The sequence below is a fragment of the Herbaspirillum sp. CF444 genome, from assembly GCF_000282135.1.
Taxonomy (GTDB): domain Bacteria; phylum Pseudomonadota; class Gammaproteobacteria; order Burkholderiales; family Burkholderiaceae_D; genus Herbaspirillum.
Genome location: NZ_AKJW01000089.1, coordinates 1 through 55,414, shown reverse-complemented (window position 1 = coordinate 55,414; position 55,414 = coordinate 1). Strand labels below are relative to the sequence as shown.

Annotated in this window: 55 protein-coding genes, 1 pseudogene and 1 riboswitch; of the genes and pseudogenes, 38 read left to right on the top strand and 18 right to left on the bottom strand. The window is 60.8% G+C overall.

The genetic code is table 11. The annotated features are described in order from the left end of the window. The 3 genes and pseudogenes from PMI16_RS25485 to PMI16_RS21190 all read left to right on the top strand — a co-directional run. Positions 1–356: pseudogene (locus PMI16_RS25485) on the top strand (histone); the annotation flags it as partial. A 361-nt stretch (positions 357–717) separates the two neighbouring features. Then, the gene (locus PMI16_RS21195; RefSeq protein ID WP_007883408.1) at positions 718–1,260 is read left to right on the top strand and encodes a YggT family protein; all 543 of its coding nucleotides are present in this window, start codon (positions 718–720) and stop codon (positions 1,258–1,260) included. A gap of 94 nt (positions 1,261–1,354) precedes the next feature. Then, complete coding sequence (locus PMI16_RS21190) at positions 1,355–1,729, top strand: YxeA family protein (protein WP_007883407.1); 375 nt, start codon at positions 1,355–1,357, stop codon at positions 1,727–1,729. Between the two features lie 2 nt (positions 1,730–1,731). Here the strand turns inward: PMI16_RS21190 and PMI16_RS21185 are convergent, their stop codons facing one another. The 9 genes from PMI16_RS21185 to PMI16_RS21145 all read right to left on the bottom strand — a co-directional run bounded on the left by PMI16_RS21185 (position 1,732) and on the right by PMI16_RS21145 (position 9,482). Next, a complete protein-coding gene (locus PMI16_RS21185) occupies positions 1,732–2,286 on the bottom strand; it encodes a peroxiredoxin (RefSeq protein ID WP_007883400.1) in 555 nt (184 codons plus the stop codon). A gap of 98 nt (positions 2,287–2,384) precedes the next feature. Further along, positions 2,385–3,320 (bottom strand): carbohydrate kinase family protein, encoded by a 936-nt coding sequence (locus PMI16_RS21180; RefSeq protein ID WP_007883399.1) that lies wholly within the window; start codon positions 3,318–3,320, stop codon positions 2,385–2,387. A gap of 101 nt (positions 3,321–3,421) precedes the next feature. Then, entirely contained in the window at positions 3,422–4,654 is a 1,233-nt protein-coding gene (locus PMI16_RS21175; RefSeq protein ID WP_007883398.1) for a DUF3426 domain-containing protein, read from the bottom strand. Positions 4,655–4,742: 88 nt separating this feature from the next. Beyond that, positions 4,743–5,657, bottom strand: coding sequence for a 50S ribosomal protein L11 methyltransferase (gene prmA, locus PMI16_RS21170; protein ID WP_007883397.1), 915 nt, complete (start codon positions 5,655–5,657; stop codon positions 4,743–4,745). A 14-nt stretch (positions 5,658–5,671) separates the two neighbouring features. Next, on the bottom strand, positions 5,672–7,051 hold the full coding sequence (accC, locus tag PMI16_RS21165) for an acetyl-CoA carboxylase biotin carboxylase subunit (protein ID WP_007883396.1): 1,380 nt from the start codon (positions 7,049–7,051) through the stop codon (positions 5,672–5,674). 164 nt (positions 7,052–7,215) lie between these two features. Further along, a complete protein-coding gene (gene accB / locus PMI16_RS21160; protein WP_007883395.1) occupies positions 7,216–7,683 on the bottom strand; it encodes an acetyl-CoA carboxylase biotin carboxyl carrier protein in 468 nt (155 codons plus the stop codon). A gap of 135 nt (positions 7,684–7,818) precedes the next feature. Then, the gene (gene aroQ, locus PMI16_RS21155) at positions 7,819–8,256 is read right to left on the bottom strand and encodes a type II 3-dehydroquinate dehydratase (protein ID WP_007883390.1); all 438 of its coding nucleotides are present in this window, start codon (positions 8,254–8,256) and stop codon (positions 7,819–7,821) included. A gap of 75 nt (positions 8,257–8,331) precedes the next feature. Next, entirely contained in the window at positions 8,332–8,865 is a 534-nt protein-coding gene (locus tag PMI16_RS21150; protein WP_007883386.1) for a TlpA family protein disulfide reductase, read from the bottom strand. After that, complete coding sequence (locus tag PMI16_RS21145) at positions 8,865–9,482, bottom strand: hypothetical protein (RefSeq protein ID WP_007883384.1); 618 nt, start codon at positions 9,480–9,482, stop codon at positions 8,865–8,867. The genes PMI16_RS21150 and PMI16_RS21145 overlap by 1 nt, the downstream gene beginning before the upstream one ends. An 88-nt stretch (positions 9,483–9,570) precedes the next feature. On the opposite strand from PMI16_RS21145, the gene mpl reads away from it, so the two are divergent. The 8 genes from mpl (at position 9,571) to corA (ending at position 18,018) form a co-directional block, all read left to right on the top strand. Further along, positions 9,571–10,983 (top strand): UDP-N-acetylmuramate:L-alanyl-gamma-D-glutamyl-meso-diaminopimelate ligase, encoded by a 1,413-nt coding sequence (mpl, locus tag PMI16_RS21140; RefSeq protein ID WP_007883382.1) that lies wholly within the window; start codon positions 9,571–9,573, stop codon positions 10,981–10,983. Further along, on the top strand, positions 10,980–11,609 hold the full coding sequence (locus PMI16_RS21135) for a YqiA/YcfP family alpha/beta fold hydrolase (RefSeq protein WP_007883380.1): 630 nt from the start codon (positions 10,980–10,982) through the stop codon (positions 11,607–11,609). The genes mpl and PMI16_RS21135 overlap by 4 nt, the downstream gene beginning before the upstream one ends. Continuing rightward, on the top strand, positions 11,609–12,187 hold the full coding sequence (locus PMI16_RS21130) for a chorismate--pyruvate lyase family protein (protein ID WP_007883379.1): 579 nt from the start codon (positions 11,609–11,611) through the stop codon (positions 12,185–12,187). Before PMI16_RS21135 ends, PMI16_RS21130 begins: the two co-directional genes overlap by 1 nt. A gap of 10 nt (positions 12,188–12,197) precedes the next feature. Then, positions 12,198–14,306, top strand: a complete 2,109-nt coding sequence (locus tag PMI16_RS21125) for a ribonuclease catalytic domain-containing protein (RefSeq protein ID WP_007883375.1) — start codon at positions 12,198–12,200, stop codon at positions 14,304–14,306. A gap of 44 nt (positions 14,307–14,350) precedes the next feature. Continuing rightward, positions 14,351–15,238: an energy transducer TonB gene (locus tag PMI16_RS21120; protein WP_007883374.1), complete on the top strand. Its 888-nt coding sequence runs from the start codon at positions 14,351–14,353 to the stop codon at positions 15,236–15,238. A gap of 17 nt (positions 15,239–15,255) precedes the next feature. Further along, positions 15,256–16,074 (top strand): shikimate dehydrogenase, encoded by an 819-nt coding sequence (gene aroE, locus PMI16_RS21115; protein WP_007883372.1) that lies wholly within the window; start codon positions 15,256–15,258, stop codon positions 16,072–16,074. Positions 16,075–16,147: 73 nt separating this feature from the next. Continuing rightward, a complete protein-coding gene (mtgA, locus tag PMI16_RS21110; RefSeq protein WP_007883371.1) occupies positions 16,148–16,903 on the top strand; it encodes a monofunctional biosynthetic peptidoglycan transglycosylase in 756 nt (251 codons plus the stop codon). A gap of 149 nt (positions 16,904–17,052) precedes the next feature. Next, a complete protein-coding gene (gene corA, locus PMI16_RS21105) occupies positions 17,053–18,018 on the top strand; it encodes a magnesium/cobalt transporter CorA (protein WP_007883368.1) in 966 nt (321 codons plus the stop codon). Between the two features lie 26 nt (positions 18,019–18,044). Here corA and PMI16_RS21100 read toward each other — a convergent pair whose 3' ends face one another. Beyond that, entirely contained in the window at positions 18,045–19,166 is a 1,122-nt protein-coding gene (locus tag PMI16_RS21100) for a branched-chain amino acid ABC transporter substrate-binding protein (protein WP_007883367.1), read from the bottom strand. Between the two features lie 332 nt (positions 19,167–19,498). Here PMI16_RS21100 and PMI16_RS21095 point away from each other — a divergent pair, with 332 nt between their 5' ends. Next, the gene (locus PMI16_RS21095) at positions 19,499–19,954 is read left to right on the top strand and encodes a glycine zipper 2TM domain-containing protein (protein WP_007883366.1); all 456 of its coding nucleotides are present in this window, start codon (positions 19,499–19,501) and stop codon (positions 19,952–19,954) included. 35 nt (positions 19,955–19,989) lie between these two features. Here PMI16_RS21095 and PMI16_RS21090 read toward each other — a convergent pair whose 3' ends face one another. The 3 genes from PMI16_RS21090 to PMI16_RS21080 form a co-directional block, all read right to left on the bottom strand. Then, positions 19,990–21,126, bottom strand: coding sequence for a branched-chain amino acid ABC transporter substrate-binding protein (locus PMI16_RS21090; protein WP_157212737.1), 1,137 nt, complete (start codon positions 21,124–21,126; stop codon positions 19,990–19,992). Between the two features lie 181 nt (positions 21,127–21,307). Then, positions 21,308–22,468 (bottom strand): anhydro-N-acetylmuramic acid kinase, encoded by a 1,161-nt coding sequence (locus PMI16_RS21085; RefSeq protein WP_007883364.1) that lies wholly within the window; start codon positions 22,466–22,468, stop codon positions 21,308–21,310. A gap of 57 nt (positions 22,469–22,525) precedes the next feature. Then, a complete protein-coding gene (locus PMI16_RS21080) occupies positions 22,526–23,917 on the bottom strand; it encodes a M23 family metallopeptidase (protein WP_007883363.1) in 1,392 nt (463 codons plus the stop codon). Positions 23,918–24,220: 303 nt separating this feature from the next. Between PMI16_RS21080 and tyrS the strand changes: the two genes are divergently transcribed. The 9 genes from tyrS (at position 24,221) to ruvC (ending at position 31,498) form a co-directional block, all read left to right on the top strand. Beyond that, entirely contained in the window at positions 24,221–25,462 is a 1,242-nt protein-coding gene (tyrS, locus tag PMI16_RS21075) for a tyrosine--tRNA ligase (RefSeq protein ID WP_007883362.1), read from the top strand. A 22-nt stretch (positions 25,463–25,484) separates the two neighbouring features. Beyond that, positions 25,485–25,931, top strand: coding sequence for a D-aminoacyl-tRNA deacylase (dtd, locus tag PMI16_RS21070; protein ID WP_007883360.1), 447 nt, complete (start codon positions 25,485–25,487; stop codon positions 25,929–25,931). A 65-nt stretch (positions 25,932–25,996) separates the two neighbouring features. Further along, positions 25,997–26,638: a YbhB/YbcL family Raf kinase inhibitor-like protein gene (locus PMI16_RS21065; protein ID WP_007883359.1), complete on the top strand. Its 642-nt coding sequence runs from the start codon at positions 25,997–25,999 to the stop codon at positions 26,636–26,638. Positions 26,639–26,644: 6 nt separating this feature from the next. Then, the gene (locus PMI16_RS21060; protein WP_007883357.1) at positions 26,645–27,298 is read left to right on the top strand and encodes a histidine phosphatase family protein; all 654 of its coding nucleotides are present in this window, start codon (positions 26,645–26,647) and stop codon (positions 27,296–27,298) included. Positions 27,299–27,479: 181 nt separating this feature from the next. Then, positions 27,480–28,496 carry a tRNA dihydrouridine synthase DusB gene (gene dusB / locus PMI16_RS21055; protein WP_007883356.1) on the top strand — a complete coding sequence of 339 codons (1,017 nt, stop codon included), beginning with the start codon at positions 27,480–27,482 and terminating at the stop codon, positions 28,494–28,496. 59 nt (positions 28,497–28,555) lie between these two features. Beyond that, positions 28,556–28,789 carry a Fis family transcriptional regulator gene (locus tag PMI16_RS21050; protein WP_007883354.1) on the top strand — a complete coding sequence of 78 codons (234 nt, stop codon included), beginning with the start codon at positions 28,556–28,558 and terminating at the stop codon, positions 28,787–28,789. Positions 28,790–28,881: 92 nt separating this feature from the next. Continuing rightward, positions 28,882–30,453 (top strand): bifunctional phosphoribosylaminoimidazolecarboxamide formyltransferase/IMP cyclohydrolase, encoded by a 1,572-nt coding sequence (gene purH / locus PMI16_RS21045; RefSeq protein ID WP_007883352.1) that lies wholly within the window; start codon positions 28,882–28,884, stop codon positions 30,451–30,453. A 151-nt stretch (positions 30,454–30,604) separates the two neighbouring features. Continuing rightward, positions 30,605–30,889: a GIY-YIG nuclease family protein gene (locus PMI16_RS21040; RefSeq protein ID WP_007883345.1), complete on the top strand. Its 285-nt coding sequence runs from the start codon at positions 30,605–30,607 to the stop codon at positions 30,887–30,889. Between the two features lie 66 nt (positions 30,890–30,955). After that, positions 30,956–31,498: a crossover junction endodeoxyribonuclease RuvC gene (gene ruvC, locus PMI16_RS21035; protein WP_007883343.1), complete on the top strand. Its 543-nt coding sequence runs from the start codon at positions 30,956–30,958 to the stop codon at positions 31,496–31,498. Here the strand turns inward: ruvC and PMI16_RS21030 are convergent. Then, positions 31,495–32,433, bottom strand: coding sequence for a DUF808 domain-containing protein (locus PMI16_RS21030; protein WP_007883341.1), 939 nt, complete (start codon positions 32,431–32,433; stop codon positions 31,495–31,497). The two genes, ruvC and PMI16_RS21030, sit on opposite strands and share 4 nt — an antisense overlap. A 156-nt stretch (positions 32,434–32,589) precedes the next feature. Here PMI16_RS21030 and ruvA point away from each other — a divergent pair, with 156 nt between their 5' ends. The 7 genes from ruvA (at position 32,590) to PMI16_RS20995 (ending at position 38,241) form a co-directional block, all read left to right on the top strand. Further along, positions 32,590–33,168, top strand: coding sequence for a Holliday junction branch migration protein RuvA (ruvA, locus tag PMI16_RS21025; RefSeq protein ID WP_007883339.1), 579 nt, complete (start codon positions 32,590–32,592; stop codon positions 33,166–33,168). 21 nt (positions 33,169–33,189) lie between these two features. After that, positions 33,190–34,242: a Holliday junction branch migration DNA helicase RuvB gene (gene ruvB, locus PMI16_RS21020; protein ID WP_007883337.1), complete on the top strand. Its 1,053-nt coding sequence runs from the start codon at positions 33,190–33,192 to the stop codon at positions 34,240–34,242. A gap of 112 nt (positions 34,243–34,354) precedes the next feature. Next, on the top strand, positions 34,355–34,669 hold the full coding sequence (locus PMI16_RS21015; protein ID WP_007883334.1) for a PepSY domain-containing protein: 315 nt from the start codon (positions 34,355–34,357) through the stop codon (positions 34,667–34,669). A 67-nt stretch (positions 34,670–34,736) separates the two neighbouring features. Beyond that, entirely contained in the window at positions 34,737–35,423 is a 687-nt protein-coding gene (locus PMI16_RS21010; RefSeq protein ID WP_007883326.1) for a response regulator, read from the top strand. 16 nt (positions 35,424–35,439) lie between these two features. After that, positions 35,440–36,732, top strand: a complete 1,293-nt coding sequence (locus tag PMI16_RS21005; protein WP_162131131.1) for an ATP-binding protein — start codon at positions 35,440–35,442, stop codon at positions 36,730–36,732. A 136-nt stretch (positions 36,733–36,868) separates the two neighbouring features. After that, positions 36,869–37,705 (top strand): 2-keto-4-pentenoate hydratase, encoded by an 837-nt coding sequence (locus PMI16_RS21000; protein ID WP_007883323.1) that lies wholly within the window; start codon positions 36,869–36,871, stop codon positions 37,703–37,705. Positions 37,706–37,782: 77 nt separating this feature from the next. Next, a complete protein-coding gene (locus tag PMI16_RS20995; protein ID WP_007883321.1) occupies positions 37,783–38,241 on the top strand; it encodes a YaiI/YqxD family protein in 459 nt (152 codons plus the stop codon). A gap of 43 nt (positions 38,242–38,284) precedes the next feature. Here PMI16_RS20995 and PMI16_RS20990 read toward each other — a convergent pair whose 3' ends face one another. The 4 genes from PMI16_RS20990 to PMI16_RS20975 form a co-directional block, all read right to left on the bottom strand. Further along, a complete protein-coding gene (locus tag PMI16_RS20990; protein ID WP_157212735.1) occupies positions 38,285–39,445 on the bottom strand; it encodes a branched-chain amino acid ABC transporter substrate-binding protein in 1,161 nt (386 codons plus the stop codon). Between the two features lie 376 nt (positions 39,446–39,821). Beyond that, complete coding sequence (locus PMI16_RS20985) at positions 39,822–40,286, bottom strand: DUF2147 domain-containing protein (RefSeq protein ID WP_007883309.1); 465 nt, start codon at positions 40,284–40,286, stop codon at positions 39,822–39,824. Positions 40,287–40,476: 190 nt separating this feature from the next. Continuing rightward, positions 40,477–43,416 (bottom strand): valine--tRNA ligase, encoded by a 2,940-nt coding sequence (locus PMI16_RS20980; RefSeq protein ID WP_007883308.1) that lies wholly within the window; start codon positions 43,414–43,416, stop codon positions 40,477–40,479. An 81-nt stretch (positions 43,417–43,497) separates the two neighbouring features. After that, positions 43,498–44,385 carry a LysR substrate-binding domain-containing protein gene (locus tag PMI16_RS20975; protein WP_007883307.1) on the bottom strand — a complete coding sequence of 296 codons (888 nt, stop codon included), beginning with the start codon at positions 44,383–44,385 and terminating at the stop codon, positions 43,498–43,500. Positions 44,386–44,574: 189 nt separating this feature from the next. On the opposite strand from PMI16_RS20975, the gene PMI16_RS20970 reads away from it, so the two are divergent. The 10 genes from PMI16_RS20970 to thiE all read left to right on the top strand — a co-directional run bounded on the left by PMI16_RS20970 (position 44,575) and on the right by thiE (position 55,309). Beyond that, positions 44,575–45,324 carry an SDR family NAD(P)-dependent oxidoreductase gene (locus PMI16_RS20970; RefSeq protein ID WP_007883302.1) on the top strand — a complete coding sequence of 250 codons (750 nt, stop codon included), beginning with the start codon at positions 44,575–44,577 and terminating at the stop codon, positions 45,322–45,324. Between the two features lie 9 nt (positions 45,325–45,333). Then, positions 45,334–46,173, top strand: coding sequence for a transketolase (locus PMI16_RS20965; protein WP_007883300.1), 840 nt, complete (start codon positions 45,334–45,336; stop codon positions 46,171–46,173). Then, positions 46,170–47,201 (top strand): transketolase family protein, encoded by a 1,032-nt coding sequence (locus PMI16_RS20960; RefSeq protein ID WP_007883298.1) that lies wholly within the window; start codon positions 46,170–46,172, stop codon positions 47,199–47,201. The genes PMI16_RS20965 and PMI16_RS20960 overlap by 4 nt, the downstream gene beginning before the upstream one ends. Positions 47,202–47,279: 78 nt before the next feature. Continuing rightward, positions 47,280–48,320, top strand: a complete 1,041-nt coding sequence (locus tag PMI16_RS20955) for a TRAP transporter substrate-binding protein (protein WP_007883297.1) — start codon at positions 47,280–47,282, stop codon at positions 48,318–48,320. Further along, the gene (locus tag PMI16_RS20950; protein WP_157212739.1) at positions 48,320–50,179 is read left to right on the top strand and encodes a TRAP transporter large permease; all 1,860 of its coding nucleotides are present in this window, start codon (positions 48,320–48,322) and stop codon (positions 50,177–50,179) included. Before PMI16_RS20955 ends, PMI16_RS20950 begins: the two co-directional genes overlap by 1 nt. A 90-nt stretch (positions 50,180–50,269) precedes the next feature. After that, a riboswitch (TPP riboswitch) is annotated at positions 50,270–50,374 on the top strand. 88 nt (positions 50,375–50,462) lie between these two features. Then, a complete protein-coding gene (gene thiC / locus PMI16_RS20940; RefSeq protein WP_007883288.1) occupies positions 50,463–52,388 on the top strand; it encodes a phosphomethylpyrimidine synthase ThiC in 1,926 nt (641 codons plus the stop codon). An 18-nt stretch (positions 52,389–52,406) separates the two neighbouring features. After that, positions 52,407–52,607 carry a sulfur carrier protein ThiS gene (gene thiS, locus PMI16_RS20935; RefSeq protein ID WP_034381663.1) on the top strand — a complete coding sequence of 67 codons (201 nt, stop codon included), beginning with the start codon at positions 52,407–52,409 and terminating at the stop codon, positions 52,605–52,607. Positions 52,608–53,046: 439 nt separating this feature from the next. Next, a complete protein-coding gene (locus tag PMI16_RS20930) occupies positions 53,047–53,856 on the top strand; it encodes a thiazole synthase (protein WP_007883286.1) in 810 nt (269 codons plus the stop codon). 8 nt (positions 53,857–53,864) lie between these two features. Next, complete coding sequence (gene thiD, locus PMI16_RS20925) at positions 53,865–54,683, top strand: bifunctional hydroxymethylpyrimidine kinase/phosphomethylpyrimidine kinase (RefSeq protein ID WP_007883284.1); 819 nt, start codon at positions 53,865–53,867, stop codon at positions 54,681–54,683. After that, on the top strand, positions 54,680–55,309 hold the full coding sequence (thiE, locus tag PMI16_RS20920) for a thiamine phosphate synthase (protein WP_007883283.1): 630 nt from the start codon (positions 54,680–54,682) through the stop codon (positions 55,307–55,309). Before thiD ends, thiE begins: the two co-directional genes overlap by 4 nt. Positions 55,310–55,414: the final 105 nt, after the last annotated feature.

The following is a 55,414-nucleotide window of genomic DNA, read 5'->3' as shown; positions in this document are numbered from 1 at the left end:
CGAAGAAGGCAGTCGCCGCCAAGAAGCCGGTAGCAGCGAAGAAGCCAGTCGCCAAGAAGGCAGTCGCAGCGAAGAAGCCAGCAGCAGCGAAGAAGCCAGTCGCCAAGGCAGCAGCAAAGCCGGCAGCGAAGAAGGCAGTCGCCGCAAAAAAGCCGGCAGCTAAACCAGCAGCGAAGCCTGCAGTCAAGGCGGCAGCAAAGCCGGCAGCAGCGAAGAAGCCTGTCGTCAAGAAGGCAGCAGCAAAGCCAGCAGCTAAGAAGCCAGCAGCGAAGCCAGCTGCAGCAGCTCCAGCTGTGAAGACTGTGCTGAACCCGGCAGCAGCTTGGCCGTTCCCAACAGGCACAACACGTCCATAATCGGACCTGGCCTGGCGCCTGAGTAATCAGGTGCAAAATACCGCTGTGTGACTCGTTCATGCAGCGGTTTTTTTTCGTCGGTGCCGCCGCCCGTGTAACGTCGGGAGTATGTAAATGCCTTTGTGTACCCTTGGCTTGTCCGGGATGAATGCATCGGCCGTAGCCGCAATATGCCAACAGCGATTTCACCGCCTCGCCGCCTCGTCTCGGGTGGGGGGGGCTTTGTTAATTATTCACCGTCCCCATATAGGCAAGAGCGCCGCATGGTTTAGTATGTGCACTGAGCATCGGATCCGATGCGCATGCTTGGTTTCCGCGTCGCAGAGACCGATGGGCAAACAGCTTCTTATGGAGAGTAACCGTGTTGCATAGCATTTTCATGTTGATCGTTGACGCCATCGCCAGCGTGCTGGCGGGAGTGCTGTTGCTGCGTTTCTGGATGCAGGTGGTGCAGGTGCGTCCGCCGGCATCGGTGGGGCAGTTCGTGTTTCAGTTGTCGGATTGGCTGGTCAAGCCGTTGCGCAAAGTGCTGCCGGGTGTCGGCGGTTACGACTGGGCCAGCCTGGTGGGTGCCTTCCTGGTGGTGCTGCTGTCGATCATCGCCGCGGTCGGATTCGTCTCCGGGTTTGATTTTCAGCCCATCATCCTGTTTTCGCTGGTGCGCTTTTTCCAATGGATTTTTTACGGCTTCATGGCCACGCTGATCCTCGAAGCGATCTTCAGCTGGGTGAATCCTTATGCGCCGCTGGCGCCATTCGTGCGGGCGCTCAATGAGCCGCTGCTGCGTCCTCTGCGCAAAGTCATTCCACTGATCGGCAATGTCGACTTGTCGCCCCTGGCGGCGCTGATCCTGCTGCAGATCGCCGTGCGTCTGGTCAGCACTTTGATTCTGTCCATCGCCTGAAGAGGCAATTCCATCGAAATGCTCGATAAAATGCGAGCAACTCGGCTCGCGCAGGCACAGTCAAACTCACTTTGACTTCGTTAAAGTGAGTGTAATGACAAAGCGTACGGGGTGGATTGTGCTGAGCGCCGTCATGATTGCGGTGCTGGCCGGCGGCGCCGGCGTGATGATCAGCAAAGCCAAGCGTTTCGGGAAGAAACAGTATTACACGCAAATCACGCAGCCCGGCTTACCCAATGGGCAGGCGTCGTGGGGATATACCTATGAGCAATCGGCCTTCGATGAAAATGGCAAAGCGCGTCGGCTGACATTCCTCGCGCCGAAAAACTTGCGGTTGCAGGCCTATCTGCGTGTCTATGTCGCCGACGAGGACTTCGTCACGGCCTGGGAAGAGGTCGATGGCGATGCAATTCCGGCGCCGGCCCGGAAGCAATTGCAATTACTCAAAACGCCGCCTGCGAATCAATAACTTTACTTGTGCTTCGTCGTCCATTGCTGCAGCGCTTGCAGCGTGTTCTCGACGTGCTTGTCCGGGCTGGGGCTGCTGTATTCATAGATGATGCTCTTGTCCGGCGCGATCACGTAGGACGTGCGGCTGGCGTAGTCCGACTTGCTCTGCATCACGGCGTCGTAGGACTTCATGATCTTCTGGTCGGTATCGGCGGCGACTGCGAACTTGCTGCGGCACTCGCTGACGGAAAACTTGTTGAGGGTCTCGATCTTGTCGTTCGACACGCCGATGACGGTGGCGCCGAGCGCCTTGTAGCGGTCGATGGCCTCGGCGAACAAATGGGCTTCAATCGTGCAGCCGGTCGTGAAGGCGGCCGGATAGAAGTACAGCACCACCGGACCTTTCTTGAGCGCTTCTGCCAGCGAGAATGTCGACACCTGGCCACCGAGCGAAGCCTGCGCGGAGAAATCCGGCGCCTTGTCGCCGGGTTTGAGCGCCGCCGATGCGAGCGGGCTGAGCGACAGCAAGTACAGCGAGCACAGTGACAATAGCAAGGCAGAGGCAAGGCGTTTCATGACTATTCCTTTCAATGTACTGCCGTCTCCGGCATATCGGTATGGCGTGCCGGCGCGTTGAATGTCGCCGGCAAGCGCCAATCCTTCTCTATCCGTCGTCAGGCAAAGCGATAGCCGAAGGCCTTGTGGAAACGGTCGTCGATTTCGGCCAGTGTCGGCGCATGATTTTGCGGACCTTGCGAAGCGATCTTGATCGATCCCATCAGGCTGGACAGGCGGCCCGTCGTCGCCCAGTCCATGCCCTTGGTCAGGCCGAACAGCATGCCCGCGCGGAACGCGTCGCCGCAACCGGTCGGATCGGCGATGGCGTCGGCCTGCACGCAAGGAATGTCGATTTTCTGGCCGTCGGTGAAGATTTCCGCACCCAGCTCGCCGCGCGTGACGATCAGCGCCGACACCTGCTTGGCGATCTGTTCCAGGTTCAGGCCGGTGCGGGCGGTCAGCAATTCGGCTTCGTAGTCGTTGACGGCGACATAGGTGGCCAGGTCGATGAAATGTTTCAGATCATCGCCGCTGAACATCGGCATGCCCTGGCCCGGATCGAAAATCAGCGGAATGCCTTGCGCAGCACTGTGCTCGGCGTGTTGCAGCATGCCGTCGCGGCCGTCCGGCGCCACGATGGAGAACTTGACCGGACCGGCATCGGCGACTTTGTTTTCATGCGAGTAGCTCATGGCGCCCGGGTGGAACGCGGTGATCTGATTGCCGCCGGCATCGGTGGTGATGAAGCATTGCGCGGTGAACGAGTTGTCGATCACGCGGATGCTTCTGGTGGAGATGTCAAGGTTCTTGAATCGCTCCAGGTACGGTGCGCTGTCCTGGCCGACGGTTGCCATGATGACCGGTTCGCCGCCGAGCAATTTCAGGTTGTAGGCGATGTTGCCGGCGCAACCACCGAACTCGCGACGCATCGACGGCACCAGGAAGGAGACGTTGATCTTGTGCAATTGGTCAGCCAGTAGCGCCTCCGAGAAGCGGCCTTCGTATTGCATGATGTTGTCGTAAGCGAGCGAGCCGCAGATAAGTGAACTCATGGCGAATGTCTGAGAAAGTTGAAGAATGCTGCATTGTAGAAGAATCCCGGCGGCTCTGCGGATTTTCGTGCCGGCGGCTTGCTATCTGCGGAGAGGGGAGTTCAGGGATAGAACAGATAGATGCGATAGCCCGATGCGGCCGGCTGCGCCAGCTCGAACGTCAGTTTGACCTGCTGTTCGCCTTCGCCGGCCAGGCCGTCGTCGATCAGTGCGGGTGAGCTGAGGTATTCGCCCGGCGTGAAGATGCGCCGGGTGATGGCTTTCTCGTCGGCGTCGTTGAGCGTCAATTCCATGTAAGGCCAGGCTTGTGCGCTGTAGCCGCGGTTGCGCAGCAGCAGCGTCAGGGTATAGATGTTCTGGTTGGGCGGCACCAGTTGCAGCTCGCTGGATTCCAGCGACAATTGGTCGATATTGGTCGGCAGTCCGACCGAGCAATGCAGGGCGGCGCAGGCGGACGACAGCAACGGGCGCAGCGGCGGCAGCCAGGCGACGATCGTGTTGCGCCAGACATAGCTTGCTTGCAACAACAGGACAATGGTCAGCAATACGGCGCCCACGCTCATGACGATGCGGCCGATCCGGCGCAGGCGTTCGCGGCGCTCGGCCTTTTGGACGAACGCTGGTGCGTCGGCGTCGTCTTCCCCGTCTTCATATTCCTCTTCCAATTTTTCTTCTTCATCCTGAGCAGCGCCGTCTTCGGGAACGGTTTCAGCCGCGGCATTTTTCCCTGCGACGGAGGGAGAGGCGTCTTGCAGGGCTTCTTTGTCGTTCAACGTGGCGTCGTGTTCCTGATTCGCGGAGGAGGTCAGGGGGATCGGATAAGACAATTCTTGCGTCAGCGTATTGATGGCACCCTGATCGGGGTGATCGGATGACGCGTCGACAACTGATGTCGACGCTTCCTTGGCCGGGGTGCCCGGCAGCGGGAATGATGCCGGAGCGGCGGTTTTTACCGATGCAGATGGCGCCGGCGACGTTGCAGGGGCATTGTCCGCCGGCGTTCCCCATGGAGCGTCGTTGGTTTCTGCGGCGATGCTGGCGAATGCCGCGGATAAATCTACCGGCGGCCGGGGCAGGGGCGCGGCAGACGCCGTGTTCGCATTGCCCGGCAGCTTGGGCCATGCCGTCGGGGTAGCGCGGTTTTCCGTTGGAGCGGCGACAGAAGGGGGAGTGGCGACAAGTTGTTGCGCGATGTCAGGCGACACCAGGTGTTCGTTGCCGTTGAAAACTTCTTTGCAACTGCCGCAGCGGACCAGGCCGCCGCGCAGTTTGAGCTGATCTTGAGCGACGCGGAATGTCGTCTGGCAGAAGGGACATTGGGTCGCCAGCGCCATCAGCGTACCTCGCGCGGCTCAGCGCAATGCGGGACCAGGACAAGCCCCGCGTTGCTGACATGGCGAAGGACGATCCGGCGCGACATGCTTACTCCGTCGGCGCCTGGCCGGCCAGCGCGACCCAGCCTTCGTGCTCGGCCCAGACGCTGAGCGCGATATACGGCGCGTAAGCGGCAATGACTTCATCCGCCTGGCGATCCAGCACGCCCGACAGCACCAGCGAGCCGCCCGGCGCGACGCGGCCGGCAAGCATCGGCGCCATCAGTTGCAAGGGGCCTGCCAGGATGTTGGCGACGACGATGGCGAAGGTCTGATTTTCCGGATACGTGCGGACAAAGGCTTCCGGCAGATGGTAGTCGATCTCGCAGCTATTGCGTTCGCTGTTGAAGCGTGCCGACTCCAGTGCCTGCGGATCGATGTCGACGCCGATGACTTCTTGTGCGCCGAGCTTCTTGGCGACCAGAGCCAGGATGCCGGAGCCGCAGCCGTAGTCGAGCACGGTCGAGGCATTGACGGCGTGTTCTTCCAGCCATTCCATGCACAGACGCGTGGTCGGATGGCTGCCGGTGCCGAACGCCAGACCAGGGTCGAGTTCCAGCACCAGGGCGTCCGGTTCCGGAGCATCGTGCCAGCTGGGCACGACCCAGATGCGTTTGCCGATGTGGATGGGATCGAATTGCGATTGCGTCAGGCGCACCCAGTCCTGCTCCTCCACCGAGCGCAAGGCGAACGGCAGGGCATAGTCCAGGCCGATGGCTTTGGCGGCATCGGTGACGATGGTGGCGTGGTCGGCATCGACGTCGGCCAATGCCACCACGCGGCTGCGTTCCCAAGCCGCCTCGGCCGGCTCCATGCCGGGCTCGCCGAACAAAGGCTGCTCGTCTATCGTGCCTTCGTCGGCGTCTTCCACCGACACCGACAAGGCGCCGGCTTCCATCAGGGCGTCGGACAATGCCTCAGCCTGATCGCGCGTGACTTGAATAACAATTTCGGTCCAGCCCATCGGTTTCTTCGCCTTTACTTCTTCGCCGGTTTTTCTGCCGATGGCGCGGTTGGGCGCTCCGCCAGTTTGTGCTCGAGGTAATGAATGTTGGTGCCGCCTTCGATGAAGCGCGCATCGACCATCAGTTCGCGGTGCAGAGGGATGTTGGTCGAAATGCCTTCGACCACCATTTCCGACAGCGCGATCTGCATGCGGCGGATCGCCTGTTCACGCGTCGAACCGTAGGAAATCACCTTGCCCACCATCGAATCGTAATTCGGCGGGACGAAATAACCGGCGTAAGCATGCGAATCGACGCGAATGCCGGGACCGCCCGGCACGTGCCATGCCGTCAGGCGGCCCGGCGACGGGGTGAACTTGAACGGGTCTTCGGCATTGATGCGGCATTCGATCGCGTGGCCCTTCAATTCGATGTCGCGCTGGCGATAACGCAGCTTTTCACCGAAGGCGATGCGGATCTGTTCCTGCACGATGTCGACGCCGGTGATCATTTCGGTGACCGGATGTTCGACCTGCACGCGGGTGTTCATTTCGATGAAGTAGAACTCTTCGTTTTCGTACAGGAATTCGAAGGTGCCGGCGCCGCGGTAATTCATCTTGCGGCAGGCTTCGGCGCAGCGCTCGCCGATCTTCTCGATGATCTTGCGCGGGATGCCCGGCGCCGGCGCTTCTTCGATGACCTTCTGGTGACGGCGCTGCATCGAGCAATCACGCTCGCCCAGCCAGATGGCTTGCTTGTGTTCGTCGGCGAGGATCTGGATTTCCACGTGACGCGGATTTTCCAGATATTTCTCCATATAGACTTCCGGATTGCCGAAGGCTGCGCCGGCTTCCGTCTTGGTCATGGTCACGGCATTGTTGAGCGCCGCCTCGGTATGCACCACGCGCATGCCGCGACCGCCGCCGCCGCCTGCCGCCTTGATGATGACCGGGTAGCCGATCTTGCGCGCGATCTGTACGATTTCCTTCGGATTATCCGGCAGTGCGCCTTCCGAGCCCGGCACGCACGGCACGCCGGCGCGGATCATGGCCTGCTTGGCCGAGACCTTGTCGCCCATCATGCGGATATTTTCCGCGCGCGGGCCGATGAAGACGAAGCCGGATTTTTCAACGCGTTCGGCGAAGTCGGCGTTTTCCGACAGGAAGCCGTAGCCGGGATGGATCGCCTGGGCATCGGTCACTTCGGCAGCGCTGATGATCGCCGGCATGTTCAGGTAGCTGAGCGCGGAAGGAGCAGGTCCGATACAGACCGACTCGTCCGCCAGCTTGACGTATTTCGCCTCGCGGTCCGCCTCGGAGTGCACGACCACGGTCTTGATGCCCATTTCACGGCATGCGCGCTGGATACGGAGAGCGATTTCGCCACGATTGGCGATAAGGATTTTTTCAAACATAAGAGGAAATGTGCGTCGCCAAGAGTCAAGCGTTTACATACAGGTAAGCAGGATCCGCCATGGATGGAGCACATGGAAGCGATTCCAGTGCGGGCCTGCGGTTGAGCGCCTTCACGTGTTGCCGGGCTCGGTGCAGCGGCAGGCCATCCATATTCTGGCAGGATTTAGCCGATTACGAACAGTGGTTGACCGAATTCGACCGGTTGACCGTTTTCAACCAGGATTTGCTTGATTACGCCGCCTTTGTCGGCGTCGATTTCGTTCAGCAGCTTCATTGCTTCGATGATGCAGATGGTGTCGCCTTCCTTGACTTCCTTGCCGACTTCGACGAATGCCGGAGCGCCCGGCGCGGAGGAGCGGTAGAAAGTGCCGACCATCGGCGATTTGACGATATGGCCTTCCGGTGCGGCCGGAGCGGAAGGTGCGGCAACCGGTGCTGCTGCCGGCGCAGGTGCGCTGGCGTGCACGGTTTGCGGGTAGGCAGCTTGCGGCTGCATCATCACGACCTGATTTTGCGGCGTCGCCGACGACTTGACGATGCGAACCTTGCTCTCGCCTTCGGTGACTTCCAGTTCCTCGATATCCGATTCAGCGACCAGATCGATCAAGGTTTTGAGTTTCCGTAAATCCATGTGAATTCCTCAGTAGTAATAATAGATATAACAAAACGGCTATGACAAATTAAACCGGCCGGCATCGTCTCATATTCAACGCTTGGCGTTGAATGCCACGCGGCGATGCCGGCCGGAAAATCGGGGTGGTGTCCTTTATGGCTGCTGGAGCAGGTAATCGATTGCCAGACGGTAGCCGTCGACGCCGAAGCCGCACAGCACGGCCTTGGCAATACCGGACAGGTAAGAAAAATGGCGAAACTCTTCGCGCTGATGAATATTGGAAATATGCACTTCCACAAACGGAATCGCCACGCCGGCCAGCGCATCGCGCAAGGCCACGCTGGTGTGCGTCAGCCCGCCCGGATTGATCACGATGGCGTCGACGCCTTCTTTCCTGGCGGCATGAATGCGGTCGATGAGCGCGCCTTCATGGTTGCTTTGGAATGCGTTGAGCGTGGCGCCGGCTTTGCCGGCCTGCAAGGCCGCACGCTGTTCGATGTCTGCCAGGGTGGTTGATCCGTAGACTTCAGGCTCCCGGGTGCCCAGCAAATTCAGATTGGGTCCATTGAGGAGGAGAAGGTTTATTGCCATGGAGATAAGGCTCCGTTTGACGACGATGCGCGCATTTTGCCGTCAAATGCCTTCATTTGGCAAGAAAAACTTTAATTACATGTTTTTGAGGGAGGCCAGGTCGCGGCGCAGCTCATCAAAATTCAGGCGCCCAAGATAGACCTTTTTGAGGTTTCCGTCCAGTCCCACAAGGACGGTGAAGGGAAGGCCGCCGGCTTGATTGCCGAACTGCCTCAGCAGATCGGTGGCGCCGGTCCCGGCAACGTAGAGAGGATAATAGATATGGAATTTTTCTGCAAACTGGGCGATGTTCTCCTGGGAATCGACGCCGATGCCGAGAATTTGCACCGGTGCGACTTCCGCCTGCAGCGCCGCCAGTTCCGGCATCTCTTCCACGCACGGTGCGCACCAGGTGGCCCAGAAGTTGATGATGAGCGGCTTGCCTTTCCATTGCGACAAGGCCTGCGGTTTGCCGGCGACGTCGGGCATGGTCTGCGCGAACAGATTGGCGACGGCTTTTGCTTCGGGTGTTTGCGGCACGGTCTGGGTTTGCTTGTGGCTGGTATACATGCCGACGCCGGCGGCGATGGCGGCGACCAGGATAAACAGCAATATGTTTCGCGTCTTCATCAGCTTTCTTCCGTGATCAGGCGGCGTACCGCATCGATATCAGCGCGCTCGGCGCGTTTGCCGGCAGCGGTCCTGATGCCGCCGCGCAAGTCGTCGACATCATACACCGCCAGATGCACGCCTTCCGGCGCCGCGCCGCGTTGCGGCAGCAGGTAGCTCAGGGTTTCCACGGGGTCGTGTCCCCCCTTGAAATGCGTGCTCTCGCTGACGTCGAAGTTGATGTTCTTGTTCAACAGATAAATTTCGACGTCCTTTGCGCTCGATGTAAATAATTGCAAATGGATGTCGGAGTGTTCCCCGGCCGTGCCATTGAGCACCGCTCCGGTCAGATAAGGATTGAAGCGCGCGAGTTCCTCCATCAGTTGCACGGCCAGTTGGCGCAAATGCAATAAACGGGCGGGCTGGGTCTCGCCGAAGAACAGTTCGTTATACAGGCGGACTTCTTCTTCGATCTGCGCGTTGTCCGGCAGGATGTCGCCGCGTGCCTTGCTGTCGCCCAGAATCTGGCGCGCCGCCTTGCGCTTGGCGGTGGCGTAGTCGGCGCCATCCTCGGCGATCATGCGGGCGGCCGCGGCGGCGATTTCTGAGCGTAAGAGTTCGATGTCAGTTTGATGCATGGCCGCAATAATACTCTGAGCTTGTAGTTATCGCCCGATGAGACCCTCCGCTCAGGTAAAATCTCGGGATTCATTATCAAGATTCACTATGCATATTCATATCCTCGGCATTTGCGGCACCTTCATGGGCGGCCTGGCGGTACTGGCGAAAGAAGCCGGTCACAAGGTCACCGGGTGCGACGCCAATGTCTACCCGCCCATGAGCACGCAGCTGGAAGCTCAGGGCATCGAGCTGATCCAGGGTTTCGATCCTGAGCAAGTCAAGTTGCAACCCGATCTGTTCGTCATCGGCAACGTGGTGTCGCGCGGCAATCCGCTGATGGAAGAAATCCTCAATCGCGGCCTGCCTTACGTGTCGGGCCCGGAATGGATGGGCAATCACATCCTGCAGGACAAATGGGTGCTGGCGGTGGCCGGCACGCACGGCAAGACCACGACTTCCGCCATGCTGGCCTGGATACTGGAAGACTGCGGCTATGCGCCCGGCTTTCTGATCGGCGGCGTGCCGATGAACTTCGGTATTTCGGCGCGCTTGTCCGGCAAGGATGACAAAAACCAGAACGGTAAAAAAGAAGACTCGATCTTCTTCGTCATCGAAGCCGACGAATACGACACCGCTTTCTTCGACAAGCGCAGCAAGTTCGTGCACTACCACGCCAAGACCGCGATCCTGAACAACCTCGAATACGATCACGCCGACATCTTTCCCGATCTTGCTGCCATCGAGACGCAATTCCATCATCTGGTGCGCACCGTGCCCGGTATCGGCCGCCTGGTCGTCAACGGTCGCGAACCGGCCCTGGAGCGCGTGATTGCGCGCGGATGCTGGAGCGAACACGAGAATTTCGGCGTCGATGCAGGTCAGGCCGGCTGGTCGCTCAAGACCCGCGACGACGGCAGTTTCGACATCGCCTTCAACGGCGAGCCGCAAGGCACCGTGCGCTGGTCGCTGACCGGCGAGCACAACCGCATGAACGCGCTGGCCGCGATTGCGGCTGCGCGTCACGTCGGCGTGCCGGCGGCGCAGGCGATCGCCGCGCTGGAAAAATTCGAAAACGTCAAACGCCGCATGGAGTTGCGCGGCACCGTCAACGACATCGCCGTCTACGACGACTTCGCCCATCATCCGACCGCGATCGCCACCACGGTTGCCGGCCTGCGCAAGAAGGTCGGCAAGGATGATGGCGGGCGCATCCTCGCCGTGCTGGAGCCGCGTTCCAACACGATGAAGCTGGGCACCATGAAAGACGCCTTGCCCGCCAGCCTGACCGAGGCCGACCTGGTGTTCGGTTACGGCGCCAAGGGCAACGGAAAAGAGGCGTTGGGCTGGGACCTGGCGCAAGCGCTGTCGCCGCTGGGCGAGAAAGCCAAGGCATTCGACGATCTCGGCGCGCTGGTGCAGGCGATCAGACAAGCTGCACGTCCGGGCGACCATGTGCTGGTCATGAGCAACGGCGGCTTCGGTGGCATCCATCAGAAGCTGCTGGACGCGCTGGCATGATTTTGTATCTGCACGGTTTCCGTTCGTCGCCGCAATCGTTCAAGGCGCGTCACATGGCCGAACGTCTGCAGGCGCTGGGACGTCTGCCGGAATATTACGGTCCGCAACTGCCGGCCTCGCCGGCTGCCGCGATCCGGCTGGCGCTAGATTACGCGGAGCAATTTCCGGCGGAGCAACTGACCGAACAACTCACGGTGGTCGGTTCCTCGCTGGGCGGTTTTTACGCGACCTGGCTGGCCGAGCATCTCGGTTGCCGCGCAGTGCTGCTCAACCCGGCCGTCAAGCCGCCACGCGATCTGGAGTCCTACGTCGGCGTCACCACGCAATACCATTCCGACGAGCCGTTCGAGTTCAGGCGCGAGTACATCGATGAATTGCGCGCCCTGGTCGTGGACAAGATCACTCGTCCGGAGCGTTATTTCCTGATTGCCGCCACCGGCGACGAGGTACTGGACTGGCGCGAAATGACGGCGCATTACCCCGGTGCGAAACAGATCGTGATCGAAGGCAGCGACCATGGCATCAGCGAATTCGCCGATTATGCCGACGCCGTGCTGGCGTTTTGTGGCATCGGGCCCTTGAATCCGCCGAATAGCTTGCATGCCGGCGACGAGGCGCTAAGCTGATGGAGAAGCTGCTTGGCCGCGCGCGCTGGTTCGATCATCCGAACGCGGTGCAGGCCGCACCGCTGTTGCGGCAATGGCTGTCGGATCCCGGCTCGATGACCTTCAAGCTGCGGGAGCGTTGCGACGAGCTGCGCGTGCAGCGTCTGCGCCAGCGTCCCGGCAATGCCTTGCCGGATGAGTGCAGGCTACTCGGACTGACTTCGCGCGAAGCGGTCGAGGAGCGCGACGTCATCCTGCATTGCGACGGTCGTCCGGTGTTGTTCGGCCATACCGTCACGCCGCTGGCGTCGGCGGCAGCGTGGCCGTTTTTTCGCCGCCTGGGCAACCGGCCGCTGGGCGGCAGTCTGTTTTCCGACCCGCTGGTCACGCGCGCGCCGATCCAGTTCGCCCGCCTGCACGCCGGTCATCCGCTGGTGCGCCGCGCGCGCCAGGCGCTTGACCTTCATTCCACATGGTCGCTGCGGCCGCTGCAGCCTCTGTATGCGCGCCGCTCCCTGTTTCGTCGTCACGGCAGCGTCATGCTGGTGACCGATGTTTTTTTACCCGCCCTCGGTACGCTGATGGCATTGAATATGTAAGCAACGATCGATGAATTTATTTTTTGAAGAATCCGGCGATTTCAAGGCTGGCGCCGTGCTGTCGCAGCAAGGCGAGGCCTATCAGGTCGAAATGGCGTCGGGCAAGCGCAGCAAGGTCAAGTCCAAGGACGTGATGCTGCAGTTCGCCTCGCCGGGTCCGGCCAAGTTGCTGGAAGACGCGCAAGCCGTCGCGCAGGAGATCGACCTCGATTTCCTGTGGGAAGTCGCGGGCGAAGAAGAGTTCGGCTTTGCCGAGCTGGGCGCCGAATATTTCGGCCACGCGCCGTTGCCGCATGAGGCCGCCGGTCTGCTGCTGCGCCTGCATTCGGCGCCGATCTATTTTTACCGCAAGGGCAAGGGCCGTTACAAGGCGGCGCCGATCGCTTCGTTGCAAGCCGCGCTGGCCGGCGTGGAAAAGAAAAAGCAGCAGGCGCTGGTGCAGGCGCAATACGTCGAAGAACTGAAGGCCGGCAAGCTGCCGGAATCGTTCAAGACCATGGCGCTGCAATTGCTGTTCCGCCCCGACAAGAACGGCATCGAATTCAAGGCCCTCGACACTGCCTGCAAGGAATTGCAGACCACGCCGCAGCGCCTGATGCTGGCGACCGGCGGACTGGCGTCGCCCAAGGATCTGCATTACGCCAAGTTCCTGTTCGAATTTTTCCCGAAGGGCAGCGGCTTCCCCGAGGTGACGATTCCTTCCGTACCCGCTGATCTGCCGCTGGCGGACGTGCAGGCCTTCTCCATCGATGACGTCACCACGACCGAAATCGACGATGCCTTGTCGGTCGTCAGACTGGCCGACGGCAAGGTGCGCGTCGGCATCCACATCGCCGCGCCCGGCCTCGGCATCAAGCGCGACGACGCACTCGACGCCATGGCGCGCCAGCGCATGTCGACGGTCTACATGCCCGGCGAAAAGATCACCATGCTGCCGGATTCGCTGGTCGAGGCGTTCACGCTCGACGAAGGCAAGAACTGCCCGGCGCTGTCGCTGTACGCCACGTTGGACCCGGCCGACTGGAGCGTGATCTCCACCGAGACGCGCGCCGAGATCGTGCCGATTTCCGCCAACCTGCGCCACAACGATCTGGATGCATTGGTCACCGAAGAAGCGCTGGCCGACAACAGCGGCGAGTATCCGCACAAGGACGACATCGGCTTGCTGTGGCAATGGGTGCAAGTGCTGGAGCAGGGCCGCATGGCCAAGCGCGAAAGCTTCGGCCTGCGTCCGGAACAGAACAACCGTGTCGATTTCAACTTCTACGTCGACAACGACGTCGTCACGATCACGCGCCGCAAGCGCGGTGCGCCGCTGGACAAGATCGTCGCCGAACTGATGATCTTCGCCAACAGCACCTGGGGCAAGTTCATGGCCGACCATGGCGTGCCGGGCATCTACCGCGCGCAAGGCGGCGGAAGTGGCGGCGGGGGCGGCTGGGCCGCCAAGATGCAGGTGCGCATGGTCACCCACGCCGCGCCGCATCAGGGCCTGGGCGTCGATCAATATGCGTGGAGCACCTCGCCGCTGCGCCGCTATACCGACCTGGTCAATCAATGGCAGATCCTGGCTTGCCTGGAGCATGGCGTTACCGCGCCGCTGGCGGCGCCGTTCAAGCCGCGCGACGCCGATCTGTTCGTCATCGTGTCGGCCTTCGATTCGGCCTACTCCGGTTACGCCGACTTCCAGTCCGGCATGGAGCGCTACTGGTGCCTTCGCTGGCTGGCGCAGGAACAAGCGCGCCAGGTCGACGCCGTGGTGCTGAAGGATGAGATCCTGCGTCTGGTCGACATTCCGCTGGTGATTCGTCTGCCCGGCATGCCGCAGGTGGCGCGCGGCTTGCAGGTCAAACTGGATCTGCTGCGCTGGGATGAGGTAGACCTGACCGTGGAAGCGCGCCTGCTGGAGATCCCGAGTGCGCAGCAGTCCGCCGAGGCCGAGCCGCTGGACGACGAAGACGAAGCCCTGCTGCAAGGCATGGACGATTCCGCGGAAGAGGATGCCGAGGCGGCGGCTGAAGCTACGGCAGAATCCGCCGAAGACGCTGGAGACGTCGACAATGGCGAGGCGGCCGGAATCGCCCCCACTGCAGCCTCTGCTTCCGTCGCTGCGGAATGACTCCGGCTTTGGCGTAAAATCGCGGTTTTCATGTGGATGTGCTTGTGAACTATTTTGCCGACAATCGCTTCCTGACGATCGCTCTGGCCGGCTCCGTGGTGATTCACGCGGTCCTGCTGGGCGTGCATTTCGCCGCGCCGGACGCGTTCAGGCTCAAGCCTGCCGACCCGGGGCTGGAAGTGATCCTGGTCAACGCCAGGCACGACAAGGCGCCGGTCAAGGCCGACGCCATCGCGCAGGCGAACCTGGACGGCGGCGGCAACGCCAATGACGGCCGCGCCAAGTCGCCGCTGCCGGACATGCGCAAGGTCGAGAACGGCGATAGCGTCAAGGCGGCCCAGCGCAAGGTGGCGGAGCTGGAAGCGCAGCAGCAGAAGATTCTGTCGCAGATGAACAAGGTCACGCCGACCGTCGCCACGCCCGAGCGTGAAAAGCAGAAGGAAGCCCCGCCGCAGATCAACGCCAAGGACTTGCTGGACACCGCCAAGGCGGTGGCGCGCATGGAAGCCGAAGTCGCCAGGAACATCGAGGAATACAATAAGCGACCGAAGAAGACGCAGATCACCGCGCGCACCCGCGAGGCAGGCTACGCCTTGTATTACAAGGCCATGCAGGAAAAGATCGAACGGCTCGGCACGCTGAATTTCCCGCAGAAGGACGGCAAGAAGCTGTACGGCGAACTGGTGATTTACATCCCGGTTTTCCAGGACGGCACGATTTACGAGAAAGAAGGCGGCGTGCGCGTCGAACGCGGTTCCGGCAACGCGGCGCTGGACAGCGCGGCACTGGCGATCGTGCGGCGCTCGGCGCCGTTCGGCCGCTTTCCCGACAACATGCGCACCACCAGCAAGGACGATATCTGGGAAATCATCACGCGTTTCCGCTTCACGCATGAGGAAACTTTGCAGACTGACATGAGCAGTTCGAACTGAGAATACGAGAACGCAAAATGGATGCATACGTCGTCATCGGCAATCCGATTGCCCACAGCAAGTCGCCCGAGATCCATGCGCAGTTCGCCGCGCAGACCGGGCAGGAACTGAGTTATGAACGCCTGCTGGCGCCGCTGCAAGGCTTCAAGGCGGCGGTCAAGGTCTTCATCGTCAACGGCGGCAAAGGCGCCAACGTCACGGTGCCTTTCAAACTGGAAGCGCATGCGCTGGCCGACCAGTTGACCGACCGCGCGCGACTGGCGGGAGCGGTCAACACGCTGAAGTTCGAAGACGGCCGCATTCTCGGCGACAACACCGACGGCGCCGGGCTGGTGGTCGATATCGTGCAGAACGCCGGCGTTGCGCTGGTCGGCAAGCGGGTCTTGCTGCTGGGCGCCGGCGGCGCCTCGCGCGGCGCCTTGCTGCCTTTGCTGGAACAAAAACCGGCCGAGCTGCTGCTGACCAACCGTACGCATGCCAAGGCGCAGGAGCTGGCGGCGCAATTCGCCGAATACGGCAATCTGGCCGCGGCCGAATATGCCGGACTGAGTGGCGCTTTCGATGTCGTCATCAATGCGACTTCGGCCAGTCTTGCCGCCGACGTGCCGCCGATGCCGGCAAGCGTTTTCTCGCGCACCACGCTGGCCTACGACATGATGTACGGCAAACAGCCGACGGTGTTCATGGAGTTTGCCCTGCAACATGGCGCGGTCGCGCGCGACGGCCTGGGCATGCTGGTGGAACAGGCGGCCGAGGCATTTTTGTTGTGGCGCGGCGTGCGGCCGGAAACGGCGGACGTGTTTGCCGCGTTGCGTGGACAATTGAATCAAAACTGAAATCAAAGCAGAACCGTAGTTCAGGACTCCCCGGCACCGGGCGCCGTATCACTCGATAATAAACATCAGAAAAATGAAGCTCTTGCGCAAGCTGTTCCTGTGGCTGATCGTATTGCCTGTCACCTTGCTGTTGCTGCTGCAACTGTATTTCTTCGTGCAGATCTGGTGGTGGGTCGATCACAATCCGGACTCGACCAGCTTCATGCGCCAGCAGCTGGCCATCCTGCAGGAAAAAAATCCCAACGCGCAGCTGCAATTCAGATGGGTGCCTTACAACCGCATTTCCAACAACCTCAAGCGCGCCATCATCGCGTCGGAAGATTCCAATTTTTCCGAGCACGAAGGCGTGGATTGGGACGCGCTGCAAAAAGCCTATGAAAAGAACAACAAAAAGGGCAAGGTCGTCGCCGGCGGTTCCACCATCACCCAGCAACTGGCGAAGAACCTGTTCCTCTCCGGCGAGCGCAGCTATATCCGCAAGGCGCAGGAATTCGTCATCACCTACATGCTGGAATTCCTGATGGACAAGCAGCGCATCTTCGAGATCTACCTCAACGTGGTCGAGTGGGGTAACGGCGTGTTCGGCGCCGAGGCGGCTTCGCTGCATTACTACAACACCAGCGCGGCCAATCTGGGAGCGAGCCAGGCGGCAAGGCTGGCGGTGATGCTGCCGCGTCCGCGCTTCTATGACAAGAATCCCGGGTCCGCCTACCTCGCCAATCGCACCGGCCTGATCCTGCGTCGCATGGGGGCGGCCGAGTTGCCCCCGGTGAAGCCGGTGGAAAAGCCGCCGGCAAAATCCAACGCCAGGTCGTCCGCCAAAAAATAGCTGGAAATCCCCCCTGTTTTCGGCGCTTGCCTGCCGACAGGCTTGAACGTACACTTGCGTTCCAGTTCTGCGGCGGGTCGGAAATCGGTTTGTTACCGCACCGTTACAGCACCATCCGTTCAGTCGACTTGCCCTGACAGTGAGATCACATGATTAACGTTTTTGTTTTGCAAAATGGTCGACTGAACCAGGTCAATATCGACAGCCGCAGCGATCTGGAAAACATCGTGCCGGTCTGGGTCGACCTGACCGAACCGACCGACGACGAGCGCGCCTGGGTCAAAAGCATCTACGGCGTGACCTTGCCGGACGAAGACGAATTCAGCGACATCGAAGCCTCCGCGCGTTATTTCGAAGCCGAAAACGGCGACCTGCACCTGCGCACCGATTTCCTGTTCGAAGGCGAAGACGACGCCTCGGCCACCATGACCGTAGCCTTCATCCTGGCGCGCAACATCCTGTTCTCGGTGCATGCCGAAGACCTGCCGGTATTTCGCCTGGTGCGCATGCGCGCGCGTTCGCGGCCCGGTTCGATCGGCGACTACCGCGATGTCTTGCTCGATCTGTATGAGACCGATGCCGAATATTCGGCGGACGCGCTGGAAGGCATCTACCAGAAACTGGAAGCCGTCAGCCACAGCGTGCTCAAGAAAAGCCTCTCCGACCAGGCCGCCGCCGAGGTGCTCAACACCATCGCCCACGAGGAAGACTTGAACGGCCGTATCCGCCGCAACATGATGGATACGCGCCGCGCGGTCAGCTTCCTGATGCGCGGTCGTCTGCTGAGCTCGGAACAATTCGAAGATGCGCGCCAGATCCTGCGCGACATCGAATCGCTGGACGGCCATACCGCCTTCCTGTTCGACAAGATCAACTTCCTGATGGATGCCACCGTCGGTTTCATCAACATCAACCAGAACAAGATCATCAAGATCTTTTCGGTGGCGTCGGTCGCCTTCCTGCCGCCGACGCTGATCGCCAGCATCTACGGCATGAATTTCAAGGTGATGCCGGAACTGGACTGGCTGATAGGCTATCCGCTGGCGATCCTGATGATGGTCGGCTCGGCGATCGCGCCGTTCTGGTATTTCCGCCGGCGCGGTTGGCTTAATTAGGTGCAGGTGAGACTTGCGAAAAACTTTCAGGGCAGGGTATTGAGCGTTTTCCAGGTCTTTTGTTCGGCGCGATACAACGTATAGTGAGGATTCTCCTGGCTGCCGTCGGCGGCGAAGGAGACGCTCCCCGACAGGCCGTTGTATTTCATCTGATGCAAGGCGGATGAGAGCATGTTCGGCGAGAGCGAATCAGTGCGCTTCATCGCTTCTACCAGCATAGCGACGGCATCGTAGGCGAACCAGGTTTGCGGAATCAGCGGCGAGGTGTATTGTTGCCGGTATTCTTTCTCCAGACGCTTGAAGTCAGGCACTTTTTCGACGGGATTGCCGTGAGCGAGCAATAGCGTGCCGTCGGGATATTCTTCCGTTTTGAGTGGGAAAGCCGGATTGATGGCGCCGCCCGCCAGCAGCAATTGGGTGTGCAATCCTATCTGTTGGAAACGCGTGGCGAAAGCAATGCTTTGCGGCACGACACCGGCAAAGAAAACCAGATCGGCGTCACTGTTCCTGATGTTGGCCATGACGCTATTGAAATCGGAACTTTTGAAATTGACCTTGTCGGTGCCGACAATATTGCCGCCCATGCGAATGACGGACGCACGGAAGCTCTTGGCCAACTCCCTGCCAAGGATCGAGTCGTTGTCGATCACGATGATGCGCTTGGCGCGCAGCACCTTGATGGCGGTTTCGGCCAGATATCGCGCGGTATGGTCGCTGCTTCCCAGCATCTGGAAGACGGTCTGGTAACCCTGCCGGGTAAATTCGCGTCCCGCCGCAGTCGGCGACAACTGGGCGACGCCGGCATCGCTATATATTTTGGCGGCTGCAATACTGGCGTCAGTCGTCAGGTGGCCGATGACGCCGACCACGCCAGCGGCGACGGCGGCGCGGGCATCGATCACCGCAAGATTGGGGTCGTTCTTGTCGTCGGCCTGGAACATCTTCAATGTCACATTCTTGCCGTCAATGCGCAGCCCTTGACGGTTGATGCGGTCCAGCGCAAATTGCACGCCGTCACGGGTGCTCTGTCCGGATGGCACGGACATCGGGCCGACGACGCCGATCATGACGGTCTGTTGCTGTGCCATCGCGGCGGATAAGGACAAGAATAAAAAGACGCTTGCCGCTGTCCGAAAAAATAGGCGCATGATTGCTCCTTGCCGGAGTTGTTTGCTTCAATATTGCAGTAGTGTTGCATGAATTGCAGTATTGCATGCGGGAAGTAACGGGGTTTTCGGGACATACTTTTATTTTCTGTCGACCGGCCGCCACCGCTTGCCAAAGAGCAAGGGCAACTTCTGCGACATCGATTCTCACCGGTGTTTTGCTGCATCACGGACAAGCCGGTGTCCTGTGGGTATGCCGACATGAGGTAATGTCTGACAATATCTTGCGTGATTCTCCGATGTCGTGCCCGGGCGCGCCGATCAACAATGGCGGCATCGCCTTTGAGGGGCATGGAAGTACAAAGGACATCGGCATGAAACACCATTACATCTCCCTGCTCGCTGTCGGCTTGAGCATGATCGCGCTGCTCAACGGCTGCGCCGGCGGTCCCGATTATCGTTCGCCGCCAACCGGCACCGACGCGCCGCCCTCGTATTCCAACTCCAACACCGGTGTCGTCGAAGAGATCGAAGTCAGCCATCAGGACGGTAGCGGTGTCGGCGGCACCATCGTGGGCGGTGCGGTAGGCGGCTTGCTGGGCAATCAGATCGGCAGCGGCTCAGGCCGGACGGCGGCGACCGTTGCGGGCGCCGTCGGTGGCGCCGTGGTCGGCAACCAGGTGCAGAAAAATCACGGCGGACGCGAAGTCTACAATATTCGCGTGCGCATGAATGACGGCTCCATGCAGAGTTTCGTTCAGGACAGCACAAACAACTTGCGCGTCGGCGACCCTGTGCGCCTGGATGGCGGCAGGGTTTACCGCTATTGATGTCCGGCGTTCATCATTCATCTCATGCCGCCGGTTCAGGGAAACGACTTGACAAATTGCCAGCGTTTTTGGCGTACCTGATACAGGCTATAGGAAGGATCGTTGAGGCTTCCTTCCGCGTCGAAAGAGACCGGGCCGGATACACCGGCGAAATGCACCTGGTGAAGCGCCTCGATCAGTTTGCCGGGCGAGAGGCTGTTGGCCTGTCTGGCAGCTTCAACCAGAGCGCCCACGCAGTCGTAGGCGAATAAGGACTGCGGAATGAGGTGGGTGGTGAATCTGGCGGTGTAATTCTTTTCCAGGGTCTTGAAACCGGGAAGTTTTTCTTCCGGCAAACCATGGACCAGAATCCATGTGTTGCCGCCATATTCGTCGGAGCTGCCCGGAAAGTTGTAATTGACGGCCCCGCCGGCCAGCAGCAAGGTCGTCGAGATATGCTGTTGCTGCATGCGCTGGGCAAAAGCCTGGCTCTGCGGCACGATGGCCGCGAAAAAAATCAGATCGGCATCGACCGCCTTGGCTTCGGCCAGGACTGAATTGAAATCGGATGTTTTCTGGCTGATCGAGGCGCGGGCGACGACATCCATGCTTTTCGCCCGCAATTTCTTGATAAAGCTGTTGGCCAGTGCATTGCCCAGGCCGGTATCGTTGTCGATGACCATGATGCGCTTGGCCTTGAACAGGTTGAGTGCCGATTGCGCCAGATACTCCGTGGTGATGTCGGTATGCCCCAGCAACTGGAAGACGTTTCGATAACCTTGTTGCGTGAAGACGCGCGCGGTGGTGGTCGGGGAAATCTGCGGAATGCCGGCCTCGTTGTAGATTTTCGCGCCGATCAGACTTGCATCGGTAGAGAGGTGGCCGATCACGCCGATGACGCCCGCATTGACCATCGAACGCGCCGCGAGTGCAGCCAGGTTGTTGTCGTTCTTATCGTCCACCGCGAATAGCTTGAAGACGGTTCGTCTGCCGTTGATGACGAGATTGCGCTTGTTGGCGTCGTCAATGCCTTGCTGTACGGCGTCGCGCAATGCCTGGCCGCGCGGCGTCGCCAGCGGCGTGGCCAGGCCGATCAGCGCGGTGTGGACCGTTTCCTCGGCGGCCACGTGCAGCGCGGAGGCAGCGGCGACGAGGCACAACAGGCAGCAGGCCATCCGCCAAACGGGGGGCATTCTCGGCAATCGAAGCATGAGTCCTGTCCTTTCTTCGGCGAGTCCTATCCCTTATTTTTGCATCGTGGACTGATAATGGCTTCATTATCAAATAACTGCTGAAATATAGTGAAACAAATTCTATGTGGTGCTGAGGGATGTCTGCGAGGCAGGCACCATGAATGTGTCAGAACAGCCACGCTCAAGCCGCAGGGTACAGCCCCCCAAGCACGCGCAGGCCGCGTGCGCCGGTGACCGCCGGCAGGTTGCCCGGCAAGCGCAGGCAGAAGCGCTGCGCCAGCCAGGCGAAGGCCAGTGCTTCCACGTGGTTGGGTGCAATGCCCAGCGCTTCGGTGGACAACACCGGGATGGCGCGTCCTGCGCCGGTCGACAAGGCTTCTCCCAGCAATTTCAACAGATAGGCGTTGTACGCGCCGCCGCCGCATACGTACACGGCGCCGGTTTCCGGCGCGTGCCCGAGGATCCCGTCGGCAATGGTGGTCGCGGTGAAAGCGGTCAGCGTGGCTTGCACATCAGCCGGTGCGAGATAGGCATGGGCCGCCAGTTGGGCATCCAGCCACGCAAGATGGAACAGATCGCGTCCTGTGCTCTTGGGCGGCGGCAGCGAAAAATAGGGTTCGCCGCGCAGGGTCGCCAACAAGGCCGCATCGGGTTTGCCGGAAGCGCCCCAGGCACCGTCGGCATCGTAGCTCCGGCCGAGGTGGCGGGCGATCCAGGCATCCATCAATACATTGCCGGGACCGGTGTCGAAGCCGGAGGTCGCCTCCAGTTTGCCGGCAGGCAGGATGCTGATGTTGCTGATGCCGCCGATGTTGACCGCCACGCGCGCCTGCTCCTCGCTGCCGAAGACCGCCTGGTGGAAGGCCGGCACCAGCGGTGCGCCCTGGCCGCCTGCGGCAACGTCGCGGCTGCGGAAATCGGCGATCACATCGATGCCGCACAACTCCGCCAGCAGCGATGGATTATTGGTCTGGCGCGTATAACCTAGTTCAGGCCGGTGGCGGATGGTCTGGCCATGCACGCCGACGGCGCGGATGTAGGCCGCCGGGATCGCACTTTTTTCCAGCAGCTCGGCAACGCATTGCGCGTAGTACACGGCGAGCTGATTGGCGGCCAGCGCTTCGCGCTGCAATTCGTTTTCGCCGTTGGCCTGCAGCGCCATCAGCGCCACGCGCAAATCCTCGGGGAAGGGCACGTAAGTCGTCGCCAGCGTCGCCATCGGTTGTCCCTCTGCCGGCAGCGACGCCAGCGCGCCATCGACGCCGTCCAGGCTGGTGCCGGACATCAGGCCGATGTACAGGGAAGAGGCAGCGGAGCGTGGGGGAGCGAGATCGGCGGACATAAAAAAACCGGTGATGGAATCGCTGCATTTTACAGCGATTCCATCACCGGTTTGGCTTTAGCGCGAAGCCAGCGTCACGCCGTCGCCGACCGGACGCAGCAGCGACAGGCGGCGATTCATGTCGGTCGATACCGCGCGGAAGCGCGCCAGTTGATTGCCGCCCAACGGTTGGGCATTTGGTACGTCCACCGACAGCGGGTTGCGCGGTACGTTGTTGATGCGGAATTCGTAGTGCAGATGCGGCCCGGTGGCCCAGCCGGTCATGCCGACGTAGCCGATCACTTCGCCCTGGCTGATCTTGTCGCCCTTGCGCAGGCCGGAGGCAAAGCGGCTCATATGGCCGTAGGCGGTGGAGTAACCGCTCCAGTGCTTGATCACGACGATGTTGCCGTAGCCGTTTTGCTTGCCGACGAAATCGACCACGCCGTCGCCCGACGCATGAATCGGCGTGCCGGTCGGCGCGGCGAAATCGACGCCGGTGTGCTGCTTCCAGATGCCGAGGATGGGATGCACGCGCATCGAGAAGCCCGATGAAATACGCGTGAAGGCCAGCGGCGACTTGAGGAAGGCCTTCTTCAGCGACTTGCCGTCGAAGGAATAGTAGCCGCCGCCGATCTTGCTGCCCGGCTCATCGAACCAGACCGCCTGATAGGTGTTGCCGGCATTGGTGAATTCGCCCGCCAGCACGCGACCGGTGCGCACCGGTTCGCCGTTGTTGTAGAAGGTTTCGTACACCACGTTGAAACGGTCGCCGCGGCGCAGGTCCGAAGCGAAGTTGATGTTGGTGGCGAACATGTCGACGATTTGCGTCGCGATGCTGTCGGGGATCTGGGCGTTGTCGGTGGCGGCAAACAGCGACGAGCGGATCTGGCCCGAACGCATTTCGATGCGGCGTTCCAGCACGGCAGGCGCCGTCGTCGCCTTGAATTTGTCGCCGGTGCGCTCAATCACCAGATTGTTGACCGGGCCGTCGCGGCCGTCGCTCAGCGTGGCGGTCAGCTGTTGCAGCTCGCCGTCTTCGGCAGTGCGCGCCATGACGCGCTTGCCGGCGCGCAACTGCATGACGGCACGCGCCAGCGTATCGGACTTGATGAAGCTGGCCGCTTCGTCGTCATCGACGCCTAGGCGGGTCAGCAAGCTTGCCAGGGTGTCGCCGGCACGGACTTTTTCTTCGTTGACGTAGTGCTCGTCGCGCTCTTCCAGTTGCGCGATCTGTTGTTTCAGGTCAGGCAAGGCCAGGTCTTTGACGATGGCGTGGACCGGCGCATCGGAAGTATCCGGTTCGGCGGGTGCAAAGCCGGCGGCGCCGATGGTGAACGCGCCGAGGAACAAGGCGCCGGCCGAAACGACCTTGGTCTTGCGGGAAGAGCCGTGAAATTTCTCGTGGCAGTAGAGATGGGCTGTGCGGTACAGGGAGGCGACGCGCGCGAATTTATCTTTAGGGAACATGCAATACGTTAAAATCTACCGTTTACGCTTGTTCTGAATTCTGTTGCGGGAAAAGCAAGGAGAGAAGTCGGATCGTTCCGCTTTGCCGTCTTGCCGACAGCCAACTCATGTTGCCGCTCAACCGCAGGCATCGTCAATGACTCCCCGATGACGCGCGCTTTTACAGATTCTTGACAGGCGATGAATGCTAATTCTCTGCTGATTGCGCTTCTAGATGGCGTGCGGCAGAAAGACGAAAGTGCGCATTATAGCAAAGCGTCAAACCGGTACTGTCCTACAAAAGTCTATTTTTTAGTTATATCAATGAACGCCGAACAGCCTACATCCAAAGCCTCCCTGCCTCTGTCCGATAAAGTCCAGGAGGCGCTAGCCGTCGCCAAGCGCGGCGTCGACGAATTGCTCATCGAAAGCGAATTTGCGCAAAAACTGGCGCGCGCCGAACAGAGCGGCCAACCGCTGCGCATCAAGCTGGGCCTGGACCCGACCGCACCCGACCTGCATCTGGGCCACACCGTGGTGTTGAACAAGATGCGTCAGTTGCAGGATCTCGGCCATACCGTGATTTTCCTGATCGGCGACTTCACCTCGATGATCGGCGATCCGTCCGGCCGCAACGCCACGCGCCCGCCGCTCACGCGCGAGCAGATCGAAGTCAACGCCAAGACGTATTTCGCCCAGGCCAGCCTGGTGTTGGATGCGGCCAAAACCGAGATCCGTTACAACTCCGAATGGTGCGATCCGCTCGGCAGTCGCGGCATGATCCAGCTGGCCTCGCGCTATACCGTGGCGCGCATGATGGAGCGCGACGATTTCACCAAGCGCTTCAAGGAAGGCACGCCGATTTCGGTGCATGAATTCCTGTATCCGCTGATGCAAGGCTACGATTCGGTCGCGCTCAAGGCCGACCTGGAACTGGGCGGCACCGACCAGAAGTTCAACCTGCTGGTCGGCCGCGAGCTGCAAAAGGATTTCGGCCAGGAGCCGCAATGCATCCTGACCATGCCGCTGCTGGAAGGCCTGGACGGCGTCGAGAAGATGTCGAAGTCCAAGAACAATTACATCGGCATTACCGAACCGGCCAATACCATGTTCGCCAAGGTGATGAGCATTTCCGACGTGATGATGTGGCGCTATTACGAATTGCTGTCGTTCCGCTCGATCGCCGACATCGCCGGCTTCAAGGCCGCGGTCGACGCCGGCAAGAACCCGCGCGACATCAAGGTGGCGCTGGCGCAGGAAATCGTGACGCGCTTCCACTCGCAGCAAGCCGCCGAAGACGCGCTGGCCGACTTCGTCAACCGTTCCAAGGGCGGCATTCCGGACGACGTGCCGGAAGTCAGCCTGGCCGGCGCGCCGCTGGGCATCGGTCAGTTGCTCAAGCAGGCCAACCTGTGCGCTTCCACCTCGGAAGCCTTGCGCATGGTGGAGCAGGGCGGCGTGCGCATCGACGGTACGGTGATCAGCGACAAGGGGTTGAAGGTCGATGCAGGCGTGTTCGTGGTGCAAGTCGGCAAGCGCAAGTTTGCACGTGTCAGTTTGTCGTAACTGCGTGTCATAACAGACTGTCATGATCGGATTATTGCAACGAGTCCGCAAAGCGGATGTCGTAGTGGAAGGCGAGCGGATCGGTGCGATCGGCGCCGGCCTGATGGTGCTGGTCTGCGCGGAACGCGGGGATACCGAAAAGGAAGCCGATCTCTTGCTCGGCAAGTTGCTCGGTTACCGCGTGTTCGCCGACGATGCCGGCAAGATGAACCGCAGCGTGACGGACGTGCAGGGAAGTTTGCTGCTGGTGCCGCAGTTCACGCTGGCGGCCGATACGCGCTCCGGCACGCGGCCGTCGTTTACACCGGCTGCCGTGCCGGAAGACGGCAGAAGGCTGTTCGATCACTTTGTCACACAGGCGCAAGCCAGGCATGGCATGGTGCAGACGGGACGCTTCGGCGCCGACATGCAGGTTTCGCTGACCAATGACGGTCCGGTCACATTCTGGCTGCAGGTTGGCGGCAAGTGAGGCCGGCGGCGGCCTGACGATATTCCGTAGCATTCGATAGCAGGCTGATTTTCAAAGGAGCACACATGAAACTCTGGAGCGATTCTTTTCAGGACGGTGCGGTCATCCCGGGCGAATTCGCCTTTGCGGTGCCTGACGCCAAAAGCCACGTGGCACTGTCATCCAACAAAAATCCGCACCTGGCATGGAGCGACCTGCCCGCAGGCACCAGGTCGCTGGTGCTGGTCGCGCACGACCCCGACGTGCCGTCGCGCGGCGACGACGTCAACCAGGACGGCAAGACCGTGCCGGCCGATTTGCCGCGCGTCGACTTTTTCCACTGGAGTCTGGTGGATATTCCGGCAGGCGTCAGCGAGCTGGCCGCCGGTCAGTTCAGCAGCGCCGTCACCACGCGCGGCAAGGCCGGTCCTTCGATCCCGGGCGACCCGCTGTCGGGCGCGCGCCACGGCCTCAACGATTACACCAGCTGGTTTGCCGGCGACGGCGACATGAGCGGCGATTATTTCGGCTATGACGGCCCATGTCCGCCATGGAACGACGCCATTGTGCACCGTTACGTTTTCACGCTGTATGCCGTGGATCAGGAGCAACTGACGGTGACCGGCAAGTTCACCGGCACCGACGTGCATAACGCCCTGCAAGGCCACGTGCTTGCCCAGGCCGCCATCACCGGTACCTACACACTGAACCCTGCGTTGATTAAATAAACACACATGCTCGACATCCTGCTGATCCGCCACGGCGAAACCGACTGGAACGTAGACAAGCGCCTGCAAGGCCATATCGATATTCCTCTGAACGCCGAAGGGCAGCGGCAGGCCGCGGCGCTCGGGCGCGCGCTTGAAAACGAAGCACTGGATGCGATCTACGCCAGCGACCTGCAACGCGCGCGCGACACGGCTCAGGCCGTGGCGACGCTGCAAGGCAAGGCGGTGCAGATCGATCCGGCCTTGCGCGAGCGCTGCTACGGCGGCTTCGAGGGTTTGCAGCACCACGACATCCAGCAGCGCTATCCCGAGGATTTTGCGGCATGGAAGGCGCGCGAGCTCGATGCGCGCTATCCGGCCGGCGAGCGTATTGCCGAAACCATGCGTGAATTTTCCGGTCGCGCCGTCGGCGCCGTCAGTGCGATTGCTCATCTTGCGAGCGGCGGCAAACAGCGCAAGATCGCCATCGTCACGCATGGCGGCGTGCTGGAATGCGTCTACCGCTGGGCCAGGGAAACCGGCTTCGAACACGCTCGCGATTTCGACATCTTCAATGCCAGCATCAATCGCTTGCAGTGGGATGGCGAACGCATCCACATCAGGCAATGGGCAGACATCGCGCATCTCGCGCCGCAGGTGCTCGACGAAGTCGATCGCTGACGACGCGGCGCGCGTCGTGCACCAGTTTTCGTCGCGAAGCGTTCTGCGGCGCCGGATATGACGGAATATTGCTTGTTGAATAATTTCCTTTCGGCATTGCGCTGCAAGACCGATTCTTGTTGGGGCGCAGGGCCAATCGCGCTAAAATAGCGCCCTTCCCCAGCAACCACATGATCGCTCCGTGAATATCGGCCCGCATTCCCTGCGCAATAAGGTTTTCGTCGCCCCCATGGCGGGTGTGACGGATCGTCCTTTCCGCCAACTGTGCAAGCAGCTGGGCGCGGGTTATGCCGTCTCGGAAATGGCCGCCTCGGATCCGCGCCTGTGGCAAAGCGAAAAGACTTCGCGCCGCACCAACCACGATGGCGAGATGGAACCGAAAGCGGTGCAGATCGCCGGCGCCGATCCCGCCATGCTGGCCGATTGCGCCAGACACAACGTCGATCGCGGCGCGCAAATCATCGACATCAACATGGGCTGCCCGGTCAAGAAGGTCTGCAACAGCTGGTGCGGTTCGGCCCTGTTGCAAAACGAAACGCTGGTCGGCCGGATTCTCGACGCGGTGGTGAAGGCCGTCGACGTGCCGGTGACATTGAAATTCCGCACCGGCTGGAATCGCGAGAACAAGAACGCCCTGGCCATCGCCGCCATGGCCGAGCAAAGCGGCATCGCCATGCTGACGCTGCATGGCCGCACGCGCGCCGATGGCTATAGCGGCGAAGCAGAGTACGAAACGATTGCCGCAGTCAAGGCGGCGGTGAAGATCCCGGTGGTCGCCAACGGCGACATCACCACGCCGGAACGTGCCAAACATGTGCTGGCCGTGACCGGTGCCGATGCCGTCATGATCGGTCGCGCGGCGCAGGGCCGGCCGTGGATCTTCCGCGAGATCGACCACTTCCTGCGCACCGGCACGCATCTGCCGGCGCCGATGGTGGCCGAAGTGCAGGAACTGATGCTGGAACATTTGCAGGCGCACTATGCGTTTTACGGCGAGTATCTCGGCGTGCGCACGGCGCGCAAGCACATCGGATGGTATGTCCGCGACCTGCCGGAAGGAGAAGAATTCCGGCAACGCATGAATCGCCTCGAAGATTGCCGGCTGCAATGGAACGCCGTGCGCGATTTCTTCGAAACGCAGGCGGCATATGGCGAGCGGTTACAATACGGGATTGCCGAACAGGTGCTGGCGGCGTAGCCGCAAGCGTGACTGAAGGCTATTGATCAACACACTAAAAAGAATAGAAGTACTGAGTAATGAGTAAAGAAAGTATCGAGGATGTCGTCAGGAAGAGCCTTGACAAGTATTTCAAGGATCTGGGCGAGCAACTGCCATCCAATGTGTATGACATGGTTGTTTTGACGGTCGAGAAACCGATCTTCGAAGCAGTGATGGCGCGCGCCGACGGCAATCAGTCCCAGGCCGCGGAAATTCTCGGCATCAATCGCAATACCTTGCGCAAGAAGCTCCAGCAGCACGGCTTGCTGTAGTTTTGTAATGTAATCGCTTACATGCGACGGCGCGGCGGTCCGCCGCCTCGTCAGTCTCACCACCGGATTCCTTCATCTACCTTCATGCCATCATGATCAAACAAGCACTCATCTCCGTTTCCGACAAAGCCGGCGTGCTCGACTTTGCACGCGCGCTGTCCGCCATGGGCGTCAACATCCTGTCCACCGGCGGCACCGCCAAGCTGCTGGCCGACAACGGCGTCAAGGTAACCGAAGTCGCCGACTACACCGGCTTCCCGGAGATGCTGGACGGTCGCGTCAAGACGCTGCATCCCAAGGTGCACGGCGGCATCCTGGCGCGCCGCGATTTTCCCGAGCATGTCGCCGCGCTGGACAAGCACGGCATTCCGACCATCGACATGGTGGTGGTGAACCTGTATCCGTTCCAGCAAACCGTCGCCAAGGAAGAGTGCTCGCTGGAAGACGCGATCGAAAACATCGACATCGGCGGCCCGGCCATGCTGCGTTCCTCGGCCAAGAACCATAAGGACGTCGTCGTCATCTGCGACCCGACCGACTACGCCGGCGTGCTGGCCGACCTGCAGGCAAGCGGCGACCTGCCGTACGAGAAGCGCTTTGCGCTGGCCAAGAAAGTGTTCGCGCACACTGCGCAATACGACGGCGCCATCACCAACTATTTCACCTCGCTCGGCGAAGACAAGCAGCACACCACACGCAGCGCCTATCCCGACACGCTGAACCTGCACTTCGAAAAAGTCCAGGACATGCGCTACGGTGAAAACCCGCATCAATCGGCGGCGTTTTACCGCGACGTCAAGAAGAGCGACGGCGCGCTGGCCAACTACACCCAGCTGCAAGGCAAGGAACTGTCGTTCAACAACATCGCCGATGCGGATGCCGCGTGGGAATGCGTCAAGACCTTCGATGCCGCCGACACCTCGGCCTGCGTCATCATCAAGCACGCCAATCCATGCGGCGTGGCGGTCGGCGCCAATCCCCTGGAGTCGTACAGCAAGGCATTGCAGACGGATCCGACCTCGGCCTTCGGCGGCATCATCGCCTTCAACCGCGAACTCGACGGCGCCGCTGCGGAAGCCGTCGCCAAGCAATTCGTCGAAGTGCTGATCGCGCCATCCTTCAGCGCCGAAGCCAGGAAGATTTTCGCCGCCAAGCAAAACGTGCGTCTGCTGGAAATTCCCTTGGGCAATGGTTTGAATGCGTATGACTTCAAGCGCGTCGGCGGCGGTCTGCTGGTGCAATCGCCGGACGCCAAGAACGTGCTGCTGGCCGACGTCAAGGTCGTCAGCAAGAAGCAACCGACGCCGCAACAATTGCAAGACCTGATGTTCGCCTGGCGCGTCGCCAAGTTCGTCAAGTCCAATGCGATCGTTTTCTGCGGCAACGGCATGACGCTGGGCGTCGGCGCCGGCCAGATGAGCCGTATCGATTCGGCCCGCATCGCTTCGATCAAGGCGCAGAACGCCGGCCTGACGCTGGCCGGCTCGGCCGTGGCGTCGGATGCCTTCTTCCCGTTCCGCGACGGTCTGGACGTGGTGGTGGATGCAGGCGCGACCTGCGTGATCCATCCGGGCGGTTCGATGCGCGATCAGGAAGTGATCGATGCCGCCGATGAGCGCGATGTGGTCATGCTGCTGACCGGCACGCGTCACTTCCGTCATTAATTTCCTCCCAGCCTTCAAACAAAACATCGTCGTCCCAGCGAAAGCTGGGACCCAGTGTCGTGACGGACGTCGATACGACGCTGGGTCCTGACTTTCGTCGGGACGACAAATAATTGATCATGTGACAACTCAGGCGCGGTAACATCGGCGCATGAGTTATTTCGCCTATATTCTCGCCAGCCAGCGCAACGGCAGTCTGTATATCGGCGTCACCAACGATCTCGTGCGACGCGTTTATGAACATAAGCATGGCTTGATACCTGGATTTACGCAGAAGTATGGAATCAGGGATTTAGTGTATGTTGAAGTTTTCGACGATATAGTCAACGCAATCACTCGTGAAAAACAACGGAAGGCATGGCGACGTGCCTGGCAAATCGAGTTGATCGAAAAGACCAACCCTTATTGGAATGATCTGTATGCAACGGTCGTTTGACGACACTGGGTCCCGGGGTTCTCCGGGACGACGCGTAGTTGTTCAGTCGTGGGTGCGTTCGGACTCATGAAAATTCTCGGCATCGACCCCGGCTTGCGGACCACCGGTTTTGGCGTGATCCACAAGCAGGGCACCAAGCTCACCTATATCGCCTCCGGCACCATCAGGACGCCGGATGCCGATCTTCCGCAACGGCTCAAAGTCATCCTTACCAGCGTCGGCGAAGTCATCAAGGCTTATGCTCCCGACTGTGCGGCAATTGAAAAAGTCTTCGTCAACGTCAATCCCCAATCCACGCTGTTGCTCGGGCAAGCACGCGGCGCAGCGATTTGCGCGCTGGTGAATGCGGACTTGCCGGTGGCGGAATACACCGCGTTGCAGGTCAAACAGGCCGTCGCCGGTCACGGCAAGGCGCAGAAGCAGCAGGTGCAGGATATGGTGCAGCGTCTGCTGGCATTGCCGGGTTTGCCCGGCACCGATGCCGCCGACGCCTTGGGCGTGGCGATCTGCCATGCGCATAGCGGCGAAGCCCTGAGTGCGCTTGGCGCGCTTGCGCCGGGATTGGCGAAGAAGGGGCTACGCGTGCGTGGTGGTCGCCTGATCGGCTAGTTTTTCCTGAAGAGCTTCAGTACTCGTTTCACTGCTTCCACAACCAGCAACACCACGCTGCCGGCAATCACGCCGAACACCGCATCCACGATCGCCGGCGCAATCGCCGACAACACACCGCCCACCGCAGGCAGGGCCGCGAGCGGCGCACTGACGTCCGCAATCCAGTGATGCACCGGCGGGATGCCGTGCGTCAGAATACCGCCGCCGACCATGAACATGGCCACCGTGCCGATGACGGTCAGGCTCTTCATCATGTAAGGTGCAGCGACAAGGATGGCGCGGCCGACGCGCTGCTTGAATTGTCCGAAGCCGCTGTTGCCGCTCGTGCGCAACAGGTACAAGCCACCGTCGTCGAGTTTGACGATGCCCGCTACTACGCCGTACACGCCCACGGTCATGATCAGCGCTATGCCGACCAAGACGATGATCTGCTGCTGCAAAGGCGCGCCAGCAACGGTGCCGAGCGTGATGGCGATAATTTCGGCCGACAGCACGAAGTCGGTGCGGATCGCGCCCTTGATCTTGTCCTGTTCGCCGGAGGCGGCATCGGCATCATCCGCATCATCGGCGGCAGCCTCATGATGTCCTTCCTCATGCGGCAGATAGTTGTGCGCCAGCTTCTCGAATCCTTCAAAGCACAGGAAAGCACCGCCCAGCATCAGCAGCGGCGTCACCGCCCACGGCGCCAAGGCGCTGATGGCCAGCGCTGCCGGCACCAGGATCGCCTTGTTCTTCAGCGATCCGACCGCCACCGCCCACACCACCGGCAGTTCGCGGTCGGCGTTCACACCGGAGACCTGCTGCGCGTTGAGCGCGAGGTCGTCGCCCAGCACGCCGGCAGTCTTCTTTGCCGCCACCTTGGTCATCACGGAAACGTCGTCGAGTATGCTGGCGATGTCGTCGATCAACGCGAAAAAGCTGCTGCCGGCCATGGGGTCCTTTATCTTTTGGGGAGGCGAATGTGCCGAAGAGAAACAGGGCAGACAATAGCCCAGCAGGGCGGGGTTAGGCAAATCGGTGCGGATGGATATACTGTTTATCCGAACAGTACTGTATCATTCCACCATTCATCTTTCTGCCCAGCCATCATGATCGGTCGCCTCTCCGGAATCCTGCTCGAAAAAAATCCCCCGCAATTGCTGGTCGATTGCAACGGTGTCGGTTACGAAGTCGGCGTGCCCATGAGCACCTTCTACAACCTGCCGGGCCTGGGCGAGAAGGTCGTGCTGCTGACGCATCTGGCAATCCGCGAAGACGCGCACGTGCTGTTCGGCTTCGGCAGCCCCGAAGAGCGCAATACCTTCAAGGAACTGATCAAGATCTCCGGCGTGGGCGCGCGCACCGCCTTGTCGATCCTGTCCGGCATGTCGGTCAGCGATCTGGCCCAGGCCGTGACCTTGCAGGAAGCCGGCCGCCTCACCAAGGTGCCCGGCATCGGCAAGAAAACCGCCGAGCGCCTGCTGCTCGAATTGAAGGGCAAGCTTGGCGCCGATCTCGGCGCGGTCGGCGGCGTGGTGCATCACGACACGACTTCGGATATCCTCAACGCCTTGCTGGCGCTCGGTTATTCCGACAAGGAAGCGACGCTGGCGATCAAGCAGGTACCGGCCGATGCAAGCGTGTCGGAAGGCATCAAGCACGCCCTCAAGGCGCTGTCCAAAGCATAAATAGCCACCTCATAGCCACCCATGAGCATCCAGACCGACGACTTCTCCGAACAGCGCATCATCGCCGCCACCCCGGCTTCGGCCAACGAGGAGGCGATCGAACGCGCACTGCGACCCAAGCAGCTGGATGAATACGTCGGCCAGGAAAAAGTGCGCGGCCAACTGGAGATCTTCATCTCGGCGGCGCGTCAGCGCGGCGAAGCGCTCGACCACACGCTGCTGTTCGGTCCGCCCGGTCTTGGCAAGACCACCATGGCGCACATCATCGCGCGCGAGATGGGCGTCAACCTGCGCCAGACTTCCGGCCCGGTGCTGGAGCGCGCCGGCGATCTGGCCGCCTTGCTGACCAACCTCGAAGCCAACGACGTCCTCTTCATCGATGAAATCCATCGCCTGTCGCCGGTGGTGGAAGAAATCCTCTATCCCGCGCTCGAGGACTACCAGATCGACATCATGATCGGCGAAGGTCCGGCGGCGCGCTCGGTGCGCCTCGACCTGCAACCGTTCACGCTGGTCGGCGCCACCACACGCGCCGGCATGCTGACCAACCCGCTGCGCGACCGTTTCGGCATCGTCGCGCGCCTGGAATTTTATTCGCCGCCGGAACTGGCGCGCATCGTCACGCGCAGCGCCGGCTTGCTCAATGCACCCATCGTCGAAGAGGGCGCGCTGGAAATCGCCAAGCGCAGCCGCGGCACCCCGCGCATCGCCAACCGCCTGCTGCGCCGCGTGCGCGACTATGCGGAGGTGAAGGGCAACGGCAGGATCACGCAAGCCATGGCCGACGCCGCGCTGGTCATGCTCGACGTCGATCCGGTCGGCTTCGACCTGATGGACCGCAAACTGCTGGAAGCGGTGCTGTTCAAATTCAACGGCGGCCCGGTCGGCCTCGACAATCTGGCCGCCGCCATCGGCGAAGAGCGCGACACCATCGAAGACGTGCTCGAACCCTACCTGATCCAGCAAGGCTATCTGCAACGCACGCCGCGCGGCCGCGTGGCGACGCCGGCGGCCTATACCCATTTCGGCGTTGCCGCGCCGCGCACCGGTCCCAATGGCGATTTGTGGGCCTGACGGGAAAAATACCGTCTTTTTCGTGTTTCTTAAGCAGGTCTTAAGCATGTGTTGGCTACGATGCACTCCGTAGTACAACAACTTTTTTGAACTGTTTTTGAAAGGACCTGTTATGAAATTCCATCCCCTCGTTGCCTCTCTGTTCCTGACCTGCGCTGTCGCCGCTGCACCGCTGGCCCAAGCGTATGACCATGATGGTCGCGATGCGCAGAAATACGCGGCGATCGCGGCGCAAGCCAAGATCTCGCTGACCGACGCCATCGCCAAGGCGAATGCGCAAACAGCCGGCACGCCGCTAGAAGCGGAGCTGGAACGCGAACGCGGCGTGGTCGTCTACAAGGTCAAGATACTGAATCAGAACCAGATCATGAAAGTCCTGGTCGATTCGCAAACCGGCGCGATCATTAGCAGCTACATCGATCGTTGAGTCCTTCTTCCGGCTATGTTTTAATCGAACGCAGTGCATGCCAACATGCGCTGCGTTAGGTAAACCGATGAGAATCCTGATTGTAGAAGACGATGCCATGATCGCCAGCAGCCTGCGCAGCGGCTTGAAGTTGCTCGGCCATGCACCCGATCACGTAACCGATGCGGAAGCGGCGCAACTGGTACTCGATACGCCGGCCAACGCGGGCGTGCATGACGTGATGTTGCTCGATCTCGGCCTGCCGCGTCGCAGCGGCATGGAATTGCTGCTTCAGCAACGACGCAGAGGAAGTGTCATGCCGGTGATCATCATCACCGCGCGCGATTCGGTGGCAGAGCGGATTGCCGGCCTGAATGCCGGTGCCGACGATTATCTGGTCAAGCCGTTTTCACTGGATGAGTTGGCCGCGCGCATCCAGGCGGTGTCGCGGCGCTATTGCGGACGCGCCCAAAACCATATCGAGATCGGCTCCCTGCATATCGATCTCGGACTGCATCAAGTCACCCGCGCCGGTAATCCGATTGCTTTGTCATCCACCGAATATGAGCTGCTCGCGTTGTTGTCGGGTCAACCCGACACCGTATTCAGCCGCGCTCAGTTGGAAGACAAGTTATATGGCTGGCAGGAAGAAGTCAGCAGCAACGCTGTTGAAGTCCACATTTACAACCTGCGCAAAAAGGTCGGCAACGATGCCGTACGCAATATTCGCGGCGCCGGGTACCGGATTGCCCAGGCCGATGAACTCGATTCGTAAAACCTTGCTGATCGTATTGCTGCCGCTGCTGTTGCTGGCGGTCGGACTGGCCGGATGGCAGACCTATCGCAAGGCGGTGTCCGAATTCAATGATTTGCTCGATGACGGCCTGAAACAGGTGGCGCTGACGCTGCGCGATGCCGGGGCAGGCACAGTCACGCCGCCCTCTTTCCGCAATAGCCGTATACAAAGCAATGGCAGCGATGACAGTGACGATGTCGAGATTTTGGCCCAGATATGGCTCGTGGATGGCGGCCTGGTATGGAGTTCTGCCCAGGATGCCGAGGTGCCGCTGGCGCGCAAGGCGGGAAAGTCCAAGTTCGAAGCGAACGGCCAGCGTTGGCGCATCTACCGGCTTGATGCCGACGATGGTCGCATCATTCAGGTCGCGCAAGACCAGAGAGAACGGGAAAAAGCCATCTGGAAATCCCTGAAACGTAGCGCCATGCCGCTGTTATCGTTGATACCGGCGGTTATCCTGCTGTGCCTGGGGGTGACATGGTGGGGATTGCGGCCCTTGCGGCGTTTGGCGTATGCACTATATGCGCGCGGCCCGGATAGCCTGCAAGCCTTTCCGGTCGACAGGGTGCCGGCCGAAGTGCAGCCGCTGGTCGCGGCAATGAATGTCCTGATGCTGCGCCTGCAGGAAGCGCTGTCGTTCCAGCGGCAACTGACGGCGAACGCAGCACACGAATTGCGCACGCCGCTGGCGGCGCTGAGGTTGCAACTGGATGTGGTCGAACTCACTGCGGATGCCGCGGATCGGCACGCGGCGATTGCGGAATTGCGCCAGGGCGTCGCGCGCGCGACGAGGCTGGTGCAACAGTTGCTGGACATGGCGCGCAGCGACGCCGGCATGGCGTCTTCGTTTGGCCGGCTCGGCCTGGCCGATGTGATCCGCGATGTCGTGCAGCAATTGCAGCCACAGGCGCAAGCCCGCGGCATCGTCTTGCAGAGCGACCTGGAAAGCGTGCAGGTGAGTGGCGATGCGGACAGCTTGTCCATGCTGCTGTCCAATCTCATCGATAATGCGCTGCGCTATGCGCCTGCCGCCAGCACTGTGCAGATCGTACTGAAAACAGAAAACGATCGGCCGGTGCTGCGCGTGATCGATGAAGGGCCGGGTATTCATCCTCAAGAGCGAGAGCGCGTATTTGAGCGTTTTTACCGGACTCCCGGCACGCCGGGCCTGGGCAGCGGTATCGGGTTGTCGATTGTCCGCGATATCGCCGTTCGCCACCGCGCTGACATTACCATCGGGGCCGGGCCGACTGGCGGAGCCTGCATCGCGCTGGAATTTCCAAAATAGCATATGGTCGCCGCCTCCTTCCGGGCGCTATCGGCCGTCAGGTGCTTGTCAAGTGCATTTTTAAGTCTTTTCACTTGTGCAAAAATTAATCGTCGCTGACAATACATAGCTATTCACTATCTTCCTGTGCGAGCTTATGTCGAGCCAAGCCAGTCGGTACGCGCATCAACTCCTCGATGCACGCGCAAACACACGTTTCCTGCCGCTCCTGTCATCCTCCGAACCATTGTCCGTCGAGGACGCCTACGATATCGCGCGCCGCGTGCTGGATATCCGCATCGCGCAAGGCGAGCAGCCGATCGGCCGCAAGATCGGCTTCACCGTGCGCAAGACCTGGGACAAATACGGTGTGACGGACGATGCGCGCATTCCGATCTGGGCGCACATTTTCGACAGCACGGTGCGCTACGCCAACGACAATCACGGCAAGCAATGCCTGGCAGGCGCGCTGCAACCGCGCATCGAACCGGAAATCGTCTTCAAGCTCGGCCGGGCGCCGTCGCCCGACGCCACCATCGACGAGCTGGCCGAATGCATCGAATGGATGGCGCACGGCTTCGAGATCGTCGCCTGCCCTTTCGCCAACTGGGAGTTCACCGTCGCCGACGCGATCGCGGCCTTCGGTTTGCACGGCACGCTGATCATCGGCGAACCGCACGTGCTGTCGTCGGCCACCCGTCACAACCTGGCGCAGATTCTGGCCGGCGCCAGCGTTTCGTTGTCGAGCAGCACCGACAGCACCGGCACGCTGCGCGCTGCCGGATTCTTCAACGACGAAGCCGACAGTCCGCTGCATGCCTTGTGGCATCTGCATCAGTTGCTGAAGACGCAACCGCAATTCGCGCCGCTGGCGGCCGGTGAAATCATCACCACGGGCACCTGGACCGATGCTTATCCGATCGAAACCGGACAGACCTGGATTACTGCATTTTCCGGCGTCGCCCTGCCGGGATTGACGGTTTCGTTTGTCTGATCGTTTGATCGCCAATACACACTCTTCATCGGACCCTTGGTGGTCCGATGTGTTTTTCAGCAAGCAGAAAGTAGATGATGCAAATCTGGGTTGATGCCGACGCCTGTCCGGGCGTGGTCAAGGACATGTTGTTCCGCCTGGCCGAGCGCACGCACATCCAGGTGACGCTGGTCGCCAACAAGCTCTTGCGCGTGCCGCCGTCGCGTTTCATCAAGGCCGTCGTCGTGCCGGCCGGCTTCGACGTCGCCGACAAGGAAATCGTCAGGCTCACGCAGCCAGGCGACCTGATCATCAGCGCCGACATTCCGCTGGCTGCGGAAGCCATCGCCAAGGGCGGTGCGGTGCTCAATCCGCGCGGCGAAATGTACACCGCCGACAATATCCAGCAGCACCTCACGATGCGCAACTTCATGGAAGAGCTGCGCAGCAGCGGCGTCGAAACCGGCGGCCCGGCCGCGTTCAGTCAGAGCGACGGCCGGGCGTTTGCGCGACAGCTCGACCGCTACGTGGCGCAGCACCACAAGCCGGCGCAATAGATCGCCTTGCGTGGCATCGCCTGATTGTTGCTCCCTGTCGCCGTCATTTGCCGCCGAAGGTCTTTAGCGGCGTCCATTTCTTTTGTTCAATGCCGTACAAGGTGTATCCGGGCTTGAGCAAGGCGCCGTTGGCGTCGAAGGCGATGTTGCCGGTCACGCCGCCGTACCTGATCTCATGCAGCGCATCGATGATCTTGCTGCGCTCAAGCGAATTGGCTTTCTTCGCCGCGGCGATCAGCAGATGCACGCTATCGTACGTGTAGGTGCCGAACGGCGTTATGTCGGCGTCGAAGCGTTCGATATATTTCTTTTGCAGGCTCATCATGGCAGGCCGCTTTTGCAGTGGTGCGCTGGGCACGATCGCCACGATGGGGGTGTCGACCTTCGCCACGTTGCGCAGGAAATCATCATTGATCACGTTGCCCGTCAGCAACAGCGTCGCCGATAAATGGAAGCGCGGCAGATTGCTGGCCAGCACGCCGCTCTGCACGGTTCTGCCACTGAAAAAAATCAGATCGGGCTGCAGTTGCTCTGCCTTTTGCAGCGGCGGATTGAAATCGGAGGTCTTGCTGTTGATGGACGTACGTTGAACAATTTCACCATTGCCCGCTTTGACGTAGCCGGCAAAATAGTCGGCCATGGTCGTGCCGAGATAGCCGCCGTCATCCAGGATGAAAACGCGTTTGAGTTTTTGTTCGCGGATCAGATAATCTGCCGCGAATCCCAGGCCGATGTCGTTGTTGCCGACCAGTTGGAAGACGTTCTTGTAGGATTTTTGCGTGAGCTCGCGGCCCCATGACGTCGGGGAAATGTGCGCGAGGCCGGCTTCGTTGTAGATAGGTGCGGCCGCCAGGGTGGTGGCGCTGTTCCCGTGGCCGATGACGCCGATGACTTTGCTGCCGACCAGCGCGCGTGCGATGTATTGCGCGACGGCGACATCGGATTTATCGTCTTGCTCCAGCAGATGAAAGAACACCGGCTGACCGCCGATGCGAGGGCTGTTCTTGTTGGCTTCTTCAATTGCCAGCAGGGCGGCATTGCGCCCGCTCCTGGCGTTGAACTCGCCGAGAGGGGCGGCGAAACCGATCAGCACGATGTTGACGGACGCATCGGCGGCCTGCACGGTGGAAAGGGGCGCGGCAAACACGGCGGCAGACAGTGCGAGCGTGAAAATGTTGCGACAAGACAGCCATACAGACGACATCCTCAACATATGCCCCCCTGCGCGAACCCTCGGTTTGTCGTACAGGCGGATCGCGGAGTTTGTCGCCTCTGCCCGGCTTTATTTTCTCTATCGTTTCGTGCCATTCCACATCACGGTCGAATTGATTATAAAACAAGAAAACGGCTGCCATGGGCAAAATAGAGGCGGCTTGCGGCCTAATGCCGTTCAGTGAACCTATTGCCGTCTTTCATCGCTCATCGTCGTCCCAGCGAACGCTGGGTCCTGACTTTCGTCAGGACGACGGCGATAGCTCTTTGTAATAAGGGTATGAAGTTTCAACGCTAACGGAACGGCATTAGGCTTCCGGCCGCCTTTGCTGTGGGAAATAAAGCGCTTGCCGAGAACGGGGACGGCTTTATTCTTCGCGCACCCAGACCTGCGTGCGGCCCAGCATCGGCATGCCGATGTAGCCGCGCACGTTGAGCTTCTTGCCGTCTTCCACCACGGTCAGCTTGCTCTTGTATAACTTGCCGTTGGCCGGGTCGAGGATCTGGCCGCCGTTGTATTCGTCGCCGTCTTTCTTCAGGCCGGAGAGGATGGTCATGCCGATGATGGGCTGGTCCTTGAGCGCGCCTTCGCATTTTTCGCACTTCGGATTCTGGTCTTCTTCCGGCGCGCGGAACAGTTTCTCGATCTTGCCCTTGAGCTCGCCGTCGCTCTCGGTGATGCGGATCAACGCCTTGGGTTTGCCGGTGGCGTCGTCGATGTTCTTCCACAGGCCCACGGGCGAGCCGCCGGCGGCCCAGGCGGTTGCCGGCGTCAGAATATTCAGTGCGCTCAGGGCCAGCAGGGTGCTGCCCAGGATGATGCGAGTTTTCATGATGTCTCCGTCCATTGGTGAAATTGGTGGATTAAATAAAAGCACGATTGTTCTAATTTTGTTCGCCTAGTGTAGACAAGCCGGAGGCGTCCGGCAAGGATTAAAAAAGAGGACGGCAAGGCAATAAAAAAGCCGCCGCCCTTTGCGGGGCGACGGCTGGTCGGAAGTGCGACGAAAGGCTTATTTCAGCTTATTTCAACTTCGCCAGTTGCTCTTCCAGTTTCGCCAGTGTGGTGCTGAAGTTGGCGAGGCGTTCTTTCTCTTGCGCCACGACCGCTTCCGGCGCGCGCGCGACGAAGCTCTCGTTGGACAGTTTGGCGTTGGCCTTGACGATCTCGCCGCTGATGCGGGCGATCTCCTTGGTCATGCGTTCGCGTTCGGCGGCGATGTCGATCTCCACCTTCAGCATCAGCTTCAGGTCGCCGACGATGGCGACCGGCGCAGGCGACTCCGGCAGTTGCGTCACGACTTGCGTTTCGCTCAGCTTCACCAGCGATTGCAGATACGGCAGGAAGGAATTCACCGATTCCGCATTGGCAGTTTCAATGATCAGCGGTACGCGCAAGGCCGGCGACAATTGCATCTCGCCGCGCAGATTGCGGCAAGCATCGGTCAGCGTCTTCAGTTGCGTCATCCACGCTTCCGCTTCGGCATCGATCTTCTCCAGATCGGCTTTCGGATAAGGCTGACGCATGATCGAATCGCCGGCCGGGTCGAGCTTCTTGTCGGTCAGCGGCGCCACGCTTTGCCACAGCGCTTCGGTGATGAAAGGCAGCACCGGATGCGCCAGGCGCAGCACGCCTTCGAGCACGCGCAGCAGGGTGCGGCGCGTCGCGCGTTGTTGCGCTTCATTGCCGTTCTGGATTTGCGACTTGGCCATTTCCAGGTACCAGTCGCAGTACTCGTCCCAGACGAACTTGTAGATCGCCGAAGCGATGTTGTCGAAGCGGTAGTCGGCAAAGCCCTTTTCCACTTCGGCTTCGGTGCGCTGCATCAGCGACACGATCCAGCGGTCGGCTTGCGAGAACTGCAGCTTTTCCTTGTTGCATTCGCCCTTGACGTGGCCGTCGAAACCGCAGTCCTGGCCTTCGGTATTCATCAGCACGAAGCGGGTGGCGTTCCACAGCTTGTTGCAGAAATTGCGATAGCCTTCGCAGCGGCCGAGGTCGAAGTTGATGTTGCGGCCCAGCGTCGCCAGCGAAGCGAAGGTGAAGCGCAGTGCGTCGGTGCCGAAGGCCGGGATGCCGTCGGCGAACTCCTTGCGGGTCGCCTTTTCAATGCTGGCGGCCTGCTTCGGATTCATCAGGCCGACGGTACGCTTGGCGACCAGTTCATCCACGCCGATGCCGTCGATCAGGTCGATCGGGTCGAGCGTGTTGCCCTTGGACTTGGACATCTTCTGGCCGCTGGCGTCGCGCACCAAGCCGTGCACGTAGACCGTATTGAACGGCACCTGTCCGGTGAAATGCGTGGTCATCATGACCATGCGCGCCACCCAGAAGAAGATGATGTCGAAGCCGGTCACCAGCACCGACGACGGCAGGAACAGTTTGTAGTCCGGCGTCTCTTCCGGCCAGCCCAGCGTCGAGAACGGCACCAGCGCCGACGAGAACCAGGTGTCGAGCACGTCGTTGTCGCGCGTCACGGTCTTGCCGCCGGCTTGCGCCTGGGCTTCCGCTTCGGTGCGCGCCACGTAGACCTTGCCGTCTTCGTCGTACCACGCCGGGATCTGATGGCCCCACCACAGCTGGCGCGAGATACACCAGTCCTGGATGTTGTTGAGCCACTGGTTGTAGGTATTGTTCCAGTTTTCCGGAATCAGCTTGATCTCGCCGTTGGCGACTTTTTCCAGCGCCACTTCGGCGATCGACTTGCCGGGGAAGTAGGTGCCTTCCGGCGCCGGCTTGCTCATCGCGACGAACCACTGGTCGGTCAGCATCGGCTCGATCACGACGCCGGTACGGTCGCCGCGCGGCACCATCAGCTTGTGCGGCTTGACCAGTTCCAGCAGGCCTTGGGCGTCGAGGTCGGCGACCATCTGCTTGCGTGCTTCGAAACGATCTAGGCCAATGTATCGTTCTGGAATGCTTTCTAACATGGTGAATGCGCTGATCGCAAAACCTGTAACCATCGCCTTGCCGTCGATTTGTGGTCGTTTGTCAAAGGCTGAGTTTACATACTCGGACTGATTGGGCTTGTTTGTTTCAATTTTCGCGTCGAGGGTGAATATCGACACAACTTCCGTAGGAATCCCGTTCTGGCCTTTGTGTCGTTGCCATACGGCATAATCGTTGAAATCGTGCGCAGGCGTGATCTTCACGCAGCCGGTGCCGAATTCCTTGTCGACGTATTCATCCTTGATGATCGGGATTTCGCGATCGGTCAGCGGCAGCTTGAGCATCTTGCCGACCAGGTGCGCATAACGCTCGTCGGTCGGATCGACCGCCACGGCGACGTCGCCCAGCAGGGTTTCCGGACGCGTCGTCGCGACCGTGATGTGACCGCTGCCGTCCGTTAACGGATAGCGGATATGCCACATCGAACCGTCTTCTTCCTCCGACACCACTTCAAGGTCGGACACCGCCGTGCCCAGCACCGGATCCCAGTTCACCAGGCGCTTGCCGCGATAGATCAGGCCTTGCTCGAACAGCCGCACGAAAACTTCCGTGACCGCATTCGACATCTTCGGATCCATCGTGAAGTATTCGCGATCCCAGTCGGTCGAGGCGCCCATGCGGCGCATCTGGCCGGTGATGGTGGAGCCGGATTTTTCCTTCCACTCCCACACCTTCTCGATGAACTTCTCGCGGCCGAGATCATGGCGCGAAACCTTTTGTGCGTCGAGCTGGCGTTCCACCACGATTTGCGTGGCGATGCCGGCGTGGTCGGTGCCCGGGATCCAGGCGGTGTTGAAACCGCGCATGCGATGGTAGCGCGTCAGGCCGTCCATGATGGTCTGGTTGAAGGCATGGCCCATGTGCAGCGTGCCGGTCACATTCGGCGGCGGCAGCTGGATGCTGAACGACGGCTTTTCCGGTGCGGTGGTGGCGGCGAAATACCCGCGCTTTTCCCACTCTTCGCGCCAGAATTTTTCAATCTCGGCAGGCTCGAACGACTTGGCTAATTCCATGATTTGACGTGTGTTTTTGCGAAACCGTCCATTATAAAGGAGTCGCCGCCCAAACAGGCTTCCAGCCCGAAATTCGGCGCATCACCGTTGTTGCACCTGTGCCAACAGCCAGCGTTTGAAACGCTCCACCTTGGTCCATTTCCCATGCGTGGCCGGATATACCAGATGATGCGCGTGCACCCGGATGCCCTTGCGGTCCGGAAATACCGGCTCCAGCCGGCCTTCCTTCAGCGCCGCATCGGCCAGCCAGGCGCTGTCCAGCGCCACACCCAGTCCCTGTATCGCCGCCTCGATCGCCAGATAGGCGCGGTCGAAGCTGAGGGCATATTGGCTCGGGGCAAGCTGGATGCCGTGCGCGGCGAACCATTGCGGCCATTGCACCAGGTTCACTTCCGAAAAAATCAGGCTTTGCTGCAGCAGATCCTGCGGCGTGCGCAGCTTCAGCCGCTCGGCCAGCCTCGGACTGATCATCGGCATCACTTCTTCCGTCGCAATCGTTTCGACATGCAGGTCGGCCCAGCGCGCTGCTCCATACCGGATATCCAGATCGATCTCGCCCTGCGAAAAATCGGAATGCATGTACGACGCCGACAGCCGGATGCGGATGTCGGGATGCTCGTGCATGAAATGCGGCAACCGCGGCATCAGCCACAGGCTGGCGAAACTGGGCGAAGCATGCACGCGCAGCACCTCGATGCCGTCGTCGGCGCGCGCGTTCTGCGCGGCGCTGGCAATCAGCGCCAGCGCACCCGCGAGGCTTTGCTGGTAGCGCTCGCCGGCCGGCGTGAGGGCGACGCCGCGCGAGGTGCGGTGGAACAGTTTCAGCGCGACGAAATTCTCCAGATTGGTGATCTGGTGACTGACGGCCGAGGGCGTCAAATTGAGTTCTTCGGCGGCCTTGCTGATGTTGCCCAGGCGCGCGACGACCTCGAAGGCGATGACTGACTTGAGCGGCGGCAGATGGTGCATGGCGTGTCTCCCTGCAGGATTTTTTGCTTGTTCTTGTTATGAAAATTATTCAAAGCATGTTGAGGGATTCTAGCTTGCTGGCCTATGAGCCGGGTGAAATACTCCATCCGTCGTCCAGGTCCGTTGTGAAATAAATCTAAAAGAATCGGCCCGGCGCCAAGAACAAACAAATCCACCAAGGAGACAACCGTGTTACTCAAAGACAAAGTCGCCGTCATCACCGGCGCTGCTTCCGCTCGCGGTATCGGCAAGGCCGTGGCCCGCCTGTTTGCCGCGCATGGCGGCCGCGTCGCCATTCTCGATCTGGACGAAGCCGCCGCTGTTGCCGCTGCCAACGACATCGGCGCCGGCCATATCGGGCTGGCCTGCAACGTCACCGTCAAGACCGATTGCGAACGCGCCGCGAAGGAAATCCTGCAGCGTCTCGGCCAGGTCGACATCCTGGTCAACAACGCCGGCATCACGCAGCCGCTGAAGATCATGGACATCCAGCCGGAAAACTACGAAGCCGTCACCGACGTCTCGCTGCGCGGCACGCTCTACATGAGCCAGGCGCTGATCCCGCACATGCGCAGCCGCCGCAGCGGTTCCATCGTCTGCCTGTCGTCGGTGTCGGCGCAGCGCGGCGGCGGCATCTTCGGCGGTCCGCATTACTCCGCCGCCAAGGCCGGCGTGCTCGGACTGGCGCGCGCCATGGCGCGCGAGCTGGGGCCGGACAACATCCGCGTCAACTCGCTCACGCCCGGCCTGATCCAGACCGACATCACCGCCGGCAAGCTGACCGACGAGATGAAGGTCGAGATCCTCAAAGGCATTCCGCTCAATCGGCTCGGTGTCGCGGACGACGTCGCCAACAGCTGCCTCTTCCTCGCCAGCGACCTGTCGTCCTACCTGACCGGCGTCACGCTGGACGTCAACGGCGGCATGCTGATTCACTAAGGAGTTGCGATGACCACCATGGAACAAAACTTCACCCTCGCCGAGCGCGCCTATCGCATCCGCAAAAAAGCGCTGCGCATGGGCGAGGTGCAAGGGCAGGGCTACATCGCCCAGGCGCTGGGCATCTCCGACGTGCTTGCCGTCGCGTACTTTCGCGCGTTGCGCTACAAACCGGACGATCCGCACTGGGAAGAGCGCGACCGCTTCCTGCTGTCGATCGGCCACTACGCGATTGCCCTGTATGCGGTGCTGATCGAAGCCGGCGTGCTGCCCGAAGAAGAACTGGAAACCTACGGCGGCGACGACAGTCGTTTGCCGATGTCGGGCATGGCGGCCTATACGCCGGGCATGGAAATCACCGGCGGTTCGCTTGGGCAGGGACTGACGGTGGCGGTCGGCATGTCGCTCGGCCTCAAGCGCAAGAAGTCGTCTTCCTTCGTCTACAACCTGCTGTCGGACGGCGAGCTCGACGAAGGCGCGACCTGGGAAGCCGCCATGTCCGCCGCGCACTGGAAGCTCGGCAACCTGATCGCCATCGTCGACGTCAACAACCAGCAGGCCGACGGCCCGTCCAGGAGCGTGCTCAACTTCGAACCGCTGGCCGACAAGTGGCAGGCCTTCGGCTGGTATGTGCAGCGTGTCGACGGCAACAATCTCAAGGAAGTGGTCGCGGCATTCGATCGCGCGCGCGTGCTGGCGGAAGACAAGCCGCGCGTGATCATCTGCGACACCAAGATGTGCAAGGGCGTGCCTTTCCTCGAAGGGCGCGAAAAGAATCACTTTATCCGTGTCGATCCTGAAGAATGGCAACTCGCGCTCGATACGCTTTATGTCGGGAGCGAAGCATGAGTCAGGTTAAAGAAAAACAGAGCAACGTAAAAAACGAGGCGCCCGCCAAGCCGCGTCTGACCACCTCGGCGATGATCGCCTCGCTGGCGGCCGAGGGGCAGGCCACGCGTCCGGCGCCGTTCGGCCACGCGCTGGCGGAACTGGCCAAGGTTCGCACCGATATCGTCGGCATGACCGCCGATCTGGCCAAGTACACCGACCTCCACATCTTCGCCAAGGAGCACCCGGAGCGCTTCTATGAAATGGGCATGGCCGAACAATTGCTCATGGGCGCCGCCGCCGGCATGGCGCGCGAAGGCATGGTGCCGTTTGCGACCACTTACGCCGTGTTCGCCTCGCGCCGCGCCTACGACTTCATCTGCATGGCGATCGCCGAGGAGAGCCTCAACGTCAAGATCGTCGCCGCCTTGCCGGGATTGACCACGGGCTATGGTCCGAGCCACCAGGCCACCGACGACCTGGCGATTTTCCGCGCCATGCCCAACCTGACCATCGTCGATCCCTGCGACGCGCTCGACATCGAACAGGCCGTGCCGCAGATCGCCGACCACCAGGGACCGGTCTACATGCGCCTGCTGCGCGGCAACGTGCCGGCCGTGCTGGACGAGTACAACTACAAGTTCGAACTGGGCAAGGCCAAGATGATTCGCGACGGTCGCGATGTGCTGATCATTTCCACCGGCCTGATGACCATGCGCGCACTGGAAACGGCCAAGCTGCTGCAAAAGGACAGCGTCGACGTCGGCGTGCTGCATGTGCCGACCATCAAACCGCTCGACGAAGACGCCATCCGCAAGGAAGCGGCGCGCAGCGGCCGCATGGTCATCGTCGCCGAAAACCACTCCGTCGTCGGCGGCCTCGGCGAAGCGGTGGCCGGCGTGCTGATGCGCGCCAACGTGCGGCCGCCGGCTTTCCGCCAGATCGGCCTGCCGGATGCTTTCCTCGACGCCGGCGCCTTGCCGACCCTGCACGACCGCTACGGCATCTCCGCCGCGGTGATGTCGGCCAACATCAAATCGTGGCTCTGAACGCCGCTTATCCGCAAAGGAAACAAGACAGGAAGATCGCATGCAATAACAAGTAAAACCAATATCAAGGAGACAGACATGACCAAGGACACACTTACGCAGAGCGGGATCACCCGCCGCAAGCTACTCACTTACGGCGCCGCCGGCGCAGCCCTGCCGATGTCGGCATGGATCACCAAATACGCTCACGCCGCGGAATTCAACTACAAGTTCGCCACCGGCCAGGACCCGACGCATCCGGTCAACAAGCGCGCGCAAGACGCCATCACGCGCATCAAGGAGGCCACCAGCGGCCGCGTCGACATCAAGCTGTTTCCGGCCAACCAGCTCGGTTCGGATACCGACTTGCTGGCGCAGGTGCGCAACGGCGGCGTCGAGTTCTTCAACATCGCCGCTTCCATCCTGGCGACGCTGGTGCCGGCGGCCGGCATCGTCAACACCGGCTTTGCCTTTTCCAGCTACGATGAAGTGTGGAAGGCGATGGACGGCGATCTCGGCAAGTACATCTTCAGCCAGATCGACAAGGTCGGCGTCATGAGCATGTCGCGCAGCTGGAACAACGGTTTCCGCCAGATCACTTCGGGCGTCAAGCCGATCCGCACGCCGGACGACTTGCGCGGCATGAAGCTGCGCGTGCCGGCAGCGCCCATTCTGACCTCGCTGTTTCAGTCGCTGGGCGCCGGGCCGACGCCGATCAACTTCAACGAGGTGTATTCCTCGTTGCAGACCAAGCTGGTCGAAGGCCAGGAAAATCCGTTGCCCATCATCGCCACCGCGCGCCTGTATGAAGTACAGAAATATTGCAGCATGACCAGCCATGTGTGGGATGCGTACCTGGTGCTCGGCAACAAGCGCGCCTTCCAGAAATTGCCGGCGGATGTGCAGGCCATCGTGCTGCGCGAATTCGACAAGGCGGCGTTGGATCAGCGCGCCGACATCGCCAGGCTCAACGATTCGCTGCGCCAGGAATTGACCGGCAAGGGCCTGCAATTCATCGACGTCGACAAGAACGCCTTCCGCGACGCCTTGCGCAAGACCACGTTCTACAAAGACTGGAAAGCCAAGTTCGGCGAGCAAGGCTGGCACTTGCTGCAGCAATACTCCGGAGAGTTGGCATGATGGCCGCCGGCCATCACATCGAGACCATGCCGCGCCCCAGTCTGGGTTTGACGCACCTGGACCGCGCGCTGGGCATGCTCATCGAGATTCCGGCCGCCATCGCCGTCGTGGCGGAGGTGGGCATTTTGCTGACCAGCGTGTTCTCGCGCTTCGTGCTGCATCAGCCGCTGGTGTGGGCCGATGAGCTGGCGTCGACGGTGTTCCTGTGGCTGGCGATGTTCGGCGCGGCGGTGGCCTTGCGACGCGGCGAACACATGCGCATGACGGCGCTGATCGGCAAACTGTCGCCGGCCTGGCGCGCGCGCGTCGAAGCGATTGCGGTCGGCACGCCTTGCCTGTTCATCGGTTTGCTGCTGCTGCCTGCCATCGAATACGCACAAAACGAATGGGTGGTGGAAACGCCCGCGCTGGGTTTGCCCGGCACCGTACGCGAAGCGGCGCTGGGGGTGGGCTGCGTGCTGATGCTGTGCGTCTCCGGCCTGCGTCTGGCGCGTCACGGCTGGCGCGATCTGGGGTTCGTCGCGCTGGTGCTGGCGGCGATTGCGGCGGCCTTGTATCTGGGCGGCAGCCAGCTGCAAGCCATGGGCAACTGGAACCTGGCGTTCTTCTTCATCCTGCTGCTGGGTGCAGGCGTGTTGGCCGGGGTGCCGATCGCATTCTGTTTCGGGCTGGTGACGATTGCCTATTTGCTGTGCACCACGTCGACGCCGCTGGAGGTGGTGCCGGGTCGCGTCAACGAAGGCATGAGTTCGCTGATTCTGCTGGCGGTGCCGCTGTTCATCCTGCTCGGACAACTGATAGAAATGACGCAGATGGCCAAGGCCATGGTGGCTTTTCTTGCCTCGCTGCTGGGGCACGTGCGCGGCGGGTTGTCGTACGTGTTGTTGGGCGCGATCATGCTGGTGTCGGGCATCTCCGGCGCCAAGACGGCCGACATGGCGGCGGTGGCGCCGGTGCTGTTTCCCGAGATGAAGAAGCGCGGCATGGAAGAGGGTGAACTGGTGTCCTTGCTGGCCGCATCCGGCGCCATGGCCGAGACGATTCCGCCCTCGCTGGTGCTGATCACCATCGGTTCGGTCACCGGCGTGTCGATTGCGGCGCTGTTCACCGGCGGCTTGTTGCCGGGCATCGTGCTGGCGGTTGCGCTGGCGATCCTTGCGCGTCAACGCATCTCGGAGAGCAACCTCAAGGACGTCAAGCGCGCGTCGCTGCAAGTCGTGCTGCGCACCTTCGTCGTGGCGCTGCCGGCACTGGCGATTCCCGTGCTGATCCGCACCGCGGTGGTGGAAGGCGTGGCGACGGCGACCGAAGTGTCCACCATCGGCATCGCCTACACGATCGTGGTCGGCATCCTCGTTTATCGCCGCTTCGACGTGAAGCGCCTGTATCCGATGCTGGTCGAAACCGCTTCGCTGTCGGGGGCGATCCTGTTCATCATCGGCACCGCGACCTGCATGGCGTGGGCGCTGACGCAGTCAGGTTTCTCGCACGACCTGGCGCACATCATGTCGCTGATGCCGGGCGGACGCTGGGGGTTCCTGCTGATTTCCATCGTCACCTTCATCGTGCTGGGCAGCGTGCTGGAAGGGATTCCGGCGATGGTGCTGTTCGGGCCGTTGCTGTTTCCGATCGCCAAGCAACTCGGCGTGCACGAGGTGCATTACGCGATGGTGGTGATCCTCGCGATGGGCATCGGCTTGTTCGCGCCGCCGTTCGGATTGGGCTATTACAGCGCCTGCACCATCGGCCGCGTCAGCCCCGATGCCGGCATGCGCAAGATCTGGCCTTACCTCGGCGCGCTGCTTGCCGGGCTGCTGATTGTTGCTGCGGTGCCATGGATTTCCATAGGATTTCTTTGATGACAACTAGTGGAAATTTGTGATGTCACGGGCCGGATTATGGGTGTAGAATCCGGCCCACGACGTTTGAAACTGAACGTAGTAAGAGAAACAAAATGCTAGGGGTCCTGAATGCCAAAGTACGGCAAACGGGTGAGAAATACCCTTGAACCTGATCTGGGTAATGCCAGCGAAGGGAAGCTGCCGGACCGGCGTGTGGACCATTTTTATCACCTCCATCGCCATCTCTCCGTATCCTCCTTTGCTGGCTCCAAGCCAAGTAATTTCAAGCAAAGGAGCCAAAATGAACGCCAATCCGAAATTCCTCTCCGCTACCGCCACGGTAGACGAAGCAGCCGTCCAGCCTTTACCGAATTCCCGCAAGATCTACGTCACCGGCTCGCGTCCCGATATCCGCGTGCCGATGCGCGAGATCAGCCAGTCCGACACGCCGGCGATGTTCGGCTCGGAAAAGAATCCGCCGATCTATGTCTACGACACCTCCGGTCCGTACACCGATCCGGACGCCAAGATCGACATCCGCAACGGCCTGTCGACGCCGCGCCTGCCGTGGATCCTGGAGCGCGACGACACCGAAGAACTCGACGGTCCGACTTCCGAATACGGCCGGCAGCGCCTCAACGATCCGGCGCTGGCCGAGCTGCGTTTCAACCTGCATCGCAAGCCGCGCCGCGCCAAAGCCGGCGGTAACCTCAGTGGCAATGTCACGCAGATGCATTACGCGCGCAAAGGCATCATCACGCCGGAGATGGAATACATCGCCATCCGCGAAAACCTGCGCCGCCAGGAATACCTGGAGCAACTGAAAGCCTCCGGCCCGATGGGCAACAAGCTGGCCGACCTGATGGGCCGCCAGCACCCGGGCCAATCGTTCGGCGCTTCCATTCCAGCCATGATCACGCCGGAATTCGTGCGCGACGAAGTCGCCCGCGGCCGCGCCATCATCCCCGCCAACATCAATCACCCGGAAGTCGAACCGATGATCATCGGCCGCAACTTCCTGGTGAAGATCAACGCCAACATCGGCAATTCGGCCGTGACCTCGTCCATCGGCGAAGAAGTCGAAAAGATGACCTGGGCCATCCGCTGGGGCGGCGACAACGTCATGGACTTGTCGACCGGCAAGAACATCCATGAAACGCGCGAATGGATCATCCGCAATTCTCCGGTGCCGATCGGCACCGTGCCGATTTACCAGGCGCTGGAAAAGGTCAACGGCAAGGCCGAAGACCTGACCTGGGAAATCTTCCGCGACACGCTGATCGAGCAGGCCGAGCAGGGCGTCGACTACTTCACCATCCACGCCGGCGTGCGCCTGCAATACGTGCCGCTGACCGCCAAGCGCATGACGGGCATCGTCTCGCGCGGCGGCTCGATCATGGCGAAATGGTGCCTGGCGCATCACAAGGAATCCTTCCTGTACGAGCACTTCGAAGACATCTGCGACATCATGAAGGCCTACGACGTCAGCTTCAGCCTCGGCGACGGCTTGCGTCCGGGTTCGATCTACGACGCCAACGACGAAGCGCAACTGGGCGAACTGAAGACGCTGGGCGAACTGACGCAGATCGCGTGGAAGCACGACGTGCAGGTCATGATCGAAGGTCCCGGCCACGTGCCGATGCACCTGATCAAGGAAAACATGGACCTGCAACTGGAGCAGTGCCACGAAGCGCCGTTCTACACGCTGGGCCCGTTGACCACCGACATCGCGCCGGGCTACGACCACATCACCTCCGGCATCGGCGCCGCGCAGATCGGCTGGTACGGCACGGCGATGCTGTGCTACGTCACGCCGAAGGAACATCTGGGCCTGCCGAACAAGGTCGACGTCAAGGACGGCATCATCACCTACAAGATCGCCGCGCACGCCGCCGACCTGGCCAAGGGCCATCCGGGCGCGCAGATCCGCGACAACGCGCTGTCGAAGGCGCGTTTCGAATTCCGCTGGGAAGACCAGTTCAACATCGGCCTCGATCCGGACAAGGCGCGCGAATTCCATGACGAAACCTTGCCCAAGGATTCGGCCAAGGTGGCGCATTTCTGCTCCATGTGTGGCCCGCATTTCTGCTCGATGAAGATCACGCAGGAAGTGCGCGACTACGCCGCCAAGGAAGGCATCTCGGAAATCGCGGCCTTGAAGCAGGGCATGGAAGTGAAGTCGGTGGAGTTCGTGAAGATGGGCGCCGAGATTTATTCCAAGACCTGATTGTGCGTGGTGAATGCGATGCAGATTGAATTGAATGGGAAGCCGCATGCCATCGCCGACGGAGCTGATCTGGTGCAGCTGATTGCTGCGCTGGAGCTGACCGGGAAGGCGGTGGCGGTGGCGGTTAACCGGCAGGTGGTGCCTGTGCAGGCTTGGGCCGGACGGGTGTTGGCCGAGGCAGATAGGGTGGATGTTGTTCGAGCGATTGGTGGTGGTTGATTTTTCACCTCCGTCGTCCTGACGAAAGTCAGGACCCAGTGGCGTGTTTTTTCTTCGGACTGGTTTGTGGCTGTAACTGGGGTTGTTCTTTCTTCGGACTACCGGGGTTGCCGGGTGCGGCCCGGCAGCCGCTCACTTTCTTTGCTTCGCCAAAGAAAGTAAGCAAAGAAAGGCGACCGCGGGATCCGGCCCCTTCGGGGTTCCCAGTGCTGCGAAGCAAAAAATGGGAAGGAAAAAAACTCGCTTCGCTCAGACAGTTTTTCCTTCTTTTTCCATTTTTCGCATCGCATCACTGGCCGGCTCCAAGCGGAACTTCTTGTCCGGCTCGCTTCGCCTCGCCGAGGGGGCTCGCCTTCGGCATCGCTGTTTCGCTGAAGCCAATTAGTCCGTCGTCCCAGCGTCGTTTGCAACAGTATGCAAATGCTTGAAAGGATCTGAAATGAATATGAACGATACTCCCGCTTTGTCCGCCGATACCGGCTTGACGATCGCGGGCAAGACCTACAACTCGCGCCTGCTGGTCGGCAGCGGCAAGTACAAGGATCTGACCGAGACCAGGCTCGCCACCGAGGCCAGCGGCGCCGACATCATCACGGTGGCGATCCGCCGCGTGAACATCGGGCAGGATCCGAATGCGCCGAGTTTGCTCGACGTGGTGCCGCCTTCGCGTTACACCATCCTGCCGAATACGGCCGGTTGCTACAACGCCGAAGATGCGGTCTACACGTTGCAACTGGCGCGTGAGCTGCTCAACGGTCACAAGCTGGTCAAGCTGGAAGTCCTGGGCGACGAGAAGACACTCTTCCCGAACATGCCTGAGACCCTGAAAGCTGCCGAGACGCTGGTGAAGGATGGTTTCGACGTGATGGTGTATTGCAGCGACGATCCCATCCAGGCGCGCATGCTGGAAGACATCGGCGTGGTGGCGGTGATGCCGTTGGCGTCGCTGATCGGCTCCGGCATGGGCATCCTGAATCCGTGGAATCTGTCGCTGATCATCGAGCAGTCCAAGATTCCGGTGCTGGTCGATGCCGGCGTCGGCACCGCTTCCGATGCGGCCATTGCGATGGAGCTCGGTTGCGACGGCGTGCTGATGAATACCGCGATTGCCGGCGCGCGCGATCCGATTCGCATGGCGCGGGCGATGAAACTGGCGGTGGAGGCCGGTCGTGAAGCCTTCCTCGCCGGGCGGATTTCGAAACGCTTTGCCGCGTCGCCATCGTCGCCGATGGCGGGCCGGGTCGTCTGAGTCAGGTCATGTCTTCCTATCGTTCGCCGCCGCCGTGCGTGCTGGTGTTTTCCGGTTCCGATCCGAGCGGCGGCGCCGGCATGCAGGCGGATATTCCGGCCATCAGCGCGCTCGGTTGCCATCCGTTGTCGGTGCCGACGGCGCTGACGGTACAGGACAACGTCAGCGTGTTCGCCGTGCATCCGATTGATGCGGAGTTGATTCGTCATCAGGCGCAGGTGCTGATTGATCGCTTCGACATCAAGGCGGTCAAGCTCGGGATTGCCGGCAATCGTCGCAACGCCGAGACGATTGCGGATCTGATTCTGCAATTGCGCGCGCGTCAGCCGGACTTGCCGGTGGTGTTCGACCCCGTGCTCGCCAACGGCAAGGGCGATCAATTGTCGACCGATGATGCGGCGCTGGCGATTGAATCTCTTCATGCCGTCGCGACGGTCATCACTCCCAATCTCAACGAGGCCAACCGGTTATGTGGCAGCGAGCATGCGCCGGAGCGGCAAGCTGACATCCTGATGCAGCGCGGTTGCAAGCATGTGCTGCTCAAGGGCGGGCATGGGCCGCAACATCAGGATGTGGTCAATCGCTGGTTCGGTCCCGACGGGGCATTTGAATCCTGGAACTGGTCACGCTTGCCGGATGAATTTCACGGCAGCGGCTGCACATTGGCAGCAGCCTTGTCGGCGCAATTGGCACAGGGTCTCGACATGCGCGACGCCATCGAAGCGGCGCAGCGCTATTGCCAGCATGCGCTGGAAACTTCTTACGCGATTGCGCCGGGTCAACGCATCCCCAATCGCGTGCCCCTATTTGCAGGAGAGCGGAAATGAGTGAAGCAAAACAGTGGTCCTTGCGCGGTCTTTACATCGTGACCCCGGACTGGGACGACACCGACAAGCTGGTCGGCGCCACCGAGCAAGCGATCAAAGGCGGCGCGACGCTGGTGCAATACCGCCACAAGACCGCCAATGCAGCACTACGCAAAGAGCAGGCGAGTGCGCTGCTGCAAGTCTGCCGTCGTCACAACACGCCATTCATCATCAACGACTATGTTGATCTCTGTATCGAACTCGATGCAGAAGGCATCCACGTCGGCGGCACCGATGCGTCGGTGGCGGACGTGCGCGCGCAAGTCGGCAAGGACAAGATCGTCGGCGCTTCGTGCTACGGGACCCTGCAACTGGCGCGCGACGCCTACGCCGCCGGTGCGACGTATGTGGCGTTCGGCGGTTTCTATCCGTCGCGCGTGAAGAAGTACGAATTCAAGACCGCGCCGGAAATCGTCGCCGAGTCGAAGAAAGAAATTCCGCTGCCGGTGGTCGTCATCGGCGGCATGACGCAGGAAAATTGCCTGCCGCTGATTGCGCAGGGAAGCGACATGGTGGCGGCTATCAGCAGCGTGTATATGCAAGATGATGTCAGTGGCGCTGCCCGACGGTTTGCTGCTCTGTATTAGAACTCATTTCATAAATAGGCGTGAGTGCGAGCTTGCCCTGTTTGGGATGAAGTGCAAGGCGCGAATCGGGGTCAAGACTGGGCGTCTTGACCCTGATTCGTAACG

What these genes read in the sequence shown, in the direction of transcription:
- aroQ (WP_007883390.1), bottom strand. Translation starts at nt 8,256, where the DNA reads ATGGCAATAAACCTTCTCCTCCTCAATGGACCCAATCTGAATTTGCTG.
- PMI16_RS21175 (WP_007883398.1), bottom strand. Translation starts at nt 4,654, where the DNA reads ATGGCGCTGGCGACCCAATGTCCCTTCTGCCAGACGACATTCCGCGTC.
- purH (WP_007883352.1), top strand. Translation starts at nt 28,882, where the DNA reads ATGATCAAACAAGCACTCATCTCCGTTTCCGACAAAGCCGGCGTGCTC.
- PMI16_RS20965 (WP_007883300.1), top strand. Translation starts at nt 45,334, where the DNA reads ATGACCACCATGGAACAAAACTTCACCCTCGCCGAGCGCGCCTATCGC.
- thiS (WP_034381663.1), top strand. Translation starts at nt 52,407, where the DNA reads ATGCAGATTGAATTGAATGGGAAGCCGCATGCCATCGCCGACGGAGCT.
- mpl (WP_007883382.1), top strand. Translation starts at nt 9,571, where the DNA reads ATGCATATTCATATCCTCGGCATTTGCGGCACCTTCATGGGCGGCCTG.
- corA (WP_007883368.1), top strand. Translation starts at nt 17,053, where the DNA reads ATGATTAACGTTTTTGTTTTGCAAAATGGTCGACTGAACCAGGTCAAT.
- accB (WP_007883395.1), bottom strand. Translation starts at nt 7,683, where the DNA reads ATGGATTTACGGAAACTCAAAACCTTGATCGATCTGGTCGCTGAATCG.
- PMI16_RS20980 (WP_007883308.1), bottom strand. Translation starts at nt 43,416, where the DNA reads ATGGAATTAGCCAAGTCGTTCGAGCCTGCCGAGATTGAAAAATTCTGG.
- PMI16_RS21180 (WP_007883399.1), bottom strand. Translation starts at nt 3,320, where the DNA reads ATGAGTTCACTTATCTGCGGCTCGCTCGCTTACGACAACATCATGCAA.
- PMI16_RS21000 (WP_007883323.1), top strand. Translation starts at nt 36,869, where the DNA reads ATGTCGAGCCAAGCCAGTCGGTACGCGCATCAACTCCTCGATGCACGC.
- PMI16_RS20975 (WP_007883307.1), bottom strand. Translation starts at nt 44,385, where the DNA reads ATGCACCATCTGCCGCCGCTCAAGTCAGTCATCGCCTTCGAGGTCGTC.
- PMI16_RS20950 (WP_157212739.1), top strand. Translation starts at nt 48,320, where the DNA reads ATGGCCGCCGGCCATCACATCGAGACCATGCCGCGCCCCAGTCTGGGT.
- PMI16_RS21010 (WP_007883326.1), top strand. Translation starts at nt 34,737, where the DNA reads ATGAGAATCCTGATTGTAGAAGACGATGCCATGATCGCCAGCAGCCTG.
- PMI16_RS21015 (WP_007883334.1), top strand. Translation starts at nt 34,355, where the DNA reads ATGAAATTCCATCCCCTCGTTGCCTCTCTGTTCCTGACCTGCGCTGTC.
- prmA (WP_007883397.1), bottom strand. Translation starts at nt 5,657, where the DNA reads ATGGGCTGGACCGAAATTGTTATTCAAGTCACGCGCGATCAGGCTGAG.
- PMI16_RS20995 (WP_007883321.1), top strand. Translation starts at nt 37,783, where the DNA reads ATGCAAATCTGGGTTGATGCCGACGCCTGTCCGGGCGTGGTCAAGGAC.
- thiE (WP_007883283.1), top strand. Translation starts at nt 54,680, where the DNA reads ATGAGTGAAGCAAAACAGTGGTCCTTGCGCGGTCTTTACATCGTGACC.
- PMI16_RS21090 (WP_157212737.1), bottom strand. Translation starts at nt 21,126, where the DNA reads ATGCCCCCCGTTTGGCGGATGGCCTGCTGCCTGTTGTGCCTCGTCGCC.
- PMI16_RS21135 (WP_007883380.1), top strand. Translation starts at nt 10,980, where the DNA reads ATGATTTTGTATCTGCACGGTTTCCGTTCGTCGCCGCAATCGTTCAAG.
- PMI16_RS21060 (WP_007883357.1), top strand. Translation starts at nt 26,645, where the DNA reads ATGCTCGACATCCTGCTGATCCGCCACGGCGAAACCGACTGGAACGTA.
- mtgA (WP_007883371.1), top strand. Translation starts at nt 16,148, where the DNA reads ATGAAGCTCTTGCGCAAGCTGTTCCTGTGGCTGATCGTATTGCCTGTC.
- ruvA (WP_007883339.1), top strand. Translation starts at nt 32,590, where the DNA reads ATGATCGGTCGCCTCTCCGGAATCCTGCTCGAAAAAAATCCCCCGCAA.
- PMI16_RS20955 (WP_007883297.1), top strand. Translation starts at nt 47,280, where the DNA reads ATGACCAAGGACACACTTACGCAGAGCGGGATCACCCGCCGCAAGCTA.
- PMI16_RS21030 (WP_007883341.1), bottom strand. Translation starts at nt 32,433, where the DNA reads ATGGCCGGCAGCAGCTTTTTCGCGTTGATCGACGACATCGCCAGCATA.
- tyrS (WP_007883362.1), top strand. Translation starts at nt 24,221, where the DNA reads ATGAACGCCGAACAGCCTACATCCAAAGCCTCCCTGCCTCTGTCCGAT.
- thiC (WP_007883288.1), top strand. Translation starts at nt 50,463, where the DNA reads ATGAACGCCAATCCGAAATTCCTCTCCGCTACCGCCACGGTAGACGAA.
- aroE (WP_007883372.1), top strand. Translation starts at nt 15,256, where the DNA reads ATGGATGCATACGTCGTCATCGGCAATCCGATTGCCCACAGCAAGTCG.
- ruvC (WP_007883343.1), top strand. Translation starts at nt 30,956, where the DNA reads ATGAAAATTCTCGGCATCGACCCCGGCTTGCGGACCACCGGTTTTGGC.
- PMI16_RS21150 (WP_007883386.1), bottom strand. Translation starts at nt 8,865, where the DNA reads ATGAAGACGCGAAACATATTGCTGTTTATCCTGGTCGCCGCCATCGCC.
- PMI16_RS21080 (WP_007883363.1), bottom strand. Translation starts at nt 23,917, where the DNA reads ATGTTCCCTAAAGATAAATTCGCGCGCGTCGCCTCCCTGTACCGCACA.
- PMI16_RS21100 (WP_007883367.1), bottom strand. Translation starts at nt 19,166, where the DNA reads ATGCGCCTATTTTTTCGGACAGCGGCAAGCGTCTTTTTATTCTTGTCC.
- PMI16_RS21125 (WP_007883375.1), top strand. Translation starts at nt 12,198, where the DNA reads ATGAATTTATTTTTTGAAGAATCCGGCGATTTCAAGGCTGGCGCCGTG.
- PMI16_RS21095 (WP_007883366.1), top strand. Translation starts at nt 19,499, where the DNA reads ATGAAACACCATTACATCTCCCTGCTCGCTGTCGGCTTGAGCATGATC.
- PMI16_RS21040 (WP_007883345.1), top strand. Translation starts at nt 30,605, where the DNA reads ATGAGTTATTTCGCCTATATTCTCGCCAGCCAGCGCAACGGCAGTCTG.
- PMI16_RS21185 (WP_007883400.1), bottom strand. Translation starts at nt 2,286, where the DNA reads ATGAAACGCCTTGCCTCTGCCTTGCTATTGTCACTGTGCTCGCTGTAC.
- accC (WP_007883396.1), bottom strand. Translation starts at nt 7,051, where the DNA reads ATGTTTGAAAAAATCCTTATCGCCAATCGTGGCGAAATCGCTCTCCGT.
- ruvB (WP_007883337.1), top strand. Translation starts at nt 33,190, where the DNA reads ATGAGCATCCAGACCGACGACTTCTCCGAACAGCGCATCATCGCCGCC.
- PMI16_RS21130 (WP_007883379.1), top strand. Translation starts at nt 11,609, where the DNA reads ATGGAGAAGCTGCTTGGCCGCGCGCGCTGGTTCGATCATCCGAACGCG.
- PMI16_RS21065 (WP_007883359.1), top strand. Translation starts at nt 25,997, where the DNA reads ATGAAACTCTGGAGCGATTCTTTTCAGGACGGTGCGGTCATCCCGGGC.
- PMI16_RS20985 (WP_007883309.1), bottom strand. Translation starts at nt 40,286, where the DNA reads ATGAAAACTCGCATCATCCTGGGCAGCACCCTGCTGGCCCTGAGCGCA.
- dtd (WP_007883360.1), top strand. Translation starts at nt 25,485, where the DNA reads ATGATCGGATTATTGCAACGAGTCCGCAAAGCGGATGTCGTAGTGGAA.
- PMI16_RS21050 (WP_007883354.1), top strand. Translation starts at nt 28,556, where the DNA reads ATGAGTAAAGAAAGTATCGAGGATGTCGTCAGGAAGAGCCTTGACAAG.
- thiD (WP_007883284.1), top strand. Translation starts at nt 53,865, where the DNA reads ATGTCTTCCTATCGTTCGCCGCCGCCGTGCGTGCTGGTGTTTTCCGGT.
- PMI16_RS21190 (WP_007883407.1), top strand. Translation starts at nt 1,355, where the DNA reads ATGACAAAGCGTACGGGGTGGATTGTGCTGAGCGCCGTCATGATTGCG.
- PMI16_RS21085 (WP_007883364.1), bottom strand. Translation starts at nt 22,468, where the DNA reads ATGTCCGCCGATCTCGCTCCCCCACGCTCCGCTGCCTCTTCCCTGTAC.
- PMI16_RS20960 (WP_007883298.1), top strand. Translation starts at nt 46,170, where the DNA reads ATGAGTCAGGTTAAAGAAAAACAGAGCAACGTAAAAAACGAGGCGCCC.
- PMI16_RS20930 (WP_007883286.1), top strand. Translation starts at nt 53,047, where the DNA reads ATGAATATGAACGATACTCCCGCTTTGTCCGCCGATACCGGCTTGACG.
- PMI16_RS21145 (WP_007883384.1), bottom strand. Translation starts at nt 9,482, where the DNA reads ATGCATCAAACTGACATCGAACTCTTACGCTCAGAAATCGCCGCCGCG.
- PMI16_RS20990 (WP_157212735.1), bottom strand. Translation starts at nt 39,445, where the DNA reads ATGTCGTCTGTATGGCTGTCTTGTCGCAACATTTTCACGCTCGCACTG.